Here is a 45,073-nt window from a genome sequence, read left to right as displayed (position 1 = left end):
CAGAATGTTCGTCAAACAAGTCCGTCATTTCATCAGTTATAATTTTCATAATGTAATTTTTGGGGAACAGTGTTTTATTATGGATAAAATCACAAACATCACCTTTAGTAAGGTTATTTTCCTCATTTATTTTCGGGAAGATTTCATTATTACATATCGTCCGGGTTGCAATTTTAATATAATTCCATCGATATTCCCGGTATTTTAATTCCCAAAATCCCCCCCATGCTAAAAAAAGGATGACGGTAAGGGCAACAATAAGGACAGGTATGTTTTCGTTACAAAGGGATTGTCCATCTTTAACTGATATCCCAGATAATATCGGAGCAAGAAAAACAATAATGGAAGTGACATATATTGTGACAAATTGTGCCCGGTGATTTAAAACATTTAATGCTTTATCCTTATAAAAATTGAATATGTGTGAATTCTGAATGTCCACAATTTACACTCCAATTAATGAAAAAATTGTTCTTTTGCCAATTTATCGTAAGATTCATTATTGATACGGTAATCCTTTGAAGACAACAACCGATCCCCATATTGATCGATAAGATACCTCATGATAAAAAAACAAACGAGTATAGCACCAAATCCGCCATATATTCCCAGTATATTAAATAAGACGATTGCAATTGCAGATGTAACCACAACCAGGAATACTAACAGAAGCACAAATTTTTCGGTGCAATTTACTCCATGAAATATCAATTTAATCACGCTAAAGTATTATAGATTTAGTGGAGCCAACCTATTTATATGCACTGGAGGAATGCAATGTTGAGTGGGGGGGACTGCCCTGCCAGAACTCCCGCCAATTTATTTCTCTCGTCCGTCTCAATATAGGCATCAATGTCATTATGAATCACCTCCGGGCAGGAAAGCAATGATCCAAATGGATGTTCCACATGGAATCTATTTGAACCAATGGGTAAGGGAGTGATTATATCATTCTCCGGACTGATTTTCACCTCCCACGCCTCTGCTGTGTCACTCGCCCATCATGATATTTTCCGGGTCAAAGGCAACAAATTCTCCGGCACGGTCAATCTCAGTGATCGTTTTCCCGTCCCGGTAGTCCCGCTCGCGACGGACCATACCGGAAAGCAGTTCGTCGTAACTCTGTCCAGCATCACCTACCGGTCCGTACCAGCAAGACAGGTGCCGGTAGGATTGTGCGCACTATCATACGGCCGGACTCAACCCGTCTGTTATATACTACACTCCGGCAACGAAAGCCGCGTGCTTCCTGCCTTTTTTCTCCATAACACCCAAAAATCAGCCTTCAACAGAGTAAAAATAACGCATCATTAAACTTTAATCAAAGCCAACCTGTATGGATGACCCCACGAAACAGACCCGGCACCTGCCTGCTGTGCAAGGCAGCGGTAAGTAAGAAAATGGCCCTGCGGCACGGTGAGCACTGTCTTCAGTCATCCGGATGGCCCGTGGGATTACTCCCGTCCTTTATCATCAGGATCGAAGACCGGCACAACCCCGCCTACTGGCTGACGGTGCTCGCACGGCAGAACACCCTGCTCAGCGATCTCGAATGTCTGATAAAGGACGTATGGGTAAAGGGCGGCGACCACCTCAGCGCATTTGTCGTAGGGAATGAGACCTACCTGAACACCGATACCGAGATGGCCGTCCCCCCCCTTGCCGATCTGATCAAGACAGGAAGTCTGTTCTACTACGAGTACGATTTTGAGTCCACAACCGAACTCAAACTCAAGGTACTGGGCGTAACACCGGTGATGCCACCGGAAGAGCAGGTCTGCCTCATCGCACGAAACCTCCGGCCTTCGTTTACCTGTAGTCTCTGCGGAGAGAAAGCGGATTTCTCGGTGACCTATTCCGGAGAGGAATCACCCCCCCGGGGATACTTCTGCATGCATTGTATCAAACCTGTTGAAGACGGGTACATCCGTCACATCGACAACTCCCCCCGAAACGGGGGGGCATGGGACTATCAGGAAGATACGAATGCCGCAATCAAGTGGTATCCTCCGGGATGGAACGTGGACGAACTCCTCTCCCCCCCGGACATTCAGCAGTTCATGACATATATCCGGGAATACCAGGAGAAAGACCAGGTACCACAGGACGACCAGCCACTGGATGATGAAATCGTGGTCGACATGATCAACGCAGTATCTACAGATATCGGGGATGAGATCAAGGCATTCATCGAAGAGGAACGGACCGCATACGGAGATGAGGCAGCCATCCTTGCAGAAGAGATCGTGATGACCTGCTCCACCATGGTGTATGGCTATTACGAAAAGAAGATCGAAGACTGGGACGCCCCGCTCATACGCACCACTCTGCTGAAAGACACGGCGCAGAACCCGGCCCTCCCGGACGAATGGCTGGAGGAGACCGTCCCCCGTTCTCTGCCGGTTCCTTACCTTTATCGAAAAAGTGGGCAGACACCAGGATACCGCAGCCATGATCACCGAATTGCAGGAGACAGAACCTCTCTTCCAGGAGATCGTACGGAAACAGAGGGACGCCCTGAACGGGCAGGACTCTGACAACCCGGATGCCATGCCGATGGCTGAATGCGACACCACGGCTGAAGATATCTTCATGGCAGGCATGGATGATTTCAAAGGAGGCAGCATGCGGGTGTTGATGACCAACAACAGATGCGAAGAGTTCTGCGCCCAGATTGATGATGAACGCGTCCCCCAGCGCTGCCGGGAGATACTGAGTGTGCTGATCACCCATCCTGACGCACCGCTCTCCCGGGGGGGAGGCGGAGTGCTCTGGAGTGCGGCCATCGTCTATATGGCATGCCAGAATGAAGGCTCATCGGACGGGGAAAGAGCGGCTCCACCCTGCCGCAGGAGATCGCCGGATTCTTTGATCTCGAACTCTCGTCCATCCGCAACAAGGTGACGGCGCTGAAAAAACGTCTCGCAGAATGTGGTCCAAAAGAACAGGACTGAATCGTAGGCTGTGACAGCTGACACCAAAACAACCGGAGCAGTTGTGCCATCCGGTTTGCAGTCTGATATCAGTTGAGGGGGTACCCCCCCGGAATCATCTCCTTCATCCATCGTTCAAAGGCAGGGTCTTCCAGCACATAATAGCGCCACATGATCACGAACACATTTGTTAGTAACGCGTTTGTTATAGTGATCTCTGTCTCTATCACCCAAACCGCGTCCGGAACTCATGACAATAGGTATCTATCATAAGAACGGAACATTCATGAGAAAGGCAGGGGGGGCCCTCTGCTCCAGGATAAAACATGATTGTTGTCGGGATTGATCCGGGTATTGCACGGGTCGGGTATGGGGGGGTACTTGAACGAACCAACCGGTATCCGACCCCGCTGGCCTATGGCTGCATTGAGACCAAAAGCAGCCTGAGCCAGTCCCGACGTCTGCGGGAGATCTATGAGACAATCTCGCAGGTTCTCGATGACTACAACCCGGCATGCGTCGCCATTGAACAACTATTCTTCTCCCGGAACACCACCTCTGCGATGCAGGTGAGTGAGGCACGGGGTGTTTTGCTCCTCGCCGTTGAAGAGCGAGATATTCCGATCGCAGAGTACACGCCTAACCAGATCAAACAGGCAGTCACCGGATCGGGACGTGCCGACAAACACCAGGTGCAGGAGATGATGCGCAGGCTCCTCCGGCTGCAGGAAATCCCCCGCCCGGACGATGCTGCAGACGGCCTTGCGGTCGCTCTCTGCCACATACATACGATGCGATAATATGATAGCTCATCTTTCAGGAGAACTGGCATCCACCGGAGACCGGTGGGTGGTAATAGATGTCGGCGGTATCGGCTACCGGGTGCAGGTCACCCAGCCCGCACTGCAGAGCATCCAACAGACCGCAGGCCCCCCCGTCCGGGTGCACACCCACATGGCCGTCCGTGATGATGACATTCAGCTCTACGGGTTTCTCTACCCAAGTGAGCTGGAACTCTTCCGGATACTGATCAGTGTCTCAGGCATCGGCCCCCCCAGATTGCGATGAACATTCTCTCCCAGATCTCTTTTGCGGATTTTGCCATCGCGATTGTCAGTGACGATGAAAAGGTGCTCACCCGGATACCGGGCATCGGGCAGAAGAGTGCCAAGCGTCTGATTCTGGAACTCAAGGACAAGATGAAGAAGCACACCGGAACCCCCACCGGCAACAAAAAATCGGCAGAGGCCGGTGACGCGGTGAGCGCCCTCATCTCCCTCGGGTTTACCCCGCGGGAGGCGCAGGAGGCAGTCGACGCTGCCCAGCCCATTTCCGACCCGACGGTGCAGAACCTGATACGTGCGGCTCTGGCCCGCCTGCGGGAGCACTGATACGATGAATGAGAGACTCCCTTCCCCCGCACTTTTGACTGAAGAGCCGGACGACATCACCATCCGGCCGGCACACTTCGACGAGTTTGTGGGTCAGGCGCAGATCAAAGAGACCCTTGCCATCGCCATCGCGGCGGCGAAGAGACGGGGGGGAGAGACCCTTGACCACATCCTCTTCTCCGGGCCGCCCGGCCTCGGGAAGACGACGCTCGCCCAGATTGTCGCCCGGGAGATGGGCGTGGCCATCCGGAGCACCACCGGCCCGGTGCTGGACAAGCCCGGCGACCTTGCCGCCCAGTTGACGGCGCTCTCGCAGGGGGGGGATGTGCTCTTCATTGATGAGATTCACCGGCTGAACCCGGTGGTCGAGGAGATTCTCTACCCGGCGATGGAGGACGCCTGCATTGACGTGATGATCGGCGAAGGCCCGGGGGGGCACGTTCGGTGCAGCTCCCCCTGGAGGAGTTCACCCTAATTGGTGCGACAACAAAGGTCGGGCTCCTGGGCTCTCCGCTGCGAGACCGGTTTGGTTTCATATTCCGCCTCACCCTCTACGAGGCGGCCGATCTCGTGAAGATTGTGCTCAGGAGCGCTGCCATCATGCAGACGCCGATCACCGGGGGGGACGGTGCACAGGAAATTGCACAGCGAAGCCGCGGGACACCCCGGATTGCAAACCGTCTGCTCCGGCGGGTGCGTGATTTCGCACTGGTCAGGGAGGACGGCAGCATTGACAAAAGGACGGCAGACCTTGCGCTGACCATGCTCGGGATCGACTCCCTGGGCCTTGACAACGTCGACCGGAAGATTCTCTCGGTGATTGCCCATGACTTCAGCGGCGGCCGGTGGGGGGGGTCAGGACGATTGCAATAGCGATTGGAGAAGAGGTGCGAACGGTGGAAGAGGTCTACGAGCCGTATCTGATTCAGATTGGATTTATTAAGAGGACGCCACAGGGGGGGGAGGGAGGTTACTGAGGCGGGACGGGGGGGGCATGTTGAGTTGGGGGGGTGAGGTTTTGGTGTTGTCAGGTGCGGGCGGGTGCCCCGGTTTATCTATACACTAAAATAAGAAGATAACCGTTGACGACCTTCAGAGAAAAAATACCCCCTGAAACGATTCTGTTCAAACCAACGGTCAAAAAGAATATGAGATTATAACAGTGATTCACTCCCACTCAAAATCATCATCAAAGCGCACGATATCATCCTCACCCACATATTCCCCCGTTCTGCACATCAATCACATCAAGCGGGATGAAGCCCCGGATCTTCTTGGCGTTATATGTATTCATATCGATTCCAATATCGTGCGAATGTGTGTAAGCATTTGAGATTTTTTTGTTCTCGATGGGACTCAGAAATCTGCATAAAACCTTCATTGTCTGTAGTTAATTCATCAAAAGATTGAAATACTTGCGAACGTGGACTGTCGTGATAATACTTGACAGGAACACCATAAACTAGACTTGCAATCGCCCCATGCACCAAATCGGTATGTACTTCATGAGCGTTGGCATAGACGGTTAAATAATCGTATGGACTGTCAGAAATTAGCATATTCTTCCGTAAGTGAGATAAATTCGCACTACTCTGGAAATGATAAGGACGAATAATATCTCGGGGGGGCCAGTTTTTGAATATCTTCGGTTCTTTCGATCGACAGAATGATACGAGATCATATTCATTTCGGGCAAAACCACGTGGGTCATAGGCATCAGAAACCCAAAATGCACAATCTACTCCTGGAAAACAGAAAGGAACATCATTCTGATAATTATCCCACGTTTGCGGATCGCGTGAAATCACTCCGGCTACATTGACATCGTGAAGGAACCTGCGAAAAGGTGCATACTCTTTTTCGGAATACTCAACGCCTCCAACACCAATAAGAACGACACGCACTCCCCCGCTCGGCAAGCTTGCGAATCATTGCGCAGCTCCCAGCCGCTAGGAATTCACGTGTCGCAATCATTCCTGCCATCACAACAACATCTGCATCAAAATCTCGTGCTGCTGAATATATGCTATGCTCTGGAATGAAAGGTGTTCTATCCAGGAAATAACGGATCGGACGCATTAATTTTCCTCGCGGAATATTCTTTACATAATACGAGGACATGTTACTGATATTGGCAATTCGAACATCGGGAACCGCTTGACGTAGCAACTCCATCGCACCGATATCAATAAACGCTTCACCTACATTTGTGAACCAACAATTGTTATAATACAATATACGCATCCCTATTTTCTCCTCTCTAAAGATTATATCAGCAGGAATCTCCAGAGGCATCGACACGGTGGCACAACAGATTTGGTATCTCCTTCACTCCCTTGTTGTCATAAGTTGCTGTGCAGTTTCCTACAATAATTGTTTTAGCACTGCGCCTAGAAGAATCTTCGTAACTATTCCCCCCCCACAACACAATTTACCCCCCCGATGAAAAGTGTTTGATCCATATATTATAAACTCAAATAAAAATATAATAGCCTTATTTAAAGATCGGGACAAAGTATTACATTTCGTTTCGACCGATCCTAAAGGTGCAACAAATATCATTCTTGAGCTATATGCTATCGTTGAGAAACAATCAGTTCTCATCCAGCAACAGGCCAAAAAGATAGAATAACTTGAAGCACGAATCGAGGAATTCGAAGCTCAACCGAATAAAAATAGTGGTTCTGTAGAAATCCTCTATAGATATTTTTGAGCATATATTAATTCATTTTCACTATCAACTTCAATCCAATTTTGTCCGGCAATATCCAAAACGGATACTTTAAGACAGTTTTCCTTTATTAATTCACAAATTGCAGTTTCATACCAAGTGTCATATTCTTCACGAGATAGCTTTTCTTCAAGTTTATTCCTCAGATGTATTGCACCTTCTTTATTTAAGTGAGTTATTCCAGCATATTCACCAGAATAATTGTCAAAAGGAATTGATTTTCCCATGTCAGTAACAAAATCGTCTTTAACGACAATTTTATAATCTGCATCTGTACAATTTTTCGAACTATCTAATACAACAAAATTTTCTTTATTACAATCACAGATCATTTTAAAAATATTGTCATTGAAACATACGTCAGCATTTATGATGATCACTTCATCTGACAACAAATCTTTTGAAAACCATAATGAAGCAATACTATTCGTAATTCTGAAGAATGGGTTTACTATAATCTCAATATCATCATATTTTTCAATAATCTGATTTGCATTAAAACCAGCAATAATTCTTATGTGAAATTCGGGCGCACCATCTTTTATAATAGAGAGTGTTCTTCCCAATATCGTTTCATCATCATTAATTTTCAATAAACATTTAGGAGTATTTTTAGTTAATGGATACAATCGAGAACCTATTCCAGCAGCCAAAATAATTACATTCATTCCCACACATCTCCCATATTCAATTCAGATATTGTTGCACCATTTGAAAGACTTAACAAGTACATTATCGTTTTAGCGATATCAGAAGGTTGGATAATATCTTCTGGCTTTAAGTTTTCTTTAGCTATGCGATATTTAATTAAATCTGTATAGACAAAACCTGGATTTATACAAGTTACATTAATTCCATACTTTTTTACTTCTAAGCCTAAGGTATTTGAGAAAGCCCTCACTGCAAATTTACTCATTGAATATGCAGCTTTCCCTTTACAGCATTCAATTCCCCTTAATGAGCCAATATTAATTATATATCCATTTTTCTGATTTTTCATTATTGGTAATACTGCCTTACAAAACCTCATTGTTCCTAAAGCATTGGTATCAAAACATGAGTATATATCCTCTTCACTTATGTCTTCAATATACCCTAAATGACTTCTACCGGCGCAATTTACTAATACATCTACATTTTTAACATTTGACATGAACCCTTTAATTGAGTCAATATTTGTAACATCACAATTTTTTTGCTTACTTCATAGACAAAATACTCATTTCTTTTCAATTCATCTACAACAGCTCTGCCAATTCCCCCCCTGCTTGCACCGGTTACTATTGCTACTTTCATAATCACTCACTCCAATAAAAATAAACCTACTCTAAACAATTGACCATTCTCCACAGGATGGGGGAATGGACTTATTTTAATACCCTTCCCCCCCTCACACGTTTTGATTACATCAACTCCAGTTGCTTCCAGTGGAATTCTTCCTCTTGAAGGATTAACACAAATACTACTGTCAGAGGGGGCATGCATTACATCCCCCCCTGCATGATCCACCAATGAAACTAATTGCCCAATAATAATTTCTTTTAAATGCCTGACGTTCCAGAGTTAATAGAATCTCTTGAACCCGGGGGACCCGATTCTTCCCGGATTCTTTTAAATTCTTCTTCGTCTGAATAGCGATATGACTTTCCAACTAATAGACCATATTTATATGAATTAATTAGACGGTTAAAATAATCGAAGTCTGGAATATTTGGGGGACAGGTGGGTTTCTTCCCGTATTTTAGACAGGTCATACATTTGTATGTTGTTCTAAAATCTGTTACAATTTCATCGGTATAGATCTGTTCTATAATTTCAGCACCCTGCTCTTTCGCCATATCCCGAAACACTGCTAAATCTTCATATGCCACAAAATACCCCCCCACAATAATTGAATATTAACTATTACCATTAAGTTTTAATTAATAACTCCTCTTTGCCATCTGGGGGAATAAGATCTAAAAGATCTAGACGATGTGCCTCGTTCATGTCAGGGAGATCCTGTAGCGAGTGTTACATTCCGAAGTGCACCACTATGAAGGGATGTGACCTCTCAGACTGGAAAAATGTGGAAGAAAATACGTCGGATCGAACTGCCCACCCTGAAGGCGGGGGGGCTGATGCCCGAATGTGCTGGCTACAACAGATTGAAGCATGTCACCAAGTGCGAGGAAGTCTGCGGTAAAGCCTCTATAATACTAAATGGGTAAATCCCTGTCCAGAAGAAACAGTGAAAGAGGACAGGCGGGTGCGGTTGGTAATGTGGTGATGGAAAAATAGAAGAGGGGGAGACAAAACAGATGTCTTAAGAGTAGCCCTGTGAGATTGCGAAGCTGTGGCATGAGCTGATCACCAAAGGCAGGTTCTCTCAATCGCCTTCCTTACCATTTATAAGCAAATTAGTGATTTCAAGAAGGAGAACCGTTTTTCGAAGTACGGCAACCGCAGGTCGTACCATATCTATGCTCCGATGATATACGGATCAGTCCAGCCAGATAGTATATGTCTGAACTTTCTTCAGTTCGAGATAGCGCCGAAGATTGAGCAACAGACCTTTACAAGTTGCTGGACTTTTTTAAGTGGGGGGGCGGTAGAGGGAAATATTGGCTAACAATGTTGAGTGGATGCTATAGGATATTCTGGATTTATGACGATTGCCTCCTTTTCAAAAAAACGGTTGGCCGAAATAATATTTGCTTCCCTGAAATGATGTTGGAAAACAGAATCCATTATCCAATATGACAGACAGTTCTCACATGGGAAAACATATCTAAATAGATAATATATGTTTATTGTAAATCAATTCAATGAAAATTCAAAAACTTTCAATGAATCGGAAACATGGGCGAAATGTTCGGATAAATATGTGAATTGAGGATATTAAAATGAAGATTGCAATTATCGTGGGAACAAGACCTGAAATAATTAAAATGTCCCCCCCCATAATTCGAGAGTGTGAATCTCGTGGCCTCGACTATTTTGTTCTTCATACGGGACAACATTATTCATACAATCTTGATAAGATCTTTTTTAATGAATTGCAGCTTCCACAACCGCGTTATAATCTAGATGTGGGCTCTGGGAGTCATGCAGAACAGACAGGAAAGATGATGGTAGGGATCGAAAAGACGTTACTTCAGGAACATCCGGATATTGTTTTAGTTCAGGGGGGGATACGAATTCAGTTCTTGCTGGTTCAATTGTCGCAGCAAAATTGCATATTGGTGTTGGGCATGTTGAGGCTGGATTGAGAAGTTATGATCGGAGGATGCCTGAGGAAATAAACCGCATACTTGCTGATCATTGTGCTGATTTGTTATTTACACCTACGGAAAATACAAAAAAATATTATTGAATGAAGGGATTAGGGAAGAAAAAATCTTCGTAACGGGGAACACAATTGTTGATGCTGTCTACCATAATATTAAAGTTGCAAAGGATAGCATTGATGTCCTTAAAGTGTTGGATTTGGAAAAGAATGGGTATTTTTTGGTGACTGCCCATCGACAGGAAAATGTTGATTCTTATGAGCGCTTACATTCGATAATCAAAGGATTGCAATTGGTGCATAAAAAATTATCAATTCCGATAATATTTCCAATCCATCCCCCGAACAAAGAAACAAATCGTTAAGTTCGGTTTAAATACCGATGGAATTCGATTTGTTGAACCTCTTGGTTTTTTGGAATTTTTACAACTTGAATCTAATTCCAGACTTGTAATAACCGATTCAGGTGGTGCTCAGGAAGAAACCTGTATTCTGAATGTTCCCTGTGTGACTTTAAGAAACAATACTGAAAGACCAGAAACTATAGAGGTTGGATCGAATGTTCTGGCGGGTGTAAATGCAGAGGCAATCCTGAATGCTGTTGAGATTATGATCAATAAAGAGAAGGTCTGGAAAAACCCATTTGGAGATGGTAATACCGGAAAAAACATCGTCGACATTGTTATCAGAAAATATATGTGTTGATATATTGACAGGATGTTTCCCAAAGCAGGGTATATCAATCATTTCACGCAAAATAGTAGGTGTACTCATGAAGAAAGTGTTATTCATCACTCCAGAAATGCCTCCAAGGGGGGGTTCATCAGAGAGTATTCGTTCAATAAAAACGTTAAAATACCTCTCACGCTTTGAATGGCAACCAGTTGTATTAACTATAAAGACTCCCTTAAATCCAATAGATCAAGCTCTGATCTTGGAATTACCACATGAGGTTCCGATTATCAGAGCCTATTCAAACAAATTTTTTGATACGTGTATGAAAGGTCTCAGCATTATCGTTCCAGGTCTCCATCTTCATGATTATTACCTTGAGTGGCTACCTTTTGCAATACTATATGGGAAAAAAATCATAAAAAAAGAAGATATAGATATTATTCTTTCACGTTCGACGCCGATTGCAAGTCACATTGTTGGACTAATACTAAAATCAAAGTTGAATCTCCCATGATTGCGGATTTCTCAGACCCTTGGACATTAAGCCCCTTTATATCTTCAAAAATCCCGATATTGCATAATCTTGAGCAATCCCTTGAAAAAAGGGTTCTTTCTAAGGCGGACAAGGTCGTTGTGACAACGGGAAGATACCGGGATATTGTAATAAAACATTTTGAAAACATACCTGATATCGATAAAAAATTATTGTTATTCCAAACTCTTATGATCCCGAAGATTTTGATGGAGTAAATTTGAAAAGATCTCCAAAAGAACACCGTTTTTTGACTATGACATATATGGGTAGATTTTATGGTTCAAGAAGGCCGAATTGTTTTTTTGAATCATTAGGTCTGCTTAAAAAAGATTACAAGTCGCTGAACATCAAGGTAAATATTATTGGAGGCTCTGACAGGGACAATGAATCTCTGGAGATACTTGCTGAACAACATGGGGGGGTGAAAGAATTGCTCCGGATCTTACCTCCTGTATCCCATCATGAAACGTTCACTCACCTGGCTAATTCTGATGTATTACTACTCATCGACGCCCCCCCAGTGATCGTGAAAGTATATTTTTGCCAATGAAATTGCTGGAATATCTTGCTGTTGAAAAACCGATTCTTGCACTGACTCCATTAAACGGAGAATCAGCCGATATCATAAGGGCAACCAGAACGGGCACTGTCGTGGCACCAACTGATATTCCAGATATTAAAAATGCTATTGAGGATTATTATCAGGCCTATTTGAAATCAGAATTATCGATTACACCAGATCTTATGGAGATTGAGAAATACTGTATACAAACAAATGTGGTTAGACTTGTCAGTGAAATGAATATTCTTATCGAGGAGTGAAAATCTTGAATTATTCTTTATTACGACTATTAGAGAGAAACGGAGCTACACGTAGACTTGCAGGGAAAATTATTCCACGATACTTTTTTGAATCGATGATGGGATCCAATTATGATCCTTCCCGCCAATGGAATGGTAAAAATGCTCTAGTATCATTGTCATTTGATGTCGATTTTTCTGAGGATATTCTTGTTCTTCCTGAATTAGTTGATATTCTGAGTTCTTACCCAATCAAAGCGAACTTTGCCTGTGTTGGAAAAGGAATTCTTCAATATCCTCGCGAACATGCAGCACTTGTTGATGAAGGTCATGAAATATTGAATCACACCTATTCACACCCAAATAGCGACGAGTGGAATCCAAATGAGAAATTTAATTCACTGGATATTCATCAACAACGTTACGAGATTGAAAAGTGTGATGAAGTCTGCAGGCAGACCTTGGGGTATCGTCCAAGAGGTTTTCGAATACCCCCCCATTTCGGGAATTTGTATACTGATGCTATTTATCCGATTTTAACTGAATTGGAATATAAATACTCATCATCAATTTCAGCAGCAAGGTCTCCATCTTTTGGACTTCCATATGTCTGTGGTGATATTACTGAGTTCCCTGTGAGCCCTTGTCCAAGACATCCATTTGGAGTATTTGATACCTGGCACTCACTTAAAAGGGGGGGAGTTGGTTCGCATTGCAGGGACGGTGAATTCTTTGAACTATTTAAGGAACTAACCCAGACAGGATTAAAATATCATTCGTTTATAAATACCTATTTTGATCCACAGGATGTCGTTCACTTAAGGGATTTTGTAATGATCCTGGATTATCTGGATGAGATGAAAAATGAAATTGCAATCATGAGGTACGATGATGTTATTATCTCTGGATAAAAATCCGGCACTGAAGACATAATCCGTGAGCGTTTTAATGAGCTTAGTGACCACTTCCCAAGTGTTGTTGATTCTTCCGATATCAGGATTAGATCAGTATTACAATATTTTGGTGATGTACGTGGGAAGAGAATATTGGATGCTGGATGTGGGAAAGGAAGATTTTCAGACTTATTGCTAAAGGCAGGAGCTGAAGTTGTTGGGATTGATTTTTCTGATGAGTTACTTCAGGCGACAAGAAATATTAATGGGGGGGGATTTTTCACTCAGGGGGGGAGCCTGACAAGGCTTCCTTTCAAGGATAACTCATTTGATTATGTATTTTCAATAGAAGTTCTGGAGCATATCCCAGATACGGAGATTGCTATTAGTGAGTTGATCAGGGTTCTCCGAACTAATGGAAAAATACTGATTATTGATAAAAATAAATGTTCGCTTCATCAAAAATTGTTTGTTCCCCCCCGAATCCTTATTAAGAAGTATAAGGAATGGTCAAATCAGTGGATGTATCCCAAGGATTTTGTTTTTGTTGAAAAATGGTTTTATCCATGGGAATTAAAAAGGATTATGAAAATTTACTGCAAGGGAGTTGAGATTGAGTTCCTGAAAGAGAACGGCAGGTTATTTTCTCTAATCCCACAGATTAATCTATTTATTGCTTGGAAAGGACTGAAACATGAATAATTTGGGTGAGGGGTTAACTCATCTAAACCAATGGTAGAAATGACAAACTACTTGACATGAGATTCGACATGACTAGAGGTAATATATGACAATCATTGATTTCTATCATGTAGATTCCTTTGAAATTTTTGAATATTTGAATATAGCAAAAAACCTTGAGGATCTAGGATGTGAGATAAATCTGGTATTACCTGATAGCAACACAGGTTGGTTTGATAAAACGGTAGCTGAGGAAATATATGATGACTTAGGTATAAAATATTCTCATCTTCCATCTGCGAATGTGGACATGGTCATTACAACGCAGTACCATAATGTCATCAATATCCCAGAATATAAAAATGCGATAAGCTGCCGTTTAGTTTATGGTATCAATTCGGAAAAGAATTTTACGTACAGTTACAAAAGCAGTATACCTTTTGACATAGTTGTTTGTCCGGGAGAGTTTTCTTTCAACCTTCTTAAGAGATATACTCATCCAATCATTGGTGGCTACCCTAAATATGATCCCTATTTTTTGGGGAAATATCAGCGAGATAAATTGCTAAAATATTATGTTCTACAGGACAATGGTAAAAAAAATATTTTGTATCTGCCAACATGGGCATCTGAATCATCTTTGGGCAACTGCGATCAGTTCTTAGTGAAATTGTCGAATTATTATAATATAATAATTAAGCCGCACCACGTATCCCTGAGAAAGGAAAAATTCCGTTGGCAAGACCTTTCGCGTCACAATGATCTACACATTATCTCGAATGTCTCACCCCCCCTACCTGAACTTCTAACTCTCTCTGATATTGTAATATCAGATGCTCTGAGCGGTTCGTTTTGGGAGAGTATACTGATCGGACAGAAACCTACTCTTGGCTGATGTATGGAAAAAATCATAGATTGAGAAACATGGAAAAAAGAGTGGATGAATTTGCCATTATAAGCCGTGATTCCACCTCTGTTGAGTCTGATTTTTATCGTGCTATTGATTTTTATAATACGAATAAAGAACAGATTCTTGAGGATAAAAAGAAGTTCATTTCTTATGCTGATGGCACTGCGGGGGAGAAAAACTGCAGAAGGTTTGCTCCATTTTATTGAAATGTACAATCATTCTAAATGGTTACAGATTGAGCACACCGTCAGGAGAATATTATTTGGGTATTTCTCAGCAAATGTAATAATGTCTCTGGGTTCTACCTGTTTCAGATATTTAAAAGGAAATCGATCATGACTACATAATCAGGTTTTAGTGATCATTCCTGAAGGTTCTCCCGACTGTCAATGCCAATTTTAAAATCCCCCCCAAGTGTGCCGGTTTAAAAATCCGCAAAAACCGGCTCTGTTGAAACCCTTTGGACTAATCGATCAGACATTCTTCATGTTCATCTGGTCGATAAACTATTGTAGGGACTTTAGAAGGATTATGAAAAAGGCAAGTAATTGCTAATTTACATTGTTGAACAATAAAAACAACAGGGGGGGAATGCGTATCAATAGATATTCTCTGAAAGGGACAGCCCGACTATTTCTTGATTGAAAATATAAGAAAGCATTAATCTCTATTTACCAATAGTGTTTGTGTGTTCTCCCCCCCATCCCATTACTTATCCCGCATCATGGGCATTGACCCGGTTCGACGCCAGAGCCTGATCAGCCTTATATCCACAATTGGACTCACAGCTGTTGGGTTCCTTGCTACGATGTACTTTGCTCATATACTCGGCAAAGCTGTATATGGTGCCTATGCTCTATTCCTTGCGTACTATGGCATTTTCAATCTCATTGGCGATGGTGGCTTTGGTGGCGCTGCAGTAAAACGAATCTCCGAGGGAAGGGAGCAGAACGAATACTTCACAGCTTTTCTTGTACTTAGGGTCATTCTCCTGTTTGTCTCAGTGACAGCGCTACTTGCCATACGCCCGTTCGTCAATGATCTCGAAGGCGGGGACATGTTTTTCTGGCTGATTTTTGCGCTTGTTATTGCTATGTTTACGGGAGTCACCGGAAATGGTGTCTATGGAGAAGGGAAAGTTGGTGTTAACCAGACCGGAAGTCTCCTGAATAATCTTGCAAAAATTGTTGTCCAGGTTGCTGCCGTATACTTGGGTTATGGTGCCGCAGGTCTTGTCGGCGGGTTCATTGCAGGTATTTTCGTGGGAGGCCTTTTCAACCTCAGGTTCCTCACACTTACTCTGGCAAAGTTCAAATGGTGCCACCTACGTAACCTCAGCACATTCTCCTTTTGGATATTTCTCTCAGGAAGTGGTGCAATCGTCTTCTCTTATGCTGATACCATCCTCATCGGCTACTTTCTCAACCTCGGCGATGTTGGCATATACCGCATCGCCTTCCAGTTCACCGCTGCCGCCACCTTCACAACTATGGCACTCCGCATTGTGTTATACCCAAAGATCAGCAAGTGGCATGCCGAAGGCTCCCTCAACCTCATCACCCCCACCCTTGCCCGCGCCTTCACCTACTCCCTCATCCTCGCAGTGCCGGTCGCGGTCGGAGGTGGATCCTCGGAGAACGTCTCCTCTACTTCTTTTACGGCGCAGGCTTTGCCGAAGGTGCAGGTGTCCTCGGCATTCTCCTCCTCGTGCAGATAGTCAATGTCTTCATGTTTCTTCAGACAATGGCCCTCAACGCTATCAACCGTCCAAGGGAGTCCTTCTACGCCACCGGAGCCGCAGCGGTCGTGAACATCGTGCTTGACCTTGCTCTCATCCCCCCCATTATCGGAATCGAAGGGGCCGCGATCGCTACCCTTGTCACGATGCTCGTCAACGCCACGATTGCCTACCACTATCTCTCACGGCAGATCTCGGTGCACATTGAGCGAGGGCCCACTTTTCACATCCTCGTTGCAGCCGGGGGGGTGATGGCTGTTGTGATCCTGCTGTTCAGGCTTCTCGTCCCCCCCTTTCCAATATTTTCCTTGTCCTGACTGCCGTTGGCTTGGGGGGGGACTTGTCTACAGCCTTGTACTCATGAAGGCAGACAGCAGCCTTCATGACGAAATCCAAAGTCTCGTGGTGCAACTCGGGATGCCCTGGCCAAAATGGCTATGAACCCTTCTCACTAAGACAACGGGCAGACATTTTCGTTGATAAAAAAATAATTCATGTCAGAGATCTCCAGACCGCCGAATTGGGACGCATGAAAAAAGTATCATCATTTGGGGCAGCAGAGAACGGGAAATATTACGGCATGTGCCATAGCGATATTTTCATCAGATATACAGCCACCACAGATCGATGAAATAATCATTAAATTCCGCAATTATTCATCCATCCCACGGTAAATTTCCAGAATCTCTCTTACAACATTTACCCATGAATACCTGGATGAAAACTCAGTAATTTCAGAAGCATCCCATTCCCTTTCAAGCGCAGCTGCAATTGCCATAGCAAGACATTCAGGATCTCGCGGCAGACATAACAAACCATTCCGTTCCGGCTCAATAATCTCTCCAATTCCACCAACATCCGTCCCAACGAACGGCTTACCACATCCCAAGCATTCAAACATCACCGTTGGGTTTCCTTCATTCAGACTCGGGAGCACAAACACATCACAGGCATTCATCCACACAGGAATCTCCTCATGCGGCCTGCCTCCCGCGAGAAAGACAGACTCTTCCAACCCTGCTGCTGTTATCTGGTCTTCAAGTGCTGCCTTCAAAAAACCAGAACCAACAATGACACAGAAAATATCGGTGTGCTGTTTCTTAAGGTGCTCCATCGCTTCAATGAGATACTTGTGCCCCCCCTTCACGTCAACAAGATTTCCAACGGTCAGTATGATTTTTTATCCAGGGGCAGACCCAGTTTTTTCCTGCACGTTTCTCTGTCCTGTGGATAAAAGAGATCTTCTGAGAACCCATTGGGGATCACGGTGACGGGGGGGGTTGTGATGCAAAGTATCTCCAGACATGCCTGGTTTTTTTTGCTTACCGTAATGATTCGGTCCATACTATTTAGAACCGATTCCACCCGTCTTTGCCAGATCTTATCACGAAACGGAAGTTCATAGACATCGTAGCCATGTGCCGTCACAACACAGGGGGGGACATCATATTTCTTCTTCAGCTCCTGTGCAATTTGTGCAGACGGCCACACAAAGTGGGCATGAACAAGATCAAACTCCAGATTCTCTTTTTGTATCAGAGCCTCAACGGCAGATGCACGGGTATCAAAATACATACGGCTGATATTCAGTTTCCGGTATACGGGCCATGGAATGTAGAGGGAACGGGGATAAAATACACGAACATTGTCGTAGGTGTAATCACGACAGAGTCTGTCATCCGGGAAACGACCCGCAGAGAAAAGAACAGGGGCGATGACAATCACTTCCCGGAAATACTTTTTCAGTGCATCAACCTGGTTTTTTACAAAAACACTGCCGAAATAGGATCCATCTACATTTGGATAATTCGGAGTGATGACAAGGAGACGTTTGTCAGTAAAATCACTGACATCTATGGCATTCCCGTCAGGTTCTGAGATCCGTTTCGTCATACTATCCATTATCCCTCAAAATCCCTGACATATGATCCTCACCAATCCGAAAATATGAACCGAAAGATCATCATTCTCCAATAGTATCAGACCTCTCCCCTACCAGATCCGCAATCACCTCACTCGCATGCCCGGTTCCAAACACAGGCTGCTGGTCACCTGGGAGAGAGATGTGTCGCGCTGCCGCTGCCTCAACAATCTTCTCCCCCCCATCAGCCCCCCCGACCAGCACATTCCACCCGTCCTCCAGCGTCTCCACCCACTCGGTATTTTCCCGCAGCGTAACACAGGCACCTTGAGGATGTATGCCTCCTTCTGCACACCGCCGGAGTCGGTGAGAATCATCTTTGCATGCCGCATCAGGTGGAGCATGTCCAGGTAGGCAAGGGGGGGTTCGGTCAGACGGATATTCTCTGGGAGACGGTCATCAAGGCCGTACTCCTTCAGGTACTTCATCGTCCGCGGGTGGGCGGGGGGGAATACGACCGGGCCGTCAACCTCCCCCGAACGCCTCCATGATACTTTTCAGGTGCTCTTCAGAGTCCGTGTTCGATGCCCGGTGCACGGTTGCGACATAATATTCGCCTTTCGTAAGGCCCAGCACCTCAAGCACCGTCGATGACTGCTCGGCAATCCCCGTATTGTAGAGCAGGGCGTCGACCATCACATCACCGGTGAGGTGCACCCCCTGTTGTGATGCCCTCCGCCGCAAGATTGTCCACCGCCGTCTGCGTCGGACAGAAGAGCAGGTCAGAGATATGGTCGGTGACGATCCGGTTAATCTCCTCCGGCATCGACCGATCAAAACTCCGCAGGCCCGCCTCCACGTGGGCAACCGGGATGTGCAGCTTCACTGCCGCAAGGGCGCCCGCAAGGGTGGAGTTTGTGTCACCATAGACCAGCACCCGATCCGGCTCTTCCCGGATGAGTACCTCCTCAATTGCGGCAAGCATTCTGCCGTCTGCTCCCCCTGCGAACCGGAACCGATGCCCAGATGGTAGTCCGGCGCCGGGATGGCAAGTTCGGTGAAGAAGACGTCCGACATATTCGCGTCATAATGCTGCCCGGTGTGGACGAGTATCTCTTCATGCTCTCTTCTGAGTGCACGCGAGACAGGCGCACACTTGATAAACTGGGGACGGGCCCGACGATGGTGACTATTTTCATATCTACTCCAGCAAATGACAGTATTCAGGTATTCTTCAGGTCTGTACAGATATGATTCAGAAATCATCAGATGACGTTCATATGTCAATCGATGTAATTCGGATGCAACCAGAGAATGATCCGGACATGACATATCCTGTTAACTCAGCGATACGATTTCTCTACTATTCCTGTATGACTTCCGGCATACTAAGGAATTGCCCTTCCATATGCATTGCCCTCGCACATGATACCAAAAAAGAACGGAGACTGTGATCACACAACCGAATGGATCTGGCTCATCACACAACCTCAGAATGCTCCGGGAACTCGTTTTGGTGCTCACCCATAGTCATGAGCCAGTCACAGGCTGGCATGATGTGAATGGTTTTGCCATCAATGACAAGAGTATCCGATTCCTCCTCGGTAATAATAATGCCTTCCTCAAGGCCATATGCACCCATCGCCTCATTAAGGCCCCGAACCTCTCTCTTTTTGGTTTCCGGATTCTTCAGTGACTGTGTCACCTGAAATGCTTTTATTATCGCAAGGCCTTCCTTAATGACAAAATCGCATTCGTACTTCTCCTTATGATAAAATACTTCAGAGTAATTCCTTTTGAGCGTGAGAAATACAAGATTTTCCAGCAACTTCCCCCCCCGGTTTTCTGAAAATGCAAAGGAAACAGCATTTACGAGGCCGGTATCAAGGGCATAGATCTTCTTTGGGTTTGCAATCTGCTTTTTTACTGAATAATCAAATTTCATCAGTGTATACAAAAGATAGGCATCTTCCGCATATTCGATATACTCTCTCACCGTATTAACCGCGATATGGAGGGCATCTGCAATATTATTATATGAATACAGATTGCCAACATTTGAGATCAGATAGTAGAGAAGATTAACCACATCACTGTTATTCCGGAGCCGGTTTGGCAGGATAATGTCTTTGAGATAAATCGTTTCATAATAATTTTTCAGGATCTGCAGCTTCAGATCGCAATTTTCTTCCAGAACAACACGCGGATACCCACCATACTTCAGGTATGAAGAAAAATACTGTCTCATTTCAATGAGCGGCAGTTCAGAGTTACCCCTGAACTGAAGAAACTCAGGAAATGAAAGTGGATATATCGCGCAGGAGAAATACCGCCCGGAAAGACGGGCGCTGATATCCTTCTGGAGAGTTGAGGATGTCGACCCGGTCAGGATACACTTAACCCCGCGTTTTGTATCGTACAATGTCTTGATGGCATACGGCCAGTAATGATAGTTTTGCACTTCATCGATACAGAGATAAAGACGTTCCGGATTTCCGTGGCTGACGAGATACTCCTCAACAAGTCCTGATATAAGCGCAGGATCATCTGCCATTGAAATGAAAAGGGCTCATCAAGATTGATATAGAGAATTTCCTCCATTGGTACGCCTCTTTTTAGGAGGAATTCAATTATTTGGTACACAAGCGTTGATTTCCCTGTTCTTCGTGCACCGGTTAAAAGCAGAATCTCTTCCGTATCCAGATAGGAGAGAATCTTAGGGAATTGTGACAGACGGTGTATGCCGGCATCATACTGTTTTGAAAACCACCAGGGATTTTGACTTTCAAGAGCAATCTGCAGCTTGGGATCCATATTGTCAATTATAATCGACAATTATTGATATAATCATCGATCATAATCCATAAAATTTCGAATAATCATAGAACATAATGCATGATTTTTACGACAAGAATCATCCTAAGACGGAATATACTGAAATGTTATCGAACATCATGCATCATCTCCGATTATAGTCATTTATTTGTGGAAAAATTGTATCCCTTCAATCAAATCCGATAATATACCCCCCCGGAGCAAAACAGAATATCAGAGCTTCCGGCATGCCGCCCATAATCAGGAAAGAACACCGGAAACAGGCAGGCACTCTTTGAAATATCCGGAGGGTATCACGGATAGTTCAAAGAGATAATCCCATCATCATCGGAAAAACACCGGACATTTCACCCGTCAAGCGGATGCCCGTTCTTATCCCCCCCGCGGCAATCCCCCCCTTATACACAAACCCTTCCGCAATCCATGCATCCGGCTCCGCAACATTCCGTCCGTCCACCAGCACCGGATGGCTGCATCCGCAGCGTGCCTTCACTGCTGCCGGAACAAGAGCCCGGTATTCCTTATGGCCCGCAAAGATGACAACCGCATCTGCACCACTCAGGACCGCATCAAAGTCGTGGGTGATCTCCGCACCTTCCGGCACATCCGGTGCGGTCTTTGGGTCAACCCACGGGTCGTGGATGCGGACCTCAGCACCTGCCGCAACGGCCGCCTGATAGAACGGTTCGGCCGGAGTGTTCCTGGCGTCATCCGAGTCATTGAGGAAGGCCCAGCCAAGGAGGGCAATCTTTGCGCCACGGATATCCTTCCCCACGCGGGCCAGCGCATCCTTTGTGAGTTTCAGCATATGCGCAGGCATAAAATCATTGATCCCGCGGGCGAGCACAAAGAGCGATTCCCGCCCCCCCTCCGGATAGTCCAGCGGCTCTGCCGCCACCACCGAGACACCGCGTTCCAGATGATACGTGTCCTTCGTCAGACAGTGCCCGCCGACACCCGCACCGGGCCAGAGGATCGCACGGGTGATGCCCTCGCCTTTCAACGAATCAACACCCGCCCGGACGTCATAGACATTGATGCCCATCGCCTCACAGTAGAGCGCAAGCTCGTTGACCGCGGCAATCTGCAGATCGCGGAAGGTGTTCTCCGCGGTCTTCGTCACCTCTGCAGCGGTCGCACTCATCGGGATGAGTTGCCCCTTCGTTAAGACTGGGCCGTAGAGTTCACACGCACGCTCGGTAGACACGTCATTAATTCCGCCGACGATCCGGTCATGCTCCCGGATATTTTTCAGGAGGCGGCCCACCATCACCCGCTCCGGGGGGGCGTGGGCCAGGCCGAAGTCCTCGCCTGCGACAAGCCCCCCCGACTCTTCTTCAAGAATCTCACGGGCCATCCCCATCGTGGTCCCCGGCGTGATCGTTGACTCCAGCACGACAAGGGTGCCGGGGGGGGTCAGATACCTGCCCACATTCCGGATGCCGTCGATAAGCGGCGTAAAGTCAGGGATCAGATCCTTGGGATCCTTAAACGGCGTCTGGATGGCAAGCGTCACCGCATCGCACTCGGCAATCTTCGAAAAGTCTGCGGTGCATGTGAACTTCTTTTCGCCGACCACCTTTGCAATCAAACTGTCGAGCCCCCCCGGCTCCTCGCCCTTCAGGGGGGGACTCTCCCCCCTGCGTTGAGCATCGTAATCTTATATCCCGAACTCTGTGAGTCCCGCTGGAACCCATATACCTGATCAAATGCCGGTGCGTCCGCAAAGAGCGCGGCCGCGGGAATCCCCACATAGCCCATGCCGATGACCCCAATGGTCTTAATCGGTCCGCGTTCGCTGAATAACTGCTGAAGTTTCTCGTTCATATGCGCATCGTTCCTGTTATTTTTTCACATATCCGGACATTCTCCACGGCCTGCTCCGGGGTGACGGGGAACGGCGTCCCCCCCGTTCGGGCACAGTCGATGAATGCCTGAAGTTCCGTTCTCAGAGGTTCGACCTTGCCCACCATCACCTTCTCGGTGATATTTTCCTGCACATAGCGCTCGGCTTCCTGATGATAGTGCTCAGGCTTCCGGTAGACATAGACCTCCTGACTCATGAAGTCACCCTCGATCGTGAAGTCCTCTTCTTCAATCCGTATCAGCCGGATCTTCTTGGAGGCCTTGCGCGAGGCGGAGAGATAGACCGGCGTCTCGCCGAAATTAAAGAGGGCCCCGCAGACATCAAACGAGCCGCAGGCGCTCATCGTGTAGTCACTGCCGAAGAGGGCATTGAAGACGATGTCGATGTCGTGGATCATCAGGTCCTCCACCACCGAACTCCCGGTCACGCGGGCGGAGGCCGGGTTGTGCCGGTTAATTTCCACGTAGAGAGGGTCTTTGATAATGCGCTTTATTTCATGAATGATCGGGTTGAAGCGCTCGATATGCCCGACGCCCACCACACAGCCATCCGGGATGTGCGCCAGAAGTTCGGCACCCTCCGCTGCCGTGAGGCATATCGGTTTTTCCACCAGCATATGCACCCCCCCTGCGTCCAGCACCTCCTTTGCCGTATTGCAGTGGTATGGCGTCGGCACGCAGAGGCTCACCGCGTCCACCGAGCGGAGGAGTTCTGCCATCGATGACGCGTAGTTCACGTTATTCTGCTCTGCCACATCGCGTGCCACGTTTGTATTTAGATCGTAGACCCAGACCGAGTTTGCGGCCTTCATCTCCGAGTAGACACGGACATGATTTCTGCCCATAATGCCCGTTCCGATTACGCCGACATCCATGTTACCACTCCGCCCCCGTTGATCGTTTCAGCAATATAGGCACAGTCATCTTCGGTCACGCCGGGATGCACCGGCAGGCTCAGCACCTGTGCGGAGACGTCATCCGATACCGGGCAGCGCACCCCGGGGGGGTCACCGGCGTAGAGCGGCTGGCGGTGCACCGGCAGCGGGTAGTGCACGGCAGTCCCAATCCCCTTCCCGCGCAAAAAGGCCATCACGGTCTCCCGGTCTGCGGGGGGGAATTCCCCGGTGATTGCGGTCACATACTGGTGGAAGACATGGGTGCATCCCGTCCGGATGATCGGCGTCTTCAGCCCAAATGCATCCAGATGTCTGGTGTAGTAGGCAGCATTCGCCTGCTTTTCCGGTTCATCGCATCCAGCTTTCTGAGCTGGACCCGGCCGATGGCCGCGCCGATGGAGGTCATCCGGTAGTTATAGCCGAGTTCGGTGTGCAGGTACTTATCTCTCTGGCCGTGGTTTGCAATCCTCCGGCAGTGATCCGCAAGTGCTGCGTCATTGGTGGTCACCATCCCACCTTCCCCCCCGGCGGTCATATTCTTGGTCGGTAGAAGGAGTAACAGCCAATAGCGCCGAAACCGCCGACCTTTTTTTCCTTTGTACATCGCCCCCCCGTGCGCCTGAGCACAGTCCTCGACGAGCAGCACATCCGCATCCTCACAGATCTCCACGACCGGTTCGACCGCAAACGGCTGGCCGAAGAGGTGGACTCCAATCACCGCCTTTGTCTTTGCGTTCAGGTGCTCTGTGACTTCCTCCGGGTCGATGGTGTAGCATTCTTCGTCCACATCCACCATCACGGGTTTTGCCCCCCCGCACATGCTCACACTTGTTGCCGTGGCAATGAAGGTGAAGGCAGGCACGATCACCTCGTCACCGGGCCCGACACCGAGGGCCCGCAGGGCCACATGAAGTGCCGCCGTGCCGGAGTTCATCCCGACCGCATGGTTCACCCCCCCGCAGTATCCGGCAAACTCCTCTTCAAACGCGGTCACTTCGGGCCCGGTCGCCAGCATGCCGGTCTTCATTACCGCGGCAACGGCGCAATCTCATCCTCCCTATGGCGGGTTTTGCGACCGGGATCATTGTTTCGCTCCCTCCGGCAGGTTACGGAAGCGTGCAGGTGAGCCGATGGCAAGCATGCGGGGGGGCGGCACATCGTGCGTCACGACCGCACCCGCTGCGACAAGCGCCCCCCCTTCGCCAACAACGACCCCCCCGGAAGAATCGTCGCGTTCGCACCGATGGAGGCACCCTTCCGGATCACGGGCCCCCCCTTCAGGTTATCCCCCCCGCCATGTGGCGGGTAGGGGTCGTTGGTGAGCACCGCGTTCGGGCCGATGAAGACGTCATCCTCGATCACGACCCCGGTCGGTATGTAGACGAGGCTTTGGAGACTCACGTTGTTCCCGATGATTGTGTTACCCTCGATTATTGTGTTCGTCCCGACGGAGACCCCCCCATCACCGATGGTGGTCTTCTCGCGGATCATCACATTGTGTCCGGTAGAGAAATTCCTGCCCGCGACAACATCGGCATAGAGAATCGTCCCCGAGCGGATGACCCCCCCGTTCGCACCGATGGTCGTTCCCGGAAACTCGTCTCTGCCCATATATTCGCGTGAGGGAAATCCAAGCACAACGCCTTCAGCAATGACGACATTGTCTCCAACCGTATTTCTTCCGTATAGTATTGATACCACCACCGTTGCGGGTTCCCCCCCGGCAATTCGTATAGAAGTATCGGATGTTTATATAAATAATTCGTGATGGTCAGCCGGTGAAAAAAGAGGGAGAACAAAAACAGAACCGGCAGGGTTTCAGACGGATGGTTCGGTTTGCGATGCAACAGACCATGCGATCGTCTTTGAGAGACCGTCGGCAAGACGGCATGCTGCGACCCTGCCGATGGTCTCCTCAAGCCTTTGGGTATCGGCAAGCGAGCGGTGGATGTCCCCCCCTCCCGCGGTGCATCGTAGCGGGTGTCACAGGTGTTCCCGGTACGATCCATAATCACTCGGGCGAGGTCGTTGAGTGAGGTCTCCTGTCCCCCCCCGGCCACATTTACGACACCGCGGACATCGGATGCCATTGCCCGGATATTCGCCCGGACGACATCACCGACGTAGATGAAGTCCCGCGTCTGCGTCCCGTCGCCGTAGATGGTGATCGGTTCTCCGGCAGAGATCCGGTCGATAAATATGGATATCACGCCGGAATAGGGTGATGAGGGATCCTGCCGCGGGCCGTAGACATTGAAGTAGCGCAGGCAGGTTGTCTCCAGCCCGTAGAGGTCGGTGAAGAGGCGGGCATAGTATTCACCCATCAGCTTCTGCGCCGCATACGGGGACTGCGGCCGCGGAGATTCTGTCTCTTTGAGGGGGGGGAGGTTCGGATTGTCCCCCCCGTAATTTGCGGCGGACGAGGCGAGCACCACCTTCCGGACACCCGCATCCCGTGCGGCGACAAGCACCGTGAGGGTGCCGTCCACATTGACCGCGTTTGACCCCAGCGGGTCAGCGACCGACTTGGGCACGGAGGCAACGGCCGCCTCGTGGAAGACCCCGTCCGCACCTTTGCAAGCCTGCTGCATGAGGGCAAGATCCGTGATGCTCCCCTCACATACTGTCACCTGTGCCATCCCCCCCTCTGCCCATTGGAGATTCTCAGTTTTTCCGGTGGAGAAATCGTCGACAATCACGACTGCATGCCCCTCCCCCCCTGCCAGCGTCTCTGCAAGGTGGGATCCGATAAACCCGGCACCGCCGGTGACCACATACCGCATATAAAATCTCCTTTGTTCTTCATCCTTAGAATATATGCCGGAACACCCGGTCGCAGATATCCGCCCCTTTTAATCCGGCAGGCATCCAATATATTTTTACTATGTCCAGAGTAGTCCGTATCCAGGAGGACGCAATAGATATCGCCCTCTCCTACGGCCCCAGCATATCGGAGGGCATCCGTGCGATGGAGAGTCGTCTGAAACGGGCCGAACGAAAACAGCTTGATATTGAGGCGGTTCGCATGGCCGTGCGTGAGGAGCTGGAATCGTTTGGCAGGTATTAGAGTGGGGGGGACACTCTTTGTTACAAAAGAACGTCCATATGCCCCCAAAACCAAATAAAAACGCCAGATAAACAATATGTTACAAAAAGTAACATTCACAAAATACCCGTTACAAAACGTAACAAACCATTCATATGCATAAGAAATCCCCCCCGGAACAAGCCACCGCCTGCCCGCTCTTTGCCGAGTGGAAACTCACCGACGCAGCCCGTGAATTCAGCACGACCATGGGCATCCCCCGATGCCTGCCCCGTTGCCGGAATTCCCCCTGCCCGACTCTCTCGTCACCCGACAGACAATGCCCCCCTATCTTCCTCTTACCATCACCGGCTGCCGACGCATCCGCCGGGGGCCACCGGTTCTTTTTCGGGCTGGAGGCCGTTGCAGGCACCTCATCCTCATCCCTCCCCCCGTCACCCCGCCTCTCGGATACTTCACCACCCTCAAAAAATGCAGCGTCACGATCTGCCCCCTGACCCCCATCCGAATCCCTGATCGCAAAAGCCCTCGCAAACGTGTTTGACCGGCGGCCGCAGAAATATCACCGCTGCCGCCCGTTCCTCATCACCACTGATGCGACCCGCATCACTCTCCCGGATGGAAACCTATACGACCTTCCGCTCGGCCGTCGTCTCACCCCGGAAGAGGCCGCCTCAGAAGATCTTCTCAGAGATTCCCACGCTGCCTACCGGCACACCCGCGGGTATGAGTGCACCGCACCCTCCCATACCCCCCCGAACCGGAGATATTTCTGACCGCAGACCTCCACCTCGGCCATTGCGAGGCCATCGACTACTACTACCGTCCCTTTCTTCCCGATGACACCGCAACAATGGATCGCGTCCTCACGGAGAACTGGAACCACACCATCGGCCCGAATGACTCCGTCATCTTCGCAGGCGACCTCACCTACAAGGCTGAGGCCGAGACGGTGGATGCCTGCCGTTCCCGACTCAACGGGACGGTCACCTGGATCAAAGGCAACCACGACACCTGCCTCGAAGGCACCTGCCCGTCCCAGACTCTCAGCGCAGGCGGCCGCACCTTCCTTGTCATCCACAACCCGAAACACGTCCCGGCATCCTACCGGGGCTGGGTGATACACGGCCACACGCACAACGCCCGGCTCGGTGACTACCCCCCCTTCATCAGTTTCACCAACAAAACGGTCAACATATCAACGGACGTCACCGGCTACCAGCCCGTCCCTCTGAAGGAGATACTTTCCCTCATCCGGGAGGGAGAGGCGGCAGGCCGGACGGCACCCATCCTCACCCGTGAGATACCATCCACAACAGCTATTACGACAGTTGCTCCATCCTCATATCATGACTGACGCCCCCCGGGATTGATGAGCGAGCCCGAGAGTTTCGCACTTTTGAACGACTACAGCATCACCGTCCCCCCCCGTCACGCGGTCGTCCACTCCGCAGCAGAGGCGGTGACGGCGGCAGAGACGATTGGCTACCCCTGTGTGGCAAAGATTCTCTCCCCCGACATCACTCACAAATCAGACGCCGGTGGGGTGCAGACGGGTATCCACACCCCGGAAGAACTGAGGGCCTCAATTGCGACCATCCAAAAAAATATCCATGAACGGGCGCCGGATGCCGCCATCACCGGGTTTGTCATCGAAGAGCAGGCACCACCGGGCCTTGAACTCTATATCGGCGGGAAACGCGACCCGGCATTCGGGCCGGTTGTCACCTTCGGCACGGGAGGCACCCTCGTCGAACTGGAACACGACATCACGATGCGGGTCGCCCCCCCCGTCTCAAAGGAGGAGGCCGCAGGTATGGTTCGCTCCATCCGCCACTACCCGCAGCTTGCAGGCTACCGTGGCACCGCTTCCCTCGACGAGGCGGCACTCAGCGATGCCATCCAACAGGTCTCCGCCCTCTTCACCAACCGCCCTGAGGTGGCCGAACTCGACATCAACCCCCCCCTTGTGCTCTATACCGACGGTCTCTGTGCGGTGGATGCCCGCGTGCTCATCCGCCCGCCGGCAGCGGCACCAGCATTGTCCCGTCCCCCCCCGCTCCCGGAAAACCTCTTTTTCGGTTCACGCATCGCCCTCGTCGGCGCCTCGGCAAACCCCCCCAAGAAGATTGGCTACATCGTCCTCCGAAATCTTTTGACCTTCAGCGGCACGGTCTACCCGGTGAACCCAAAAGGCGGCACCATTTTTGGTAAGACCGTCTATCCCTCCCTTGCAGATGTCCCCCCCGAACAACCGGACGCGGTGATCGTCACCGTGCCCAACACCGTCGTGCCGCAGGTGATGCGGGACGCGGGCGTTCGCGGCATCCCGCTTGCCATCATCATCACCTCCGGCTTCCGGGAGACTGACCGCGAGGGGGGGGCGCTCCTCGAACAGGAGGTTGAGGCGATCGCACAGGAATACGACATCCGCTACACCGGCCCCCCCAACTGCCTCGGCCTGCAGGTGCCCCCCCGGCTCTCCCTGAACGCCACCTTCGACCCCCCCAAGTCACCCCGAATCGGGCATACCGCCTTCATCTCACAGAGCGGCGCCATCATCACCACCCTTGTTGACTGGAGTCTCTCCCGCGACATCGGTTTTTCTGCCGTCTTCTCGGTCGGCAACCAGACCAATATCGACTTCGTGGACTACATCCGCTTTGCCGCAGCGGATGCATACACCCGCACCATTGTCCTCTATATCGAAGAGATCCGTGACGGCAGGCGCTTTTTTGAAGAGGCGGCGAAGGTCACCCCCCCGAAAAAACCGGTGATCGCTATTAAGGCGGGCCGCTCCGCCGTGGGGGGGCAGCAGGCGGCCGCCTCCCATACCGGTTCCCTTGCCGGAAGCTACGAGGTCTACGAAGCTGCCTTCCAGCAGGCAGGCATCATCATGGCACATAATCTCTCGGACGCCTTCAGCCTCGCGATGCTGCTGGGCTCGGAAGGCTATCCGCAGGGAAACCGTGCCGTCGTGATATCCATTGCCGGCGGGTTCTGTGTCCTCGCCTCCGATTACGCAGAGCAGCACGGCATCCAAATGGCTCCCCCCCTCTCTGATGCCCTGCTCGCCGAGATGAACGCCTTTATGCTGCCGGGCTGGAGTCGTCAGAACCCCCCCATCGATATGGTGGGGGACGCGGGTGTCCACCGGTTTGCGCTGACCTTCGATGCCCTCATCCGCCATCAGGAGGAGTGGGACATCGCCTTCGTCGTATCGGTGCCGACGGCGACGATTGACCCCCCCGTTCACCTCGCGACCGAGATGGCCCGGTTCTCCCGGCACACCGATAAGATGGTCGTCGGATGCATGATCGGCGGGGGGGAGAGCATGACCGCAGGCGTGCGGGTCCTCCGGGAGGCGGGCATCCCGAACTTTGAAGAACTGGAAGATGCCTTCCGGGCCGCAGGCGCTGCCGTACGGCGGGAAGAAGAACTGAAAAAACATCTGTAATTGCGATGCAATTGCGAGACGGATCAGACATCCAGAATATGGATTATCCATGGACATTACCAAGGAGGAATGCAGAAAAAATGCATGTAATATTCGATATATATCATAATGGTGAACACTGGTGCGCCCGTGGCATTGGGTCGATATCTTCACACAGGCAAAACGCTTGATGACCTCATCGAACAGATCAACGATGCAGCAGAACTGCATTTTGCAGAAGATATTGAAGCAGGGGAGCAGATTACCATCGTCTCCCTGACTGAATTTCAGGTTGGTTCCGTTGCCAAAATATCCGGTTGTTAGCGGGTCAAAACTGGTGAAGTTGCTCAATTCACTTGGATATGCCGTTCTGCGACAGCGAGGCAGATATCCAGATGAAGAAAATGTTCACTGAAGGAGAACACAGGATTACCATACCCCTGCATGATGAGATTGCAAAAGGCACACTGAATGATATCATCACAAAAGTGTCACAGAAAAACTGCATCACGAAAGAAGAGCTGGTAAATCTATTGCGATAATGTTTCCCATGATATGAATTATCGGTCAGAAAAGACCATCAATGAACAGACGCAGATCTGTTCCTTCCCAAATCCGTTCAATCCCTGAAACAATACTTTTGTGAATTGTGTGAGAGGAGAGGAGCTGGCAGTTCTTATTCTTACTTTCACTCACCTGACATCCATCGTCTGCCACCATTCTGACAGGTATCTACAGAATTTCCACACCCATTCGCGGAAGAGCCACCGCTCAGGAGAGCGGGATTCGTCGCCGGCGGAAATGTTAATGCAGGAGAGATGCCACCTATGGACGAGGGATTTTTCGGATGAAAATAGCAGAGGAACTGATTCATCATGCACTCGAACGGCTCAAAACGATCGAGGGTTTTGACAGGGTACGGTTTATCATCCTCTATGGTTCCGTTGCAGAAGGACGGGCGAAAGAGACGTCTGATATCGATCTCTGCATATATTACGACGGAGACCGTGAGGAAGGGGGGGAAGTTCCGGTTTGCCGTGCTTTCCGAACTCTTCGATGACCGGTATGACATCCAGATCTTTGGGAACCTGCCGCTCTACGTCCGGATGGAGGTTCTGCGGGGGGGCGTGTCATCTACTGTCCTGATGAACGGTTCCTCTATGATATGGCACTTGAAACGATACGGGAGTTTGATGCGTTCAAACACCGGTTGTATGATTATATCGGCACGCAGGCGATCGTATGAACAAGTCCATACGGAGCACGGTCATCCGCATCAAACTCCGGGAGATGACAGAGAGCATTGAACTGATCCAAACGAATTTCCCGGACTCTGCGGATTCATTTCAACAGCTGGGCCTGATCAAAGACGGCATCTACAAACGCACGGAGTATGCAATTGAGAATGTCTTTGATATCTGTGCGATTCTGAATACTGACCTCCAACTGGGTGTCCCCGGGGGGGCGGATGAAGATATCCTTGAGCACCTTGTGCAGCACGGCGTGTTCGGTTCCGGGATGCGGCAGACACTGAAAACAATGAAAGGATTTCGAAATATCGTTGTGCACCGCTATGGGGCAATCGATGACACGCTTGCCTTTTCAATACTGCAGGAACATATCGGGGATTTCTCTGTTTTTCAGCAGGAGATTGAGCGCTTCCTGCAGTCGACAGAGAATAAATAGATTTTCCGGGCTGCCTTCTATTCCATCCGGGCCGCCGCCACCGCCTCTGCCGCGGCGTCCCGGAAGGCCCGCGAGACATTCCCCGGCCCGAGTTTGATGCCGCCGAAGATGCGGGATACAACAATCATATGCGACGTAAGCTCTTCCCGCTGGAGCAGGTTGAGGAGCACCATGCCCGGCCGTCCCACCTCACCGTCACTCCCGAACGGTTCGAGGAGGCCTTCCGGCAGGGTCAACCGGGCGGCATAACAATGATGGGCGGCCTTGCGGTATATTTTCCGGTGCTGCTCCCGGATCTCCTGCACCTCCTCAACTGATGAAACCTCGTAGAGGTGGGCATAGAACCGGGACTTTTTTACGACCAGAAGGGCTGCCCCCCCTGCTCCTTCCCCCCCATCCTACCGCTCCGCCTGCACAACACGCAGCGTGCGCATCCGGTTGATTGCCATCAGCAGCTCAAGAGAGCGGAACGCCGCATAGTCTCCCCCCCGTTTCCGCGAGGAAAGGATATCGAGTCCCTGCATTTCGATATCCTGCATCACCCGTGTGGCAACCCCGGCTGCGGTGGCAGACCCGTCCATATACTGTACCGCATACCAGATGGCATCCGCAATCGCACGGGTCTGGCTCTCTGAAACAATTTGTTCGACTGCAGTGCAGTCGATATCGGTCGTCCCGAAGACGATCGTCCTTTGCCACGGGCCTGAATCCGCACCGCCCGCTTGCCTTTGGCAGGCGAGAAGGAGCGGGCGTCAAAGATCCGTTCCTGCCATCGGGGGGGAAAGGCCTGACCGGTCTCCGGTATCCGGCCGGTGGGATACTCCACCGCTATTTTCCGGGCCGCGTCGGTGATCAGATCCGGTCGGTAGGCATCCATGCAGATGACCGTATCCGCCACATCGAGATAGTCACCCGACCCGCCGATGACGATCACCGAGGAGACGCCGAATTCAGTGAAGAGCTCCCGCACCCGGTCGATATAGGGAGTGATCGGCTCATGCTCCTTTGCGACAAGCGCCTGCATCCTCCGGTCGCGGATCATGAAGTTTGTCGCGCTCGTATCCTCATCGATACAAAAGAGGCGGGCACCGGCCTCAAGCGCCTCCATGATCGTGGCCGCCTGCGACGTGCTGCCGCTCGCGTCCTCTGAAGAAAAGGAACGGGTATCCTTCCCGCCGGGAATGCCGGTGATGAACGGCGAGATGTCCACCGCCTCCACCCGCCGTCCGTCCTCGGCACGTATCTTCACCGCCGCCGGGTCGCTCACCACATACTCACGCCCGTCGCCGGGGGATATGGGTATACACCCCCCCGGCCGTGAGGGCATCAAGGAGCGTGGACTTGCGTGATAGCCGCCGCCCACGATCAGGGTCACCCCCCCCTGGGAATGCCCATCCCGGTGAGGGGCCCCCCCGCATGCGGAACCGCAATCTCTACCCGCAACGCAGGCGGTGAGGCAAACGGCACCACATCGGCAGACTTCATTGGCCGGTCAGAGGCACCGCTCTCCCGCGGCAGCACGGCACCGTCCGCCACAAACGCGACGAGGTTTTGTTCCCTCAGGGCACCGCGGAGCACGTCCGCGTCCTCGGCCACCCCGATATGACGATATATCCGATTCGAATCATGAGCCCGCAGAACAAGAGAGGCTGCGACACACTCCGGCAGGCGCTCAAAGAAGATCTTTTCCGCCTCCCGCCCGGCAATCCTGCGCCCGTGAGCAGGCAGGCCCACGACACAGCGCCCCCCTCAACACCGGCGTCACGGATGACAACAGACGTCCGTTCCAGAATCTCCTGACCGGGTTCATCCATCGCAATCAGGCCGCTCTTCCCGCTGCCGGACCGGGCGCTGCTTCGTTCTGCCGCCTGACAGAAGGCACGGGTGAGATAATCACAGAGCCCCCCCCGGCGGCGGGAGGTGGTGCTCCACATATCATCTGTAAAACCTGCTGCCCCCGCGTCAACCAGAACACGCACCCGGGACGGCGAGGCAAACGGATCTTTCTGCACATGGTCGATGCAGAGCACAAAAGAGTCAAACTGATACTGGCCCCCGGATGTCTCCGTACTGTCCGTAGCCCTTCCCGTCAATCCGGCGAAGAAGAGAGCGAAGAGTTTCTGCAGGCTGAATCGCGGTCATGCAAAAAAGAGTCGGCAGGAAGGACAATAAGCGCTCCCGTTATCGTCCTCACCGGGGCATTACGTGGACGGCTTCCGGGTGAAAGGAGACCCATACCTGATCTCCCCCCCGTTTCACCTTTAGACGGTCGGCAAACCGCCAGCCGACAACCACTTCCAGCGGGATACCGCAGTCGACGATCACATGCTGTTTCGGGCCGACAAGCGTGATTTTGGCAACGGTGCCCCCCCGGAGATGGTTTCGGACTTTGCTGGCATCCTCGTAGCGTTCCTTCCGGTGCAGGTGCATATCCTCGGTGCGGATGCACCAGGCAACCGGTGCACCGGAAGGAAGCGTGGTCTCCCCATACACGTCTGCTCTCCCGGACTGTATCACCGCCGTCCGGCCATCCGTATGCGATATTTTGCCCGCAAAGACATTCTCAAACCCGATAAACCGGGCCACACCCTCGTTTTCAGGCAGGGTGAAGATCTCCTTCGGCGTCCCGGACTGCACGATCCTCCCGTCCATCATCACCCCCCCGATACGATCCCCCCCATCCGCTGACCCTGCAGCATATCGTGGGTGTTCATGATCATGGTGGTGCCGTAGGTGTCACGGGTGTAATGGATTATTTCCTCAATCTTTTCTGTCGTGACCGGGTCAATATTGGACGTCGGCTCGTCAAGGAGAATGATCTCGGGCCGGGTCACCATCGTGCGGGCAAAGGCGATGCGCTGCTTTTCCCCCCCGCCGGAGAGACTGCGTGCATCCCTTTTCTCGTAGCCTTCAAGCCCCCCCACCTCCCGGAGAGTCTGTGAGACCCGTTCATGCATCTCTGTTGAAGATATTTTGCGGAACCGAAGGCCGTATGCCACATTCTCAAAGACCGTCCCTGAAATATTGCGGGGGGGTTCTGGAAGACCATGCCGATCTTTTTGCGCATCTCATGGTGATTCGAACGCCCCCCCCGGTATAGAGGGAGTCATGCTGTATGCGTACATCCCCGGAGGTCGGTTTTTCGAGGGTGTCGATGATTCTGAGCAGGGTGGATTTGCCCTGTCCCGAGGGGGGGCCGATGATCACAAATATTTCCCCCTCGGAGACCCGGAGGTCTACGCCCCGCAGTACCTGGTGGTCGCCGAAATCCTTCTTCAGGTGCTCAATTTCAATCATGTCAGTTCCCCCCCTCCGGATTGTGGTCATGACAAAGTTTACGATCAACGCGATAAAGAGCAGAATGATGCCCAGCGCCATGGAGAACTCAATATTTCCCATCGAGGTCTCAAGGGATATGGCGGTCGTGAGAACACGGGTAAATCCCTTAATGTTCCCGCCGATGATGATTGCCGCCCCCCCACTTCCGATATGGCCCGCCCGAAGGCCATGGCAATCGCTGCATATATCACAAATCTTACTTCCCGGAGAATGGATGCCACAAACTGGAGACGATCCGCGCCCAGTGATATGATCGTGTCCTTGACAATCGGGTCGAGAGACGTGAGGGCGGAGTATATCAGCCCGACAAGAATCGGGATGATCAAAATGACCTGCCCGATGATCATGGCACCGGGGGGGGTAAAGAGCAGACCCAGAAACCCGAACGGCCCCTTGCGGGAGAGCATGAGAAAGACCAGAAGGCCGATGAGCACCGTCGGCAGGGCATAGAGCGTATGAATCAGGTTCACAAGGCTCGTTTTTCCCCCCGGAAATCATGAAATGCGAGATACAGCGCAACAGGTATCGAGAGGGCGGATGCGATGAGGGTCGCTGAAAAGGTAATGTATATGCTCCTGAATGCAATCTCATAGACTTCCGGATCGAGCGTCACAATCAGCGTGACCGCGGTGATAAATCCGTCAATAAGCTCATTCAAGATGATGCACCTGCTGTTTCATTCATGCGCAAAAGAAGTTAAAGAATTCGCAAAAAAAAGGATTATGCAGGGATGGGTGTCTCTGCTTCAGCCTGGGTGATACCCATCACGTCAAAGTTTCCGCGAGACTCAAAGAAGAGCGGCTGGCCGTAGGTGTCGACACCAAATCCACCGATGAACTCCTGCGTCTCCGGGGTGATCAGGAAGTTGATCCATTCCCGTGCCATGTCGCTGTTCACGTAGTCATACTTCTCCGGGTTGATCATCATGGCACTGTAGACGTTCAGGAGAGAATCTCCCTTGTCAACGAGGGGGGGTACCAGGTCAAGGTCGGTCTTGTAGGACAGGTAGGTTCCGGAGTCCGAGAGCGTGTACGCCAGTTTCTCATTGGCATGCGTCAGGGTAGCACCCATTCCCTGGCCGCCTTCGACATACCAGTCACCGGCGCCTTCAACGTCTGTGGTATAATTATATCCGGCACTGGTCCAGATGGCCTTCTCCTTGGAGTGCGTGCCCGAGTTGTCGCCACGGGAGATGAAGACCACGTCGGGGGTTGGTCTCTGCCGTGGTATAGATGGTGGTCAGTGCCTCTTCCGGTGTCATGTTGGCAATGCCTGCGGGGTCGGACTCGGGTCCGATGATCATGAAGTAGTTGTAGGCAATGCCGCGGCGGTTGATGCCATATCCATCGTCGATGAAGGTGTCCTCACGGGCGCGGTCATGCACCATCAGCACGTCAACGTCTCCGCGCTGGCCGTACTCAAGTGCCTTGCCGGTGCCTGCTGCAATGATCTGCAGGGTGACATCGTGGTCTTTTTCAAACCGCTCCTGGAGCGCTTCAAGCAGACCGGTGTTGTCCAGACTGGTGGTGGTTGCAATCTTCAACAGTTCTGGGTTTGCTGCCGTTGTTGTTTCTTCCGGAGCAGGGGGGGTGGCTGCAGCGGTTGCATTTGCAGCCGCGGTCGGGGGGGTTGCTGTTGCATTGTTCGAATCCGTTCCCGTGCACCCGCAGATGAAGGTTACACTGAGCAGAACAAGTAAAAGTAAACCAATCCGTTTCAAATCCATGTTAATCAGGATTAGGTTAAACGATTTATAATATAAATATTGTCAAAAAGAAAAGATTATATGGAACATATGTGTACTAAAGATTTTTTAGCGCCACAATATCGGTCACGCCCGTGAGTTTCCAGATGTTTGAGCGCTCCTCTTCGAGAATTGACTCTATCGGTTCCGACGGGTCATGGCCCAGTGCCGCAAGGATATTATGCGAGAGTTCGTGTTCCTGAATCAGGTCTAAAAACATCTTCCGCACCTTCTTCTTGGTGATCGCATCCTCTTCCTGTACCAGACGTCCCTGCATGGTCACAAAGGTATAGCAGGACATATCCGCGGAGTAGCGTTCCACCTCGACCGAGACGTAGGGACTCTTTTTAAAGAGATCGTTTTTTCTCCCGTACTTCGTCGACAGGAAATAGAGAAAGCTCCCATCAAACACGTACATAAACGGTGCGATATACGGATACTTCTCTCCCTGAAAGGCAATTCTAGAAACACAGCCTTCGCGGATCAGTTCGTCATATTCCTCTTTTTTCATCTGCGGAATCTTGATGATCTCCATCTCACACCTCATGGTATATACACCGGATTTATGCATACATAGTAATAAAAGAATCGTATTTTAACCGGAAGACGCAGGACATCCGTTTCTTTCCTGGCCCACATAATACATATCTATCTGCCGGTTGAATTACATGCAACCAACCTCATCAGGGAGACGGGCATGAACCAGGTTTACATCATCGGACACAAAAAACCAGACACGGACAGTATCTGCAGCGCTCTTGCGTATGCGGCATACCTGAACAGAAAAGAACCCGGAAAATATATCGCGGCACGCTGCGGGCCGGTCAACCCGGAGACGGCCTTTGCACTGAAGAAATTCAACTGCAAGACTCCCGAGTATATCGAGAGTCTCGTCCCGAGTGTGGCGGATATGCCGTTCACCTACACGATGAGCGCTCCTGCCGACCTGCCGACGATCGATATCGCAGATCTGATGACCACTCATGACGTGCGTAATTATCCGCTCACCGATGAGAAGGGACGATTTTTAGGCATTCTCAGTGAGTATGGTCTGGCACGCACCTATGTCACCCGCCAGAAGATTGAACAGCTCTCGTTTGCCCCCCCGATCACTCTGGAAAATCTCAGCAAAATATTAAAAGGCACCATCGTCGTCCCCCCCTCCGACGATCTCATCGAGGGCAAGGTATACACGGCAATCGACGCCCTGCACGTCACCCTCTCCCGACTTACGAAAAACGACATCGCGATTGTGGGGGGACAACGAACCCGTGCAGCTTGCCCTGATCGGGGCGGGCATTGCCGCCCTCATCGTGGCGGATAACGCACCGGTGGGAGAACGGGCCATCCGGGACGCCAGAGAGCGGGGCGTTGCCGTCCTCTCAACGAGCCTGGATGCCTTCGGTGTCGGAAAGATGATCAATCTCTCCCTGCCCGCACGCAATGTGATGGCCACCGACTGCCCGGTGATCACAAAGGACACCACCATCGATTACGCCAAACACCTAGTCTCCGAGTCCCGCTATCGTACCGCCTGTATCGTGGGTGAGGACAACCAGTATCTCGGCATGCTCTCCCGAAACACCTTCCTGCAGGATGTGGCCAAACAGGTGATCCTGCTGGATCATAACGAATATGCTCAGGCCGTGGACGGTATCGAGACGGCAGAGATTCTTGAGATCATCGACCACCACCGGATTGGCGCGATCACCACCCTCCGGCCGATACGGTTCTTCAATGACCCGGTCGGCTCAACCTGCACGATCATTGCCGGAAAATACATGGATTCGGGCACGGATCCTGACTTCGAGACCGCAGGCATTCTTCTCTCGGGTATTCTCTCGGACACCCTTGTCCTGCGCCTCTCGACAACGACCGATCAGGACCTCGCGGCAGTCCGCTACCTTGCAGAGCTGACCGCCACCGACCCGGAGGAGTATGGCACCGAGCTGATACGCAAAGCGATGGACTTTGGCGATGCCCCCCGTGCGGGACCTGCTGACAGCCGATATGAAGGCGTATGAACTCTTCGGCAAATCCATCGCAATATCCCAGGTGATGGTACCCACCTATGAATTTGCACAAACGCACGCCGAAGAGATCATGAACGAAGCGGATGCCATTCGTTCAGCCCAGAACCATGATATCTTTCTGGCACTGTTTACCAGTGTCTTTGAAGACGGAAGTCTGGTCTTTGCATCGGCACCTGCGGCCCTTCTTGAAAGTCTGGAGCTGGCGGACAGCCCGGTCACGATGAAAGGCGTGATGTCACGCAAGAATGATTTCATTCCGTATCTTGGCACACTGCTGAAAAATATCTGATCGTCTGGCTCAGAAAAACATTTTTTTCCCCCCGTCCCGGTGGCAGGACAGGATGGTCTGCAAAAAACGGGTTGAGGGGGGGCAGAACTCCCCCTTATTTCAGAATCATTCCGTGTAGATCAGTCATCCGACCGGCGCAGGACAAGCACCGCACCAAGGATGAGACCCGCCAGCACCGGCAGGAATCCCGCGGGGGGGACAGGGGGGGTGGAAACAGGCGTTGCGGCAGTCATCTGTGCGACCACATTCACCGTATCTCCCGGAAGCAGGTTTATCGTTGTCGTCCAGTCATTGTAACCGTCAAGGCGTATCAGCACCGGATACTGCCCCGCCTTCAGGGGGGGCAGGGTCACCGGGGTAATACCCACTACCGCGTTATTGACGTAGACGGTGGCACCCGATGGCGCCGAGGAGAAGGAAAGAATACCATCTGCACCGGGGGGGTCGACGATCGGGGGGGTGGGAGCAGGAGTCTTCACCGGAGTGACCGGCACTGCCGGTGTCGGGAGAGAGTAGAGATAGAGCTTGCCGTCAGACGAGGCGACCGCAAGGGCGCCGCCTAAGGGTGAGAGAGAGACGCTGTTTATACTGGCGGACGCAGAGACCTCGGTGACCATTATCCCGTCCGTGCCATAGATGGTCGTGATTCCGTCCCCGCGTCCCAGCGCAAAGTATACTCCCTGCAATGCGGCGGAGACATCATTGACCCTGGATGCAGGCTGCAGCTGGGCTACGATCTTGCCTTCGTCATCAAAGACATAGGTATAGGCATCATTTCCCCCTGCAATGAGGTAGGTCCCGTCCGGGGGGGAGAGGTCCAGGCCAAACACCTGTCCGTTGATTTTGTAGCTCCAGACCTTCTGACCCTCAGGGTCCAGCACTGTTATCAGAAATTCCTTTGTTCCGGCCCCGATGAGACGGCCATCCTCGGTCACGGAGACCGAGAGCACCGCTGAGTTCATATTGTGGGCCCAGACCTCGGATCCCAGGTTCGTATAGCGGTAGACCTTCGCATCGCCACAGGCAACAGCGATCACCGACCCGTCGGCAGAGATATCCACATCGTTTACTTTGCCCCTGAACCGTTTGGACCAGAGCAGAGTTCCTTCATTGTTATAGACCAGAAGGTCTCCGATATCGGTGCCTGCCACCACATATTCGGCACCACGGGAGACGGCCACGCCCCCCCAGACCGGAGAGCCGGTGTCAACCGTCCAGAGATGTTCTCCTTCAATCGTGAGCAGGAACACTTTTCTATTGTATGTCCCGCCTGCCACATACCCGACATCAGGAGATGTCACAGTCATACATGTTCGTCGGCTGGGAATAGGTCCACATCTCTGTTGCCGTAGGCGATGCCGCCGCTGCACTCCCAGTCATTGCCACGCATCCGATGGCAATGAGCAGCATCGTATATACCAGTGCATGCCTCACCGAAGGCATCCACACATCAAACCGTTTCATATCGTTCACCTCTGATACGCTGAAGTATCATATACCTGTGGCTTCGCGATACGACTATTTAAGGGTGTGACATCGAATGAACGCTAGGCAATCCTCAGATGTCCCGATTCCTCGGCGAGCAGCATATACCCGGATGCAGCGGTAAACGGGGGGGTGGTGGCAAAAAAAGGAGATAATTGGTTTTTTGGATCAGCATGATAGTGCGACAACGGCTCAATCGTGATCGAGTCCTTCTTCAGACTGCGGATTGCCTGTGCCGCCGCGTTGGCCGCCTGAATGGTGGTGATATACGGGATATTGTAATCCAGCGCCGCCCGCATGATACGGACATGGTCCTGCCGGGAATATTTCCCGGAAGGTGCGTTGATGATCAGCCGCAGGTCTCCCCCCCTCCGCATCACGTCGATGATATTGGGGGGGGAGCCTTCCTGCACCTTTCTCACCAGGCTCGCAGGGATGCCGTGGGATTCAAGGAATGCCACCGTCCCGGTTGTCCCGAAGATCTTCAGGCCCAGTTCGTGCAGGTTCTGTGCTGCGGGAAGGATACCTTCCTTGTCCTCCGTCCCGACCGATATGAAGACATTGCCTTCCAGCGGCAGTTCGTTGTCCGCGGAGAGACAGGCCTTGTAGTAGGCACGGCCAAAGTCGTAGTCAATGCCCATCACTTCGCCGGTGGACTTCATCTCCGGGCCAAGCACGGTGTCGACGCCGGGGAGTTTGTTGAAGGGCAGAAGCACTTCTTTTACCGCAACGTGCGACATCTCCGGCTCGGTATATCCAAGGTCGGCGAGTTTCCTGCCGAACATCACCGTTGCGGCAATCTTTGCAAGCGGCATGCCGGTCGCCTTCGAGACGAAGGGCACCGTCCGGCTCGCCCGTGGGTTGGCCTCAAGGATATACACCACTTCGTCTTTGACCGCAAACTGGATGTTGATCAGCCCGACCACGCCGATGCCCAGAGCAAGGCTCTTGGTATACTCCCGCACCGTCTCGATCACATCGGCCGTCAGGGACTGGGACGGGATCACACAGGCGGAGTCACCGGAGTGGACACCCGCTTCCTCGATGTGTTCCATGATGCCGCCAATCAGGACATCAGTGCCGTCACAGACAGCATCCACATCAATCTCGATGGCGTTCTGCAGGAATGAATCGAGAAGGACCGGGTGCTGACGGCTGACCCGTACCGCCTCGCGGATATAGGTCTGCAATTCCACTTCGTCATGCACGAGCTCCATTGCCCGTCCGCCGAGCACATAGGACGGCCGCACCAGCAGCGGGAACCCGATCTTCTCTGCGATGGCGAATGCCTCCTCTTCCGAGTAGGCCGACCCGTTGGCAGGCGAGGGAATCTCGAGTTCTTCCAAAAGCTGGCTGAACCGGTCCCGGTCCTCGGCCATGTCCATTGCATCCGGAGAGGTGCCGAAGATTTTGGTGTTCAGGTTGCCGGACTTTACCGCCCGCTCCAGCGGCAGGGCGAGGTTGACCGAGTTCTGGCCGCCGAACTGCACCATGACACCGGCGTAATTGTCCGACTTCAGGATGTTGGTCACATCCTCAAGCGTCATCGGCTCAAAGAAGAGCCGGTCCGAGGTGTCATAGTCGGTCGAGACGGTCTCCGGGTTGTTGTTGACGATATGCACCTCAACCCCCCCTTCCTCCCGGAGTGCCTTCACCGCATGCACGGTACAGTAGTCAAACTCGATACCCTGTCCGATACGGATGGGCCGGAGCCGAGGATGAGCACCTTTTCCTTCTCGTCGGGGGGGACAATCTCACTCTCATCCTCCAGGTGGAGTAGAAGTAGGGGGGGGTTGTTGCCGGGAACTCGGCAGCGCAGGTATCGACCATCTTATAGGAAGGCTGGCCGCCCTGCTCTCCCACGGTCTGTTCGGATATGCCGGAGAGGCTGGCAATCTCTTCTGAAGAGAACCCCCGCCCGGCGTGCGTCCCGGATCGTCTCCGGCGACGGGTTGCCTGCGGAAAGTGTCTCTTCCATCAAGACGATATTGCGCATCTTCTCCAAAAAGAACGGGGCGATATAGGTCAGTTCCGCCACTTCCTCAACAGAAAAGCCCGCCCGGAACGCATCAAAGATGCACCCGAAGCGTTCGTCCGTCGGATTGGCGAGGAGCATGCGAATCTCTGACTCCGAGGTATGGGAATACACGTCGGTGTCAAGGGACCGCATCGCCTTCTTAAAGGCCTCTTCCAGCGTACGGCCGATGGCCATCACTTCACCGGTGGACTTCATCGCGGTGGTGAGGGTGCGGTCGGCGTTCGGGAATTTATCGAACGGCCAGCGCGGCACCTTCACGACCACGTAGTCGATGGCCGGTTCAAACGATGCCGGGGTGCAGCCGGTCACGGTGTTGGTGATCTCGTCCAGGTTCAGGCCGATGGCAATTTTTGATGCCACACGGGCAATCGGATATCCGGTGGCCTTGGATGCCAGCGCTGAAGAACGGGAGACCCGTGGGTTTACCTCAATAATGCGGTAATCGCCGTCCTGGTATGCGAGCTGGACATTACAGCCACCCTGGACATCCAGTGCCCGGATGATCTTCAGGGATGCCGCCCGCAGTTTCTGGAACTCGTCGTCCCTGAGGGTCAGGATCGGTGCAACGACCACACTCTCGCCGGTGTGGATACCCATCGCATCGACGTTCTCCATTCCGCAGATGATGATGCAGGTATCCGCAGCGTCACGCATCACCTCAAACTCAATTTCCTTCCAGCCGATGACGCTCTCTTCAATGAGCACCTGGTGGATACGGGAGCGCTGCAGACCGAGTTCCACGATCCGCTTCAGTTCTTCTGCGGTGTAGGCCACACCGCCACCGGCACCCCCCCGAGGGTGTAGGCGGGGCGGATGATCGCGGGAAGACCGACGGTTTCGAGCGCCTCGTCCAGCTGTGCCATATCGGTGAGGATCATACTCCGGGGCACCGGTTCCCCCCCGATCTCTTCCATCAGGTCACGGAACTTTTCCCGGTCTTCACCGCGGTAGATGGCCTCCAGGGGGGGTGCCGAGGATCTCGACTCCTTCCAGGGCGCCCATCTCGGCCAGTTCTGCGGTCATATTGAGACCCGTCTGACCGCCCATACCGGAGAGAATGCCGTCCGGCTTCTCCTTTTTGATGATCTCCGCGATGATATCGGCCCGGATGGGCTCCACGTAGATGACATCCGCCGTCTCCGGGTCGGTCTGGATCGTTGCCGGGTTGGAGTTGACCAGTACAACCTCCACCCCTTCCTCCCGGAGGGCACGACATGCCTGTGACCCGGAGAAGTCAAACTCTGCGGCCTGCCGATCTGAATCGGGCCGGAACCAATGAGCAGCACTTTTTTAATTTCAGGTTTTAGCGGCATCAGGGTATCCTCCGGTACATCATATCAAATATCAGTTCCTCGGTATCATAGGGCCCGGCATGGGCCTCGGGGGGGTGGAACTGAACCGTGAATATATTCAGGTCTTCAGAATAGAACCCTTCCAGGTTCCGTCATTGACATTGGTAAAGAGCTTTTCACAACCTTCCGGAAGAGTTTCCCCCCCGTCCACCGCAAACCCGTGGTTCTGGGTGGTGATGAAGATTCTGCCGTCATAATACCGGACCGGCTGGTTGGACCCGCGGTGTCCGAACTTCATCTTGTAGGTTTTACCTCCAAGTGCAAGAGCGGTCACCTGGTTGCCCATACAGATACCAAAGATCGGAATTTTTCCGATAAAATACTGTGTTGTTTTGATGGCGTCCGTTGCACGCATCGGATCGCCGGGACCGTTGGTGATAAAGAGGGCCTGGGGGGGTTTTACCGCCTCGATGATATCAGGACGGGTGTCGTGGGGGGGAAGACATACAGGTCAGCACCGCGCCTCTTCAGGCTCGCGAGCATATTTCTCTTCACCCCGAGGTCCAGGACGGCGATACGCTTTCCTTTCCCTTCGATGTGGTATGCCTCTTTGCAGGATACCTGCGGGATCAGATCAACGTCGGTAATCGAACGCTGGTTTCGTGCACATT

48 protein-coding genes and 14 pseudogenes (1 of these 62 cut by a window edge) are annotated in these 45,073 nt (G+C 51.4%); 29 read left to right on the top strand and 33 right to left on the bottom strand.

Translation table 11 applies throughout. The features are described 5' to 3' along the window. On the bottom strand, positions 1 to 442 hold a 442-nt coding region (locus tag JCM10550_RS08710; RefSeq protein ID WP_157200110.1), incomplete at its 3' end, for a hypothetical protein. A 958-nt stretch (positions 443 to 1,400) separates the two neighbouring features. Here JCM10550_RS08710 and JCM10550_RS08695 point away from each other — a divergent pair. Together JCM10550_RS08695 and JCM10550_RS08690 are read left to right on the top strand one after the other, a co-directional pair. Beyond that, positions 1,401 to 2,537 (top strand): hypothetical protein, encoded by a 1,137-nt coding sequence (locus JCM10550_RS08695; protein ID WP_062398508.1) that lies wholly within the window; start codon positions 1,401 to 1,403, stop codon positions 2,535 to 2,537. Continuing rightward, positions 2,452 to 2,904, top strand: coding sequence for a hypothetical protein (locus JCM10550_RS08690; protein WP_157200108.1), 453 nt, complete (start codon positions 2,452 to 2,454; stop codon positions 2,902 to 2,904). Before JCM10550_RS08695 ends, JCM10550_RS08690 begins: the two co-directional genes overlap by 86 nt. A 118-nt stretch (positions 2,905 to 3,022) precedes the next feature. On the opposite strand, the gene JCM10550_RS18680 is transcribed toward JCM10550_RS08690, so the two are convergent. After that, complete coding sequence (locus JCM10550_RS18680) at positions 3,023 to 3,163, bottom strand: hypothetical protein (protein ID WP_157200107.1); 141 nt, start codon at positions 3,161 to 3,163, stop codon at positions 3,023 to 3,025. Between the two features lie 96 nt (positions 3,164 to 3,259). On the opposite strand from JCM10550_RS18680, the gene ruvC reads away from it, so the two are divergent. The 6 genes from ruvC to JCM10550_RS22635 are packed head-to-tail and all read left to right on the top strand — an operon-like array spanning position 3,260 to position 5,301. Beyond that, positions 3,260 to 3,733: a crossover junction endodeoxyribonuclease RuvC gene (ruvC, locus tag JCM10550_RS08685; protein ID WP_062398505.1), complete on the top strand. Its 474-nt coding sequence runs from the start codon at positions 3,260 to 3,262 to the stop codon at positions 3,731 to 3,733. Position 3,734: 1 nt separating this feature from the next. Beyond that, the gene (locus JCM10550_RS22655) at positions 3,735 to 4,001 is read left to right on the top strand and encodes a Holliday junction branch migration protein RuvA (protein WP_245618944.1); all 267 of its coding nucleotides are present in this window, start codon (positions 3,735 to 3,737) and stop codon (positions 3,999 to 4,001) included. Then, positions 3,998 to 4,324, top strand: coding sequence for a Holliday junction branch migration protein RuvA (locus JCM10550_RS22650; RefSeq protein ID WP_245618942.1), 327 nt, complete (start codon positions 3,998 to 4,000; stop codon positions 4,322 to 4,324). Before JCM10550_RS22655 ends, JCM10550_RS22650 begins: the two co-directional genes overlap by 4 nt. A 4-nt stretch (positions 4,325 to 4,328) precedes the next feature. Next, a complete protein-coding gene (locus JCM10550_RS22645) occupies positions 4,329 to 4,799 on the top strand; it encodes an AAA family ATPase (RefSeq protein ID WP_245618940.1) in 471 nt (156 codons plus the stop codon). Next, positions 4,769 to 5,197: a hypothetical protein gene (locus JCM10550_RS22640; protein WP_245618938.1), complete on the top strand. Its 429-nt coding sequence runs from the start codon at positions 4,769 to 4,771 to the stop codon at positions 5,195 to 5,197. The genes JCM10550_RS22645 and JCM10550_RS22640 overlap by 31 nt, the downstream gene beginning before the upstream one ends. After that, positions 5,170 to 5,301 carry a Holliday junction DNA helicase RuvB C-terminal domain-containing protein gene (locus JCM10550_RS22635; RefSeq protein ID WP_245618937.1) on the top strand — a complete coding sequence of 44 codons (132 nt, stop codon included), beginning with the start codon at positions 5,170 to 5,172 and terminating at the stop codon, positions 5,299 to 5,301. Before JCM10550_RS22640 ends, JCM10550_RS22635 begins: the two co-directional genes overlap by 28 nt. 303 nt (positions 5,302 to 5,604) lie before the next feature. Here JCM10550_RS22635 and JCM10550_RS18675 read toward each other — a convergent pair whose 3' ends face one another. The 5 genes and pseudogenes from JCM10550_RS18675 to JCM10550_RS08650 all read right to left on the bottom strand — a co-directional run bounded on the left by JCM10550_RS18675 (position 5,605) and on the right by JCM10550_RS08650 (position 8,926). Further along, complete coding sequence (locus tag JCM10550_RS18675; protein ID WP_157200106.1) at positions 5,605 to 6,228, bottom strand: hypothetical protein; 624 nt, start codon at positions 6,226 to 6,228, stop codon at positions 5,605 to 5,607. Then, positions 6,194 to 6,619, bottom strand: a complete 426-nt coding sequence (locus JCM10550_RS08670; RefSeq protein WP_062398502.1) for a hypothetical protein — start codon at positions 6,617 to 6,619, stop codon at positions 6,194 to 6,196. The genes JCM10550_RS18675 and JCM10550_RS08670 overlap by 35 nt, the downstream gene beginning before the upstream one ends. 402 nt (positions 6,620 to 7,021) lie before the next feature. Then, a complete protein-coding gene (locus JCM10550_RS08660; RefSeq protein ID WP_062398499.1) occupies positions 7,022 to 7,723 on the bottom strand; it encodes a sugar phosphate nucleotidyltransferase in 702 nt (233 codons plus the stop codon). Further along, positions 7,720 to 8,235 (bottom strand): annotated as a pseudogene (locus JCM10550_RS08655) (SDR family oxidoreductase); the annotation flags it as partial. The pseudogene JCM10550_RS08655 and the gene JCM10550_RS08660, both read right to left, overlap by 4 nt. Positions 8,236 to 8,596: 361 nt before the next feature. Further along, positions 8,597 to 8,926 carry a DUF2284 domain-containing protein gene (locus JCM10550_RS08650; protein ID WP_157200105.1) on the bottom strand — a complete coding sequence of 110 codons (330 nt, stop codon included), beginning with the start codon at positions 8,924 to 8,926 and terminating at the stop codon, positions 8,597 to 8,599. A gap of 1,014 nt (positions 8,927 to 9,940) precedes the next feature. Here JCM10550_RS08650 and wecB point away from each other — a divergent pair. From wecB to JCM10550_RS22630, 10 genes and pseudogenes are all read left to right on the top strand, one after another. Beyond that, a pseudogene (gene wecB / locus JCM10550_RS08645) lies at positions 9,941 to 11,028 on the top strand (UDP-N-acetylglucosamine 2-epimerase (non-hydrolyzing)). Further along, positions 10,973 to 11,512 carry a hypothetical protein gene (locus tag JCM10550_RS18670; protein ID WP_157200104.1) on the top strand — a complete coding sequence of 180 codons (540 nt, stop codon included), beginning with the start codon at positions 10,973 to 10,975 and terminating at the stop codon, positions 11,510 to 11,512. Before wecB ends, JCM10550_RS18670 begins: the two are co-directional and overlap by 56 nt. Continuing rightward, on the top strand, positions 11,509 to 11,748 hold the full coding sequence (locus tag JCM10550_RS18665) for a hypothetical protein (RefSeq protein ID WP_157200103.1): 240 nt from the start codon (positions 11,509 to 11,511) through the stop codon (positions 11,746 to 11,748). Before JCM10550_RS18670 ends, JCM10550_RS18665 begins: the two co-directional genes overlap by 4 nt. A 331-nt stretch (positions 11,749 to 12,079) precedes the next feature. Then, positions 12,080 to 12,355: a hypothetical protein gene (locus JCM10550_RS08635; protein ID WP_062398490.1), complete on the top strand. Its 276-nt coding sequence runs from the start codon at positions 12,080 to 12,082 to the stop codon at positions 12,353 to 12,355. Beyond that, positions 12,352 to 13,245, top strand: coding sequence for a polysaccharide deacetylase family protein (locus JCM10550_RS08630; RefSeq protein ID WP_157200102.1), 894 nt, complete (start codon positions 12,352 to 12,354; stop codon positions 13,243 to 13,245). The genes JCM10550_RS08635 and JCM10550_RS08630 overlap by 4 nt, the downstream gene beginning before the upstream one ends. 87 nt (positions 13,246 to 13,332) lie before the next feature. Beyond that, on the top strand, positions 13,333 to 13,929 hold the full coding sequence (locus JCM10550_RS08625; protein WP_281175339.1) for a class I SAM-dependent methyltransferase: 597 nt from the start codon (positions 13,333 to 13,335) through the stop codon (positions 13,927 to 13,929). 85 nt (positions 13,930 to 14,014) lie between these two features. Continuing rightward, positions 14,015 to 14,803, top strand: coding sequence for a CDP-glycerol glycerophosphotransferase family protein (locus JCM10550_RS08620; RefSeq protein ID WP_062398483.1), 789 nt, complete (start codon positions 14,015 to 14,017; stop codon positions 14,801 to 14,803). Positions 14,804 to 14,844: 41 nt separating this feature from the next. Then, on the top strand, positions 14,845 to 15,024 hold the full coding sequence (locus JCM10550_RS08615; RefSeq protein ID WP_157200101.1) for a hypothetical protein: 180 nt from the start codon (positions 14,845 to 14,847) through the stop codon (positions 15,022 to 15,024). A 518-nt stretch (positions 15,025 to 15,542) separates the two neighbouring features. Further along, complete coding sequence (locus JCM10550_RS08610; RefSeq protein ID WP_245618935.1) at positions 15,543 to 16,535, top strand: oligosaccharide flippase family protein; 993 nt, start codon at positions 15,543 to 15,545, stop codon at positions 16,533 to 16,535. 11 nt (positions 16,536 to 16,546) lie between these two features. Further along, on the top strand, positions 16,547 to 16,873 hold the full coding sequence (locus JCM10550_RS22630) for a polysaccharide biosynthesis C-terminal domain-containing protein (protein WP_245618933.1): 327 nt from the start codon (positions 16,547 to 16,549) through the stop codon (positions 16,871 to 16,873). Between the two features lie 335 nt (positions 16,874 to 17,208). Here the strand turns inward: JCM10550_RS22630 and JCM10550_RS17150 are convergent, their stop codons facing one another. From JCM10550_RS17150 to JCM10550_RS08570, 11 genes and pseudogenes are all read right to left on the bottom strand, one after another. Then, positions 17,209 to 17,703 (bottom strand): glycosyltransferase, encoded by a 495-nt coding sequence (locus tag JCM10550_RS17150; protein WP_172673822.1) that lies wholly within the window; start codon positions 17,701 to 17,703, stop codon positions 17,209 to 17,211. Positions 17,704 to 17,723: 20 nt separating this feature from the next. Further along, the gene (locus JCM10550_RS17145) at positions 17,724 to 18,449 is read right to left on the bottom strand and encodes a glycosyltransferase (RefSeq protein WP_172673821.1); all 726 of its coding nucleotides are present in this window, start codon (positions 18,447 to 18,449) and stop codon (positions 17,724 to 17,726) included. A gap of 70 nt (positions 18,450 to 18,519) precedes the next feature. After that, positions 18,520 to 18,905: pseudogene (locus JCM10550_RS24820) on the bottom strand (UDP-N-acetylglucosamine 2-epimerase). Between the two features lie 37 nt (positions 18,906 to 18,942). Beyond that, a pseudogene (locus JCM10550_RS24815) lies at positions 18,943 to 19,494 on the bottom strand (UDP-N-acetylglucosamine 2-epimerase). Between the two features lie 403 nt (positions 19,495 to 19,897). Beyond that, the gene (locus JCM10550_RS08595) at positions 19,898 to 20,971 is read right to left on the bottom strand and encodes an ATP-binding protein (RefSeq protein ID WP_245618931.1); all 1,074 of its coding nucleotides are present in this window, start codon (positions 20,969 to 20,971) and stop codon (positions 19,898 to 19,900) included. Between the two features lie 53 nt (positions 20,972 to 21,024). Beyond that, a pseudogene (locus JCM10550_RS24810) lies at positions 21,025 to 21,231 on the bottom strand (ATP-binding protein); the annotation flags it as partial. Positions 21,232 to 21,599: 368 nt separating this feature from the next. Next, positions 21,600 to 23,079 (bottom strand): annotated as a pseudogene (locus JCM10550_RS08590) (nucleotide sugar dehydrogenase). Then, the gene (locus JCM10550_RS08585; protein ID WP_062398479.1) at positions 23,076 to 23,993 is read right to left on the bottom strand and encodes a Gfo/Idh/MocA family protein; all 918 of its coding nucleotides are present in this window, start codon (positions 23,991 to 23,993) and stop codon (positions 23,076 to 23,078) included. Before JCM10550_RS08585 ends, JCM10550_RS08590 begins: the two are co-directional and overlap by 4 nt. Then, positions 23,978 to 25,099: pseudogene (locus JCM10550_RS08580) on the bottom strand (DegT/DnrJ/EryC1/StrS family aminotransferase). Before JCM10550_RS08580 ends, JCM10550_RS08585 begins: the two are co-directional and overlap by 16 nt. After that, a pseudogene (locus tag JCM10550_RS08575) lies at positions 25,096 to 25,706 on the bottom strand (N-acetyltransferase). Before JCM10550_RS08575 ends, JCM10550_RS08580 begins: the two co-directional pseudogenes overlap by 4 nt. 275 nt (positions 25,707 to 25,981) lie before the next feature. Continuing rightward, a pseudogene (locus JCM10550_RS08570) lies at positions 25,982 to 26,797 on the bottom strand (NAD-dependent epimerase/dehydratase family protein); the annotation flags it as partial. A 101-nt stretch (positions 26,798 to 26,898) separates the two neighbouring features. Here JCM10550_RS08570 and JCM10550_RS08565 point away from each other — a divergent pair. The 10 genes from JCM10550_RS08565 (at position 26,899) to JCM10550_RS08525 (ending at position 32,182) form a co-directional block, all read left to right on the top strand. Continuing rightward, positions 26,899 to 27,081: a hypothetical protein gene (locus JCM10550_RS08565; protein ID WP_062398477.1), complete on the top strand. Its 183-nt coding sequence runs from the start codon at positions 26,899 to 26,901 to the stop codon at positions 27,079 to 27,081. A 134-nt stretch (positions 27,082 to 27,215) separates the two neighbouring features. Continuing rightward, positions 27,216 to 27,557: a hypothetical protein gene (locus JCM10550_RS08560; protein WP_062398475.1), complete on the top strand. Its 342-nt coding sequence runs from the start codon at positions 27,216 to 27,218 to the stop codon at positions 27,555 to 27,557. Positions 27,558 to 27,596: 39 nt separating this feature from the next. After that, positions 27,597 to 27,836 (top strand): hypothetical protein, encoded by a 240-nt coding sequence (locus JCM10550_RS08555; protein WP_062398473.1) that lies wholly within the window; start codon positions 27,597 to 27,599, stop codon positions 27,834 to 27,836. Beyond that, a complete protein-coding gene (locus JCM10550_RS08550; protein WP_062398471.1) occupies positions 27,791 to 28,417 on the top strand; it encodes a metallophosphoesterase family protein in 627 nt (208 codons plus the stop codon). The genes JCM10550_RS08555 and JCM10550_RS08550 overlap by 46 nt, the downstream gene beginning before the upstream one ends. Before the next feature lie 15 nt (positions 28,418 to 28,432). After that, positions 28,433 to 30,517 carry an acetate--CoA ligase family protein gene (locus JCM10550_RS08545; protein WP_062398469.1) on the top strand — a complete coding sequence of 695 codons (2,085 nt, stop codon included), beginning with the start codon at positions 28,433 to 28,435 and terminating at the stop codon, positions 30,515 to 30,517. Between the two features lie 129 nt (positions 30,518 to 30,646). After that, positions 30,647 to 30,820: a type II toxin-antitoxin system HicB family antitoxin gene (locus JCM10550_RS08540; protein WP_245618929.1), complete on the top strand. Its 174-nt coding sequence runs from the start codon at positions 30,647 to 30,649 to the stop codon at positions 30,818 to 30,820. A 71-nt stretch (positions 30,821 to 30,891) separates the two neighbouring features. Beyond that, positions 30,892 to 31,038, top strand: a complete 147-nt coding sequence (locus JCM10550_RS20605) for a hypothetical protein (protein WP_218185166.1) — start codon at positions 30,892 to 30,894, stop codon at positions 31,036 to 31,038. A gap of 305 nt (positions 31,039 to 31,343) precedes the next feature. Further along, positions 31,344 to 31,556: a nucleotidyltransferase domain-containing protein gene (locus tag JCM10550_RS22625; protein ID WP_245618927.1), complete on the top strand. Its 213-nt coding sequence runs from the start codon at positions 31,344 to 31,346 to the stop codon at positions 31,554 to 31,556. After that, entirely contained in the window at positions 31,534 to 31,803 is a 270-nt protein-coding gene (locus JCM10550_RS22620; RefSeq protein WP_245618926.1) for a hypothetical protein, read from the top strand. The genes JCM10550_RS22625 and JCM10550_RS22620 overlap by 23 nt, the downstream gene beginning before the upstream one ends. After that, on the top strand, positions 31,739 to 32,182 hold the full coding sequence (locus JCM10550_RS08525) for a DUF86 domain-containing protein (RefSeq protein ID WP_062398467.1): 444 nt from the start codon (positions 31,739 to 31,741) through the stop codon (positions 32,180 to 32,182). Before JCM10550_RS22620 ends, JCM10550_RS08525 begins: the two co-directional genes overlap by 65 nt. 17 nt (positions 32,183 to 32,199) lie before the next feature. On the opposite strand, the gene JCM10550_RS08520 is transcribed toward JCM10550_RS08525, so the two are convergent. The 11 genes and pseudogenes from JCM10550_RS08520 to JCM10550_RS08490 all read right to left on the bottom strand — a co-directional run bounded on the left by JCM10550_RS08520 (position 32,200) and on the right by JCM10550_RS08490 (position 37,800). Further along, positions 32,200 to 32,547 (bottom strand): YigZ family protein, encoded by a 348-nt coding sequence (locus JCM10550_RS08520; protein WP_062398465.1) that lies wholly within the window; start codon positions 32,545 to 32,547, stop codon positions 32,200 to 32,202. A 33-nt stretch (positions 32,548 to 32,580) separates the two neighbouring features. Next, entirely contained in the window at positions 32,581 to 32,721 is a 141-nt protein-coding gene (locus JCM10550_RS20600) for a hypothetical protein (RefSeq protein WP_218185165.1), read from the bottom strand. Further along, positions 32,721 to 33,557: a P-loop domain-containing protein gene (locus tag JCM10550_RS24805; protein WP_083475396.1), complete on the bottom strand. Its 837-nt coding sequence runs from the start codon at positions 33,555 to 33,557 to the stop codon at positions 32,721 to 32,723. Before JCM10550_RS24805 ends, JCM10550_RS20600 begins: the two co-directional genes overlap by 1 nt. After that, positions 33,554 to 34,275 (bottom strand): annotated as a pseudogene (locus tag JCM10550_RS24800) (ABC-ATPase domain-containing protein). The gene JCM10550_RS24805 and the pseudogene JCM10550_RS24800 overlap by 4 nt, the downstream one beginning before the upstream one ends. Positions 34,276 to 34,372: 97 nt before the next feature. Then, complete coding sequence (locus tag JCM10550_RS08510; protein WP_062398463.1) at positions 34,373 to 34,837, bottom strand: TOBE domain-containing protein; 465 nt, start codon at positions 34,835 to 34,837, stop codon at positions 34,373 to 34,375. Continuing rightward, positions 34,837 to 35,181, bottom strand: coding sequence for an ATP-binding cassette domain-containing protein (locus JCM10550_RS24795; protein ID WP_062398461.1), 345 nt, complete (start codon positions 35,179 to 35,181; stop codon positions 34,837 to 34,839). Before JCM10550_RS24795 ends, JCM10550_RS08510 begins: the two co-directional genes overlap by 1 nt. 4 nt (positions 35,182 to 35,185) lie before the next feature. Next, entirely contained in the window at positions 35,186 to 35,479 is a 294-nt protein-coding gene (locus JCM10550_RS24790) for an ATP-binding cassette domain-containing protein (RefSeq protein ID WP_281175338.1), read from the bottom strand. 15 nt (positions 35,480 to 35,494) lie between these two features. Then, positions 35,495 to 36,179 (bottom strand): annotated as a pseudogene (locus tag JCM10550_RS08500) (ABC transporter permease); the annotation flags it as partial. Between the two features lie 62 nt (positions 36,180 to 36,241). Further along, positions 36,242 to 36,724: a substrate-binding domain-containing protein gene (locus JCM10550_RS24785; RefSeq protein ID WP_281175336.1), complete on the bottom strand. Its 483-nt coding sequence runs from the start codon at positions 36,722 to 36,724 to the stop codon at positions 36,242 to 36,244. Then, positions 36,648 to 37,247 carry a substrate-binding domain-containing protein gene (locus JCM10550_RS24780; protein ID WP_281175335.1) on the bottom strand — a complete coding sequence of 200 codons (600 nt, stop codon included), beginning with the start codon at positions 37,245 to 37,247 and terminating at the stop codon, positions 36,648 to 36,650. The genes JCM10550_RS24785 and JCM10550_RS24780 overlap by 77 nt, the downstream gene beginning before the upstream one ends. A 76-nt stretch (positions 37,248 to 37,323) precedes the next feature. After that, positions 37,324 to 37,800 (bottom strand): pyridoxamine 5'-phosphate oxidase family protein, encoded by a 477-nt coding sequence (locus JCM10550_RS08490; RefSeq protein WP_062398518.1) that lies wholly within the window; start codon positions 37,798 to 37,800, stop codon positions 37,324 to 37,326. Between the two features lie 162 nt (positions 37,801 to 37,962). Between JCM10550_RS08490 and JCM10550_RS08485 the strand changes: the two are divergent. Further along, a pseudogene (locus JCM10550_RS08485) lies at positions 37,963 to 39,587 on the top strand (putative manganese-dependent inorganic diphosphatase). 119 nt (positions 39,588 to 39,706) lie between these two features. Here the strand turns inward: JCM10550_RS08485 and JCM10550_RS08480 are convergent. The 4 genes and pseudogenes from JCM10550_RS08480 to carA form a co-directional block, all read right to left on the bottom strand. Beyond that, on the bottom strand, positions 39,707 to 40,894 hold the full coding sequence (locus tag JCM10550_RS08480) for a PEGA domain-containing protein (protein ID WP_062398458.1): 1,188 nt from the start codon (positions 40,892 to 40,894) through the stop codon (positions 39,707 to 39,709). Further along, positions 40,875 to 41,051: a hypothetical protein gene (locus JCM10550_RS08475; RefSeq protein ID WP_157200100.1), complete on the bottom strand. Its 177-nt coding sequence runs from the start codon at positions 41,049 to 41,051 to the stop codon at positions 40,875 to 40,877. Before JCM10550_RS08475 ends, JCM10550_RS08480 begins: the two co-directional genes overlap by 20 nt. Before the next feature lie 194 nt (positions 41,052 to 41,245). Further along, a pseudogene (gene carB, locus JCM10550_RS08470) lies at positions 41,246 to 44,423 on the bottom strand (carbamoyl-phosphate synthase large subunit); the annotation flags it as partial. Next, positions 44,423 to 45,073: pseudogene (carA, locus tag JCM10550_RS08465) on the bottom strand (glutamine-hydrolyzing carbamoyl-phosphate synthase small subunit) (it continues 421 nt past the right edge of the window). The pseudogenes carB and carA, both read right to left, overlap by 1 nt.

The sequence above is a fragment of the Methanogenium cariaci JCM 10550 genome (assembly GCF_001315945.1).
Taxonomy (GTDB): Archaea; Halobacteriota; Methanomicrobia; order Methanomicrobiales; family Methanomicrobiaceae; genus Methanogenium; species Methanogenium cariaci.
The sequence above is the reverse complement of the archived record's forward strand: the minus strand, read 5'-3'. Positions and strand labels throughout refer to the sequence as shown.

Bases quoted from the DNA above. Each gene is read 5' to 3' on its own strand.
- JCM10550_RS08695 (WP_062398508.1), top strand. From the start codon at position 1,401: ATGGCCCTGCGGCACGGTGAGCACTGTCTTCAGTCATCCGGATGGCCC.
- JCM10550_RS08690 (WP_157200108.1), top strand. From the start codon at position 2,452: ATGATCACCGAATTGCAGGAGACAGAACCTCTCTTCCAGGAGATCGTA.
- ruvC (WP_062398505.1), top strand. From the start codon at position 3,260: ATGATTGTTGTCGGGATTGATCCGGGTATTGCACGGGTCGGGTATGGG.
- JCM10550_RS22655 (WP_245618944.1), top strand. From the start codon at position 3,735: ATGATAGCTCATCTTTCAGGAGAACTGGCATCCACCGGAGACCGGTGG.
- JCM10550_RS22650 (WP_245618942.1), top strand. From the start codon at position 3,998: ATGAACATTCTCTCCCAGATCTCTTTTGCGGATTTTGCCATCGCGATT.
- JCM10550_RS22645 (WP_245618940.1), top strand. From the start codon at position 4,329: ATGAATGAGAGACTCCCTTCCCCCGCACTTTTGACTGAAGAGCCGGAC.
- JCM10550_RS08670 (WP_062398502.1), bottom strand. From the start codon at position 6,619: ATGCCTCTGGAGATTCCTGCTGATATAATCTTTAGAGAGGAGAAAATA.
- JCM10550_RS08660 (WP_062398499.1), bottom strand. From the start codon at position 7,723: ATGAATGTAATTATTTTGGCTGCTGGAATAGGTTCTCGATTGTATCCA.
- JCM10550_RS18670 (WP_157200104.1), top strand. From the start codon at position 10,973: ATGGTAATACCGGAAAAAACATCGTCGACATTGTTATCAGAAAATATA.
- JCM10550_RS18665 (WP_157200103.1), top strand. From the start codon at position 11,509: ATGATTGCGGATTTCTCAGACCCTTGGACATTAAGCCCCTTTATATCT.
- JCM10550_RS08635 (WP_062398490.1), top strand. From the start codon at position 12,080: ATGAAATTGCTGGAATATCTTGCTGTTGAAAAACCGATTCTTGCACTG.
- JCM10550_RS08620 (WP_062398483.1), top strand. From the start codon at position 14,015: ATGACAATCATTGATTTCTATCATGTAGATTCCTTTGAAATTTTTGAA.
- JCM10550_RS08610 (WP_245618935.1), top strand. From the start codon at position 15,543: ATGGGCATTGACCCGGTTCGACGCCAGAGCCTGATCAGCCTTATATCC.
- JCM10550_RS22630 (WP_245618933.1), top strand. From the start codon at position 16,547: ATGTTTCTTCAGACAATGGCCCTCAACGCTATCAACCGTCCAAGGGAG.
- JCM10550_RS17145 (WP_172673821.1), bottom strand. From the start codon at position 18,449: ATGACGAAACGGATCTCAGAACCTGACGGGAATGCCATAGATGTCAGT.
- JCM10550_RS08595 (WP_245618931.1), bottom strand. From the start codon at position 20,971: ATGGCAGATGATCCTGCGCTTATATCAGGACTTGTTGAGGAGTATCTC.
- JCM10550_RS08585 (WP_062398479.1), bottom strand. From the start codon at position 23,993: ATGGATGTCGGCGTAATCGGAACGGGCATTATGGGCAGAAATCATGTC.
- JCM10550_RS08565 (WP_062398477.1), top strand. From the start codon at position 26,899: ATGTCCAGAGTAGTCCGTATCCAGGAGGACGCAATAGATATCGCCCTC.
- JCM10550_RS08560 (WP_062398475.1), top strand. From the start codon at position 27,216: ATGCATAAGAAATCCCCCCCGGAACAAGCCACCGCCTGCCCGCTCTTT.
- JCM10550_RS08545 (WP_062398469.1), top strand. From the start codon at position 28,433: ATGAGCGAGCCCGAGAGTTTCGCACTTTTGAACGACTACAGCATCACC.
- JCM10550_RS20605 (WP_218185166.1), top strand. From the start codon at position 30,892: ATGAAGAAAATGTTCACTGAAGGAGAACACAGGATTACCATACCCCTG.
- JCM10550_RS22625 (WP_245618927.1), top strand. From the start codon at position 31,344: ATGAAAATAGCAGAGGAACTGATTCATCATGCACTCGAACGGCTCAAA.
- JCM10550_RS08525 (WP_062398467.1), top strand. From the start codon at position 31,739: ATGAACAAGTCCATACGGAGCACGGTCATCCGCATCAAACTCCGGGAG.
- JCM10550_RS20600 (WP_218185165.1), bottom strand. From the start codon at position 32,721: ATGCAGGATATCGAAATGCAGGGACTCGATATCCTTTCCTCGCGGAAA.
- JCM10550_RS08510 (WP_062398463.1), bottom strand. From the start codon at position 34,837: ATGATGGACGGGAGGATCGTGCAGTCCGGGACGCCGAAGGAGATCTTC.
- JCM10550_RS24790 (WP_281175338.1), bottom strand. From the start codon at position 35,479: ATGATTGAAATTGAGCACCTGAAGAAGGATTTCGGCGACCACCAGGTA.
- JCM10550_RS24780 (WP_281175335.1), bottom strand. From the start codon at position 37,247: ATGGATTTGAAACGGATTGGTTTACTTTTACTTGTTCTGCTCAGTGTA.
- JCM10550_RS08490 (WP_062398518.1), bottom strand. From the start codon at position 37,800: ATGGAGATCATCAAGATTCCGCAGATGAAAAAAGAGGAATATGACGAA.
- JCM10550_RS08480 (WP_062398458.1), bottom strand. From the start codon at position 40,894: ATGACTGTGACATCTCCTGATGTCGGGTATGTGGCAGGCGGGACATAC.
- JCM10550_RS08475 (WP_157200100.1), bottom strand. From the start codon at position 41,051: ATGAAACGGTTTGATGTGTGGATGCCTTCGGTGAGGCATGCACTGGTA.